The organism is Nocardia sp. NPDC052316, from assembly GCF_044547795.1.
Lineage (GTDB): Bacteria > Actinomycetota > Actinomycetes > Mycobacteriales > Mycobacteriaceae > Nocardia.
In genome coordinates, this window is sequence record NZ_JBIUBB010000002.1 from 778,306 (window position 1) to 834,530 (window position 56,225).

General features: G+C 67.0%; 55 protein-coding genes (1 of these 55 running past the window's edge). 29 read left to right on the top strand and 26 right to left on the bottom strand.

Going from position 1 to position 56,225, the window contains the following annotated elements; genetic code table 11:
• Nucleotides 1-220: 220 nt before the first annotated feature.
• From ACIHA7_RS10275 to ACIHA7_RS10290, 4 genes are all read right to left on the bottom strand, one after another.
• Nucleotides 221-748, bottom strand: coding sequence for a hypothetical protein (locus ACIHA7_RS10275; RefSeq protein ID WP_397287752.1), 528 nt, complete (start codon nt 746-748; stop codon nt 221-223).
• A gap of 90 nt (nt 749-838) precedes the next feature.
• The gene (locus tag ACIHA7_RS10280; RefSeq protein ID WP_397287754.1) at nt 839-1,549 is read right to left on the bottom strand and encodes a hypothetical protein; all 711 of its coding nucleotides are present in this window, start codon (nt 1,547-1,549) and stop codon (nt 839-841) included.
• Between the two features lie 217 nt (nt 1,550-1,766).
• A complete protein-coding gene (locus ACIHA7_RS10285) occupies nt 1,767-2,609 on the bottom strand; it encodes an alpha/beta fold hydrolase (RefSeq protein WP_397287756.1) in 843 nt (280 codons plus the stop codon).
• A 941-nt stretch (nt 2,610-3,550) separates the two neighbouring features.
• Nucleotides 3,551-4,264: an endonuclease/exonuclease/phosphatase family protein gene (locus ACIHA7_RS10290; protein ID WP_397287758.1), complete on the bottom strand. Its 714-nt coding sequence runs from the start codon at nt 4,262-4,264 to the stop codon at nt 3,551-3,553.
• Nucleotides 4,265-4,957: 693 nt separating this feature from the next.
• On the opposite strand from ACIHA7_RS10290, the gene ACIHA7_RS10295 reads away from it, so the two are divergent.
• The 4 genes from ACIHA7_RS10295 (at nt 4,958) to ACIHA7_RS10310 (ending at nt 12,735) form a co-directional block, all read left to right on the top strand.
• On the top strand, nt 4,958-6,979 hold the full coding sequence (locus tag ACIHA7_RS10295; protein ID WP_397287760.1) for a heavy metal translocating P-type ATPase: 2,022 nt from the start codon (nt 4,958-4,960) through the stop codon (nt 6,977-6,979).
• Nucleotides 6,980-7,814: 835 nt separating this feature from the next.
• Nucleotides 7,815-8,516 (top strand): response regulator, encoded by a 702-nt coding sequence (locus ACIHA7_RS10300; protein ID WP_397287762.1) that lies wholly within the window; start codon nt 7,815-7,817, stop codon nt 8,514-8,516.
• Between the two features lie 634 nt (nt 8,517-9,150).
• Complete coding sequence (locus ACIHA7_RS10305) at nt 9,151-10,140, top strand: ATP-binding protein (protein ID WP_397287764.1); 990 nt, start codon at nt 9,151-9,153, stop codon at nt 10,138-10,140.
• Nucleotides 10,141-11,349: 1,209 nt separating this feature from the next.
• Nucleotides 11,350-12,735, top strand: coding sequence for a DUF4153 domain-containing protein (locus ACIHA7_RS10310; RefSeq protein WP_397287767.1), 1,386 nt, complete (start codon nt 11,350-11,352; stop codon nt 12,733-12,735).
• A 167-nt stretch (nt 12,736-12,902) separates the two neighbouring features.
• Here ACIHA7_RS10310 and ACIHA7_RS10315 read toward each other — a convergent pair whose 3' ends face one another.
• Nucleotides 12,903-13,370, bottom strand: coding sequence for an LOG family protein (locus ACIHA7_RS10315; protein WP_397287769.1), 468 nt, complete (start codon nt 13,368-13,370; stop codon nt 12,903-12,905).
• A gap of 551 nt (nt 13,371-13,921) precedes the next feature.
• On the opposite strand from ACIHA7_RS10315, the gene ACIHA7_RS10320 reads away from it, so the two are divergent.
• A complete protein-coding gene (locus tag ACIHA7_RS10320; RefSeq protein WP_397287771.1) occupies nt 13,922-14,383 on the top strand; it encodes a hypothetical protein in 462 nt (153 codons plus the stop codon).
• Between the two features lie 364 nt (nt 14,384-14,747).
• Here ACIHA7_RS10320 and ACIHA7_RS10325 read toward each other — a convergent pair whose 3' ends face one another.
• Entirely contained in the window at nt 14,748-15,551 is an 804-nt protein-coding gene (locus ACIHA7_RS10325) for a thioesterase family protein (RefSeq protein WP_397287773.1), read from the bottom strand.
• Between the two features lie 177 nt (nt 15,552-15,728).
• On the opposite strand from ACIHA7_RS10325, the gene ACIHA7_RS10330 reads away from it, so the two are divergent.
• From ACIHA7_RS10330 to ACIHA7_RS10360, 7 genes are all read left to right on the top strand, one after another.
• Complete coding sequence (locus ACIHA7_RS10330; protein WP_397287776.1) at nt 15,729-15,923, top strand: hypothetical protein; 195 nt, start codon at nt 15,729-15,731, stop codon at nt 15,921-15,923.
• A gap of 108 nt (nt 15,924-16,031) precedes the next feature.
• The gene (locus ACIHA7_RS10335) at nt 16,032-16,667 is read left to right on the top strand and encodes a fasciclin domain-containing protein (protein WP_397287778.1); all 636 of its coding nucleotides are present in this window, start codon (nt 16,032-16,034) and stop codon (nt 16,665-16,667) included.
• A gap of 114 nt (nt 16,668-16,781) precedes the next feature.
• Entirely contained in the window at nt 16,782-17,447 is a 666-nt protein-coding gene (gene sigK / locus ACIHA7_RS10340; protein WP_397287780.1) for an ECF RNA polymerase sigma factor SigK, read from the top strand.
• A 49-nt stretch (nt 17,448-17,496) separates the two neighbouring features.
• A complete protein-coding gene (locus ACIHA7_RS10345; protein WP_397287783.1) occupies nt 17,497-18,228 on the top strand; it encodes an anti-sigma factor domain-containing protein in 732 nt (243 codons plus the stop codon).
• 57 nt (nt 18,229-18,285) lie between these two features.
• Nucleotides 18,286-20,127, top strand: a complete 1,842-nt coding sequence (locus ACIHA7_RS10350) for a molybdopterin-dependent oxidoreductase (RefSeq protein WP_397287785.1) — start codon at nt 18,286-18,288, stop codon at nt 20,125-20,127.
• Between the two features lie 108 nt (nt 20,128-20,235).
• Complete coding sequence (locus tag ACIHA7_RS10355) at nt 20,236-21,015, top strand: helix-turn-helix domain-containing protein (protein ID WP_397287787.1); 780 nt, start codon at nt 20,236-20,238, stop codon at nt 21,013-21,015.
• 254 nt (nt 21,016-21,269) lie between these two features.
• Nucleotides 21,270-22,115: a fructosamine kinase family protein gene (locus tag ACIHA7_RS10360; RefSeq protein WP_397288711.1), complete on the top strand. Its 846-nt coding sequence runs from the start codon at nt 21,270-21,272 to the stop codon at nt 22,113-22,115.
• Nucleotides 22,116-22,477: 362 nt separating this feature from the next.
• Here ACIHA7_RS10360 and ACIHA7_RS10365 read toward each other — a convergent pair whose 3' ends face one another.
• Nucleotides 22,478-23,353 carry a TIGR03619 family F420-dependent LLM class oxidoreductase gene (locus ACIHA7_RS10365; protein WP_397287789.1) on the bottom strand — a complete coding sequence of 292 codons (876 nt, stop codon included), beginning with the start codon at nt 23,351-23,353 and terminating at the stop codon, nt 22,478-22,480.
• A gap of 87 nt (nt 23,354-23,440) precedes the next feature.
• Nucleotides 23,441-23,944 carry a VOC family protein gene (locus tag ACIHA7_RS10370; protein ID WP_397287791.1) on the bottom strand — a complete coding sequence of 168 codons (504 nt, stop codon included), beginning with the start codon at nt 23,942-23,944 and terminating at the stop codon, nt 23,441-23,443.
• A 299-nt stretch (nt 23,945-24,243) separates the two neighbouring features.
• Here ACIHA7_RS10370 and ACIHA7_RS10375 point away from each other — a divergent pair, with 299 nt between their 5' ends.
• Both ACIHA7_RS10375 and ACIHA7_RS10380 read left to right on the top strand, forming a co-directional pair.
• Nucleotides 24,244-24,882: a TetR/AcrR family transcriptional regulator gene (locus ACIHA7_RS10375; protein WP_397287793.1), complete on the top strand. Its 639-nt coding sequence runs from the start codon at nt 24,244-24,246 to the stop codon at nt 24,880-24,882.
• A 175-nt stretch (nt 24,883-25,057) separates the two neighbouring features.
• On the top strand, nt 25,058-25,444 hold the full coding sequence (locus ACIHA7_RS10380; RefSeq protein ID WP_397287795.1) for a VOC family protein: 387 nt from the start codon (nt 25,058-25,060) through the stop codon (nt 25,442-25,444).
• Here the strand turns inward: ACIHA7_RS10380 and ACIHA7_RS10385 are convergent.
• The gene (locus tag ACIHA7_RS10385; RefSeq protein ID WP_397287797.1) at nt 25,432-26,241 is read right to left on the bottom strand and encodes a HugZ family protein; all 810 of its coding nucleotides are present in this window, start codon (nt 26,239-26,241) and stop codon (nt 25,432-25,434) included. The two genes, ACIHA7_RS10380 and ACIHA7_RS10385, sit on opposite strands and share 13 nt — an antisense overlap.
• 146 nt (nt 26,242-26,387) lie before the next feature.
• Here ACIHA7_RS10385 and ACIHA7_RS10390 point away from each other — a divergent pair, with 146 nt between their 5' ends.
• Together ACIHA7_RS10390 and ACIHA7_RS10395 are read left to right on the top strand one after the other, a co-directional pair.
• Nucleotides 26,388-27,479, top strand: coding sequence for a hypothetical protein (locus tag ACIHA7_RS10390; protein WP_397287799.1), 1,092 nt, complete (start codon nt 26,388-26,390; stop codon nt 27,477-27,479).
• 127 nt (nt 27,480-27,606) lie between these two features.
• Complete coding sequence (locus tag ACIHA7_RS10395) at nt 27,607-27,816, top strand: hypothetical protein (RefSeq protein ID WP_397287801.1); 210 nt, start codon at nt 27,607-27,609, stop codon at nt 27,814-27,816.
• Nucleotides 27,817-27,897: 81 nt separating this feature from the next.
• On the opposite strand, the gene ACIHA7_RS10400 is transcribed toward ACIHA7_RS10395, so the two are convergent.
• The 5 genes from ACIHA7_RS10400 to ACIHA7_RS10420 all read right to left on the bottom strand — a co-directional run bounded on the left by ACIHA7_RS10400 (nt 27,898) and on the right by ACIHA7_RS10420 (nt 35,478).
• On the bottom strand, nt 27,898-29,154 hold the full coding sequence (locus ACIHA7_RS10400; protein ID WP_397287803.1) for a lipase family alpha/beta hydrolase: 1,257 nt from the start codon (nt 29,152-29,154) through the stop codon (nt 27,898-27,900).
• Between the two features lie 301 nt (nt 29,155-29,455).
• Nucleotides 29,456-30,460, bottom strand: coding sequence for an SMP-30/gluconolactonase/LRE family protein (locus ACIHA7_RS10405; protein WP_397287805.1), 1,005 nt, complete (start codon nt 30,458-30,460; stop codon nt 29,456-29,458).
• Nucleotides 30,461-30,861: 401 nt separating this feature from the next.
• A complete protein-coding gene (locus ACIHA7_RS10410) occupies nt 30,862-31,578 on the bottom strand; it encodes a metal-dependent hydrolase (protein ID WP_135231063.1) in 717 nt (238 codons plus the stop codon).
• A 500-nt stretch (nt 31,579-32,078) separates the two neighbouring features.
• Nucleotides 32,079-33,227: an epoxide hydrolase family protein gene (locus tag ACIHA7_RS10415; protein WP_397287808.1), complete on the bottom strand. Its 1,149-nt coding sequence runs from the start codon at nt 33,225-33,227 to the stop codon at nt 32,079-32,081.
• 13 nt (nt 33,228-33,240) lie between these two features.
• Nucleotides 33,241-35,478, bottom strand: a complete 2,238-nt coding sequence (locus ACIHA7_RS10420) for a serine/threonine-protein kinase (RefSeq protein WP_397287810.1) — start codon at nt 35,476-35,478, stop codon at nt 33,241-33,243.
• A 197-nt stretch (nt 35,479-35,675) separates the two neighbouring features.
• Between ACIHA7_RS10420 and ACIHA7_RS10425 the strand changes: the two genes are divergently transcribed.
• The 4 genes from ACIHA7_RS10425 to ACIHA7_RS10440 all read left to right on the top strand — a co-directional run bounded on the left by ACIHA7_RS10425 (nt 35,676) and on the right by ACIHA7_RS10440 (nt 37,738).
• Nucleotides 35,676-36,140: an SRPBCC domain-containing protein gene (locus tag ACIHA7_RS10425; protein ID WP_397287812.1), complete on the top strand. Its 465-nt coding sequence runs from the start codon at nt 35,676-35,678 to the stop codon at nt 36,138-36,140.
• Nucleotides 36,137-36,475: an ArsR/SmtB family transcription factor gene (locus tag ACIHA7_RS10430; RefSeq protein WP_397287814.1), complete on the top strand. Its 339-nt coding sequence runs from the start codon at nt 36,137-36,139 to the stop codon at nt 36,473-36,475. Before ACIHA7_RS10425 ends, ACIHA7_RS10430 begins: the two co-directional genes overlap by 4 nt.
• Before the next feature lie 15 nt (nt 36,476-36,490).
• The gene (locus ACIHA7_RS10435) at nt 36,491-36,934 is read left to right on the top strand and encodes an SRPBCC domain-containing protein (RefSeq protein ID WP_397287816.1); all 444 of its coding nucleotides are present in this window, start codon (nt 36,491-36,493) and stop codon (nt 36,932-36,934) included.
• Nucleotides 36,935-37,234: 300 nt separating this feature from the next.
• On the top strand, nt 37,235-37,738 hold the full coding sequence (locus ACIHA7_RS10440; RefSeq protein ID WP_397287818.1) for a DinB family protein: 504 nt from the start codon (nt 37,235-37,237) through the stop codon (nt 37,736-37,738).
• Nucleotides 37,739-38,264: 526 nt separating this feature from the next.
• Here the strand turns inward: ACIHA7_RS10440 and ACIHA7_RS10445 are convergent.
• Nucleotides 38,265-38,405 carry a hypothetical protein gene (locus tag ACIHA7_RS10445; RefSeq protein WP_397287820.1) on the bottom strand — a complete coding sequence of 47 codons (141 nt, stop codon included), beginning with the start codon at nt 38,403-38,405 and terminating at the stop codon, nt 38,265-38,267.
• A gap of 187 nt (nt 38,406-38,592) precedes the next feature.
• Between ACIHA7_RS10445 and ACIHA7_RS10450 the strand changes: the two genes are divergently transcribed.
• Entirely contained in the window at nt 38,593-39,246 is a 654-nt protein-coding gene (locus ACIHA7_RS10450) for a YitT family protein (RefSeq protein WP_397287822.1), read from the top strand.
• Between the two features lie 181 nt (nt 39,247-39,427).
• On the opposite strand, the gene ACIHA7_RS10455 is transcribed toward ACIHA7_RS10450, so the two are convergent.
• Both ACIHA7_RS10455 and ACIHA7_RS10460 read right to left on the bottom strand, forming a co-directional pair.
• Nucleotides 39,428-39,865 carry a hypothetical protein gene (locus tag ACIHA7_RS10455; RefSeq protein WP_397287824.1) on the bottom strand — a complete coding sequence of 146 codons (438 nt, stop codon included), beginning with the start codon at nt 39,863-39,865 and terminating at the stop codon, nt 39,428-39,430.
• Nucleotides 39,862-40,032, bottom strand: coding sequence for a hypothetical protein (locus tag ACIHA7_RS10460; protein WP_397287826.1), 171 nt, complete (start codon nt 40,030-40,032; stop codon nt 39,862-39,864). The genes ACIHA7_RS10455 and ACIHA7_RS10460 overlap by 4 nt, the downstream gene beginning before the upstream one ends.
• Here ACIHA7_RS10460 and ACIHA7_RS10465 point away from each other — a divergent pair.
• The 3 genes from ACIHA7_RS10465 (at nt 40,019) to ACIHA7_RS10475 (ending at nt 41,967) form a co-directional block, all read left to right on the top strand.
• Nucleotides 40,019-40,639: a GDSL-type esterase/lipase family protein gene (locus ACIHA7_RS10465; RefSeq protein WP_397287828.1), complete on the top strand. Its 621-nt coding sequence runs from the start codon at nt 40,019-40,021 to the stop codon at nt 40,637-40,639. The two genes, ACIHA7_RS10460 and ACIHA7_RS10465, sit on opposite strands and share 14 nt — an antisense overlap.
• 186 nt (nt 40,640-40,825) lie before the next feature.
• The gene (locus ACIHA7_RS10470; RefSeq protein WP_397287830.1) at nt 40,826-41,212 is read left to right on the top strand and encodes a hypothetical protein; all 387 of its coding nucleotides are present in this window, start codon (nt 40,826-40,828) and stop codon (nt 41,210-41,212) included.
• A gap of 122 nt (nt 41,213-41,334) precedes the next feature.
• On the top strand, nt 41,335-41,967 hold the full coding sequence (locus ACIHA7_RS10475; protein ID WP_397287831.1) for a histidine phosphatase family protein: 633 nt from the start codon (nt 41,335-41,337) through the stop codon (nt 41,965-41,967).
• 194 nt (nt 41,968-42,161) lie between these two features.
• On the opposite strand, the gene ACIHA7_RS10480 is transcribed toward ACIHA7_RS10475, so the two are convergent.
• From ACIHA7_RS10480 to ACIHA7_RS10500, 5 genes are all read right to left on the bottom strand, one after another.
• The gene (locus ACIHA7_RS10480; RefSeq protein WP_397287833.1) at nt 42,162-42,554 is read right to left on the bottom strand and encodes a DUF6907 domain-containing protein; all 393 of its coding nucleotides are present in this window, start codon (nt 42,552-42,554) and stop codon (nt 42,162-42,164) included.
• Nucleotides 42,555-42,712: 158 nt separating this feature from the next.
• Nucleotides 42,713-43,060 carry a hypothetical protein gene (locus ACIHA7_RS10485; protein ID WP_397287835.1) on the bottom strand — a complete coding sequence of 116 codons (348 nt, stop codon included), beginning with the start codon at nt 43,058-43,060 and terminating at the stop codon, nt 42,713-42,715.
• Between the two features lie 79 nt (nt 43,061-43,139).
• Nucleotides 43,140-43,337, bottom strand: a complete 198-nt coding sequence (locus ACIHA7_RS10490; RefSeq protein WP_397287837.1) for a hypothetical protein — start codon at nt 43,335-43,337, stop codon at nt 43,140-43,142.
• A gap of 518 nt (nt 43,338-43,855) precedes the next feature.
• A complete protein-coding gene (locus tag ACIHA7_RS10495; RefSeq protein ID WP_397287839.1) occupies nt 43,856-46,078 on the bottom strand; it encodes a molybdopterin oxidoreductase family protein in 2,223 nt (740 codons plus the stop codon).
• Between the two features lie 563 nt (nt 46,079-46,641).
• Nucleotides 46,642-47,109: an SRPBCC family protein gene (locus tag ACIHA7_RS10500; RefSeq protein ID WP_397287841.1), complete on the bottom strand. Its 468-nt coding sequence runs from the start codon at nt 47,107-47,109 to the stop codon at nt 46,642-46,644.
• Nucleotides 47,110-47,322: 213 nt separating this feature from the next.
• Here ACIHA7_RS10500 and ACIHA7_RS10505 point away from each other — a divergent pair, with 213 nt between their 5' ends.
• Nucleotides 47,323-47,946 carry an HAD family hydrolase gene (locus ACIHA7_RS10505; protein WP_397287843.1) on the top strand — a complete coding sequence of 208 codons (624 nt, stop codon included), beginning with the start codon at nt 47,323-47,325 and terminating at the stop codon, nt 47,944-47,946.
• 117 nt (nt 47,947-48,063) lie between these two features.
• Nucleotides 48,064-48,816, top strand: coding sequence for a 3-oxoacyl-ACP reductase FabG (gene fabG / locus ACIHA7_RS10510; protein ID WP_397287845.1), 753 nt, complete (start codon nt 48,064-48,066; stop codon nt 48,814-48,816).
• A 125-nt stretch (nt 48,817-48,941) separates the two neighbouring features.
• On the opposite strand, the gene ACIHA7_RS10515 is transcribed toward fabG, so the two are convergent.
• Complete coding sequence (locus ACIHA7_RS10515; RefSeq protein WP_397287847.1) at nt 48,942-49,661, bottom strand: SDR family NAD(P)-dependent oxidoreductase; 720 nt, start codon at nt 49,659-49,661, stop codon at nt 48,942-48,944.
• 100 nt (nt 49,662-49,761) lie between these two features.
• On the opposite strand from ACIHA7_RS10515, the gene ACIHA7_RS10520 reads away from it, so the two are divergent.
• Entirely contained in the window at nt 49,762-50,610 is an 849-nt protein-coding gene (locus ACIHA7_RS10520; RefSeq protein WP_397287849.1) for a helix-turn-helix transcriptional regulator, read from the top strand.
• Nucleotides 50,611-50,695: 85 nt separating this feature from the next.
• Here ACIHA7_RS10520 and ACIHA7_RS10525 read toward each other — a convergent pair whose 3' ends face one another.
• From ACIHA7_RS10525 to ACIHA7_RS10535, 3 genes are read right to left on the bottom strand one after another with little or no spacing between them, the layout of a single operon-like run.
• The gene (locus ACIHA7_RS10525; protein ID WP_397287851.1) at nt 50,696-52,465 is read right to left on the bottom strand and encodes an oleate hydratase; all 1,770 of its coding nucleotides are present in this window, start codon (nt 52,463-52,465) and stop codon (nt 50,696-50,698) included.
• Between the two features lie 49 nt (nt 52,466-52,514).
• Nucleotides 52,515-53,366: a 3-hydroxyacyl-CoA dehydrogenase gene (locus tag ACIHA7_RS10530; RefSeq protein WP_397287853.1), complete on the bottom strand. Its 852-nt coding sequence runs from the start codon at nt 53,364-53,366 to the stop codon at nt 52,515-52,517.
• Between the two features lie 48 nt (nt 53,367-53,414).
• Nucleotides 53,415-54,059 carry a TetR/AcrR family transcriptional regulator gene (locus ACIHA7_RS10535; RefSeq protein WP_397287855.1) on the bottom strand — a complete coding sequence of 215 codons (645 nt, stop codon included), beginning with the start codon at nt 54,057-54,059 and terminating at the stop codon, nt 53,415-53,417.
• 428 nt (nt 54,060-54,487) lie between these two features.
• On the opposite strand from ACIHA7_RS10535, the gene ACIHA7_RS10540 reads away from it, so the two are divergent.
• Entirely contained in the window at nt 54,488-55,363 is an 876-nt protein-coding gene (locus tag ACIHA7_RS10540; RefSeq protein ID WP_397287857.1) for a hypothetical protein, read from the top strand.
• A protein-coding gene (locus ACIHA7_RS10545; protein ID WP_397287859.1) for a GMC family oxidoreductase N-terminal domain-containing protein crosses the window boundary here: on the top strand, nt 55,356-56,225 show its 5' portion. 906 nt of this gene lie beyond the right edge of the window; 870 of the gene's 1,776 nt are visible here — the first part of the coding sequence; its start codon is at nt 55,356-55,358; its stop codon lies off the right edge, out of view. Before ACIHA7_RS10540 ends, ACIHA7_RS10545 begins: the two co-directional genes overlap by 8 nt.

Here is a 56,225-nt window from a genome sequence, read left to right on the forward strand (position 1 = left end):
GCCGTGCGGCAGCTCTCGACGGAGAGCTATCACCGCCAGGGTGGCAGCGCCACACGCCGAGTATGAATATCGGAGTGTCGGCTACACGCTGATCGAATCGATCGATGACCGGAGGCGCCGATCTCGCCGGGCATTCGGTCACCGCCGCGACGGATCACAGCGGAAGCGGCATGCGGCAAAGCAGGCTGAACTGTCACTCGCAGGCGAGCGGCGATTGGGCTCAGCGGCTCAGCGGTGGCCCGCGCAGCCCGAACCCAGAGCTGAACAACAATCGTCGAGCCGGGACAAGCGGCCCGACGGGGACGGTGTATGCGACCGCGAAAGGTGCAGCCGGGCGGGTGCTGAGCGCGTGAGCAGTGCGGTTCGCGGCGGATATCCCTCGCGCGACCGCGATTTCGGCACCGCGAATGAGCAGCGCTCCCACCGGAACAGCGAGCAGATGCGCCGCACCCATGATCGCCGTCGTCCCGGCCCCGTGGTGGTGCCCGGGTGACATCGTCAGGGCAACGTGCCCGACCGCCTGCCCGATCGTCAACAGCGCCATCACTTCGATCAGGCCGTGCCGAGTCGGCCGTGCCCCGACTGCGACGCCGACCACCGTGCACGCCGCGATCAGCAGAGCGATCGAAGACTGCCCTGGCGCGACGACACCACCACCGAGGGCGTGCGCCGCGATGCTCACCGCACCGGACGCGGATCCGACGAACGCACCACGCAATCGCGCTGTTGCCTCCGCCGGTGTTCGCACCGCGCCATACTACTTCCGGTCGTAGGACCGGATCGCACCGGTTTGTGCCAACTCGGTGATTCGGTGGCAGCTGCCAATTGTCTCGGCCGTTCAGAGCGGCCGGAATCCCGACCCGACGCCGCCTGCCTGATCGATATCCGCGAGCACCATGCCGATCTGAGTCGCCACGGCCGGATCGTGGAACGGCACCGCAGGTGGATTGCACACCATGTCGAATACGGTGACGCCGGCCAGTTGCACGCCCATGTGTCCCACGTTCATGCCGACCAGCCGATCGCCGATGGTGACCGGCCCGCCGGAATCCCCGGGCTGGGAACAGGATTGGTTCTGGAACCACCATCGGTGCGTGTCCCACACGATGCCGCAGTTGTATCCGGAGGTCCGCCCGTTCTTGCACACCACATCGCCCTGCTGCGGTGGCGCGCCGATGCCGCCGATCACGGTCGCGGCCACCTGCCGGACCGGCACCACCTTCGTTCGATCGAACTCGAGCACCGCGTAGTCGTCCTGGTGATCGACTGCCGCGACGGTGCCGACGATTCCCGCGTCGGGCATCCGCTCGGCCCGCACCGACATCCCGATCTCCGCGCAGTGTCCCGCGGTCAGCCCCACCAGGCGGTCGGTGCTGTCGTAGCCGATGGTGGTCAGCGTGCACGCCGCGCGACCGAGCAGGATCCCTGACCCGCCGCCGAGGGATGCCGCAGGGACAGCCGCGGCGACGCCGGGTACGCCGATGACGGCGCAGGTCATCGCGACAGCGAAGAGAGCCAGGTGAATCCCGAACCGTCCTGGAGCGACCATTACGCACCCTTCATTCCGGGGATGTACCAGGTCACGTGCGGGTAATCGGTGGAGTCGGTTCGATCCTTTCAGACTGGACGGTCTCTACGCGGCGGGATAATCGTTCCGTGATCAGATCTTGGGCGAAGCGCAACCACGGGAGTGCTTCAGCTGCCCGAAGCCCGCTGGACAGCCGATTGCCCAGCGTTCGAAAGTTGCGTTGACCGAACGCAGCGTCTCAGAGGAATTCGTCCAGGTGCGCCAGCAACGCCTCGGGCCGCTCCTCGGCGATGAAATGCCCGCACTCGGGGATAGCCGCGCCCCGCACGTCTTCGGCATAGTCGCGCCAAATCTCCAGGGCTGGAATCTCTTCGAGGAAGCTGGCCGCGCCCCACAGGGCGAGCACCGGCATGGTGAGCAGGTGTCCCGCATCGGTGTTGTCGTGTTCGTTGTCGAGTTCGGCGGCGCGGTAATCGTCGAAGCCTGCCCGCAATGCGCCTGGCGTGCTGAAGGCGCGGATGTATTCATCGATAGCTTCGCCGGGCAGACCGTGCCGGTTGACCGTCCAGGTCTCGAAGAAGTAGCGCAGGTAGCCGGGAATGTCATGGCCGACAAGGCGTTCCGGCAGGTCCGGCTGCAGGTGGAACAGCCAGTGGAAGTATCGGCGACCGAGCGCGGCGTCCATCCTGCGCCAGGTCTCCCTGGTGGGAATGATGTCGAGCACGACGAGCTTGCTGACCTGGTCCGGCCGGTCCAGCGCCCAGCGGTGCGCCACCCGCGCGCCGCGGTCGTGCCCGACGACGGCGGCCGAGGTGAAGCCGAGCGATTCGATCGTCGCGGCCACGTCGGCGGCCATGCTGCGTTTGTCGTAGCCGGTGGTCGGTTTGTCGGTGTACCCGTAACCGCGCAGGTCGGGGGCGATGACGGTGTGGCGCTCGGCCAGCGCGGGCAGCACTTTGCGCCAGCAGTAACCGGTCTGCGGCCAGCCGTGGAGCAACACCAGCGCGGGGCCCGACCCGGCCCGGCGGTAGTGCATGTGAATGCCGTTGACGGTGGCTACCCCGCGGCTGATCTCGACCATAGGAGCATTCTCGGTCCGACGGACATCGGTGGCAGCGGAATCGCGCCAACTGCCGTCGTCGCCCGTTCTGGCAGCGAATGTTGGCATGGCGGACGGACTCCGGTGCTCACGATGTCGGTGGGGTAAGGGTGGAGGTTGCCGGTGCTGTCGATGTGGTGGTCGCGGGGGCATTCGAGGTCGTCAGGGTTGGTGCGCTCGACGTGGTGACGGTCGGTGCTTCCGACGTCGTGACGGTCGGGGTGGGACGGTGCGGTTCGGGGCAGGCACCGGTTTGTCGGCCGATGGTGTTGATGTCGGCATTGGCGCGGGGGTCGCCGGAGTAGTCGATGCGGTCGGTGCACTCGACGTATTTGTCGGCAGCGGGCTGCGGTGCGGGGCAGGTGCCGGTGTGCCGGCCGATGGTGTTGATGTCGGCGTTCGCGCGGGGGTCGCCCGTGTAGTCGATGTGGTCGGTGCATTCGACATAGGTGCTGGGCGGTCCCTGGGATACGGCTGCGGCCTGCGGTGGTGCTATTTGTCCAGGTGACGGAGCTGATCGAGTGGATGTGGACGGCCCGTTGGACGGCGCCGGTGTGGTCGTGGCACTCGGCAGAGGTGTTCTTGTGGCGGCTGGTAGGTCACCGGACGAACATCCGGCGAGTGCGAGGATCGTCGCCAGGAGAGCTGATAACAGTGCCGCTGAGCGCTTCTGGGCCGGTAAGCGCACGAGTCCGGTGCGGGACATTGCTTCTCCTGGTCTCCCGATCCGACCGCCGGAGCGGCGCGGAGAGCAAGACCGCGCCGCGCGGATTCGCGTCACTGTGTCTCCTCCCGTCGCTGGATGCCGAATCGGCAACGCGCAGAACCTTAATCGCGGGTCGCGACGGGCAGCAGACGCCAGAATCACGGGGTTGGCGCACCAGCTCCGGTGTGCCGACCTGCGACTGATGAATACCCCTATGTCACAACGCGATTGCCGCGCGCACGAGGTTGTGGTCGGACAGGCCGCCCGAGTCCTCCACCACCACCTCCCGCACAGTCGCGTCACGCACGACAACATGATCGATGAACTGCGATTTCGCCCCTGAAGTACGTGGCCGAGTCGGAAGGGCGTCCGACGGTGGATCGGCGAGTGTGAACCCCTCACCTAGGCTCGATGCGACAGTTTCCCGGTCGACATTGAAATCGCCGAGCAGCACGGCCGCGTATTCCGGTGTAGCGGAGGCCGCTTCGGCCAGTCGAGCGAGCTGCTTCACCCGTCGCCGGTCGCCGCTGACGTGTGTCGCGATGACAACCGCTCCACCCGCGCTGACCGCGAGCAGTCCTTTGCCGCCGTCATCGGCGAAGGACTCGGCGGCGATCTCCCGGCTCGGTCCCTCGACGATGAGCACCAGGTGCTCACTCGGATCGCGCAGCGCACTGGCGTGCCGGCGCGCGGTGGGCACCCGGGGATATTGCATGGCGTGGACAGTCCGGCCGGGCAATGCGGCTCGCAGACTGATCAATTGGTCGCCGCTCACCTCCTGCAAGGCGATGACCTGCTCGGTCCGCGCCGCCACGTGCGCGGTGACCGCGTCGATGCGCGCCGCCTCGTCCGGCCACCGGGTGGAGACGTCCTCGTACCAATTCTCGGCGTGGATGCGGTGGAGAACGTTCCACGTGGCAACGGTGATCACAGGTCGCGATGCTAAGGGACGGCGTTCGAACGCTGTCTGGCGGAGCGGCATCCGTCGCAGTGATGCCTGGTGCGCATCGAGGGAGTGCTGGGTCGGGACGCTGTTGGTCAGGGGGAGGCGTTGAGGTGTCGTCGCTTTCGGGGATGTACTGCCACGAGCGTAAAGGCTGCCATTCACGTCGAGGCTGCCAATCCGCGGCGGGGGCCGTGCCACATCCCGACGTATGCCGACGAAGTCACTTCGCAAGGGGCAGGATCTTCTCGGGACGCGCGGGCACGGCTCGGCATCGCAGTAGTGCCCGGCACGGGTGCGCGCAGTTCTACAGCGCCCGGCGCGGTGCGCGCAGCTCTACCCGAATGCGCCGGGGAGTGCTGATCCTGGCAGTGGTGGCATCGCCGCCGGGGCAGTGGCGAAGTGGCGCAGCGGGGGCGCAGCGGCCGGGGGCGTCTGATCGGCCGAGGGTGCTGCCACGGCAGCGCGGGCGGACATCCTCACGACGACCGCCGATGATGCCCGCACCATCGAGACGTTCGGGTTGCGCCGGCCGCCGCGCGCAAACCGACGCCGCGAAGCCGACATGGGCACGGCAGTCGGCGCGGTAGGGCAGCGGGCTGGTGTCGCTGTGACACCCGTGTAAGCATCAAAGCCAATCAGAACTATGCATACATAGCTATCTATGCATATGATGGACGCATGAGCACAGAGGGACGGGCAGGCGAACACGGCCATGGTGCCGCGCTGTTGGGGGAGCGGTCGGAACTGATCTTCGCGATCGCCTCCGGCGCGACGTACGCGGGCGGGATGACGGCGAAGTATCTGGTGTCCGCGCCGGAGTGGGTGGCGATCGCGTTGTTCGCGGCGACCTACTTCTTCGGCGGCTACTTCACCATCCGCACCGCGATATCCACCGTGCGCCGCGGTCGATTCGAGGTCGACTTCCTGATGCTGGTCGCCGCGGTAGGTGCGGCCATGGTCGGCAAGTGGGCAGAAGGCTCGGTACTGCTGTTCCTGTTCAGCCTCGGGCACGCGCTCGAGGAGTACGCGATGGGCCGCGCGCAGCGTTCGATCGAAGCACTCGCCGAACTCGCCCCGGCGACTGCGCTCGTGCGTGGTCGCGACGGCGTGGTGCGTGAGGTCGACGTGCACGACCTCGCGATCGGCGATGTGGTTGTCGTGCTGCCGGATTCGCGGCTCGCCGCGGATGGCGTGGTGGTCGACGGCGTGAGTAGTGTCGATGAGTCGTCGGTGACCGGTGAGAGTATCCCGGTGGAGAAGGCACCGATCGCCGACGCCGCGGCGGTACTGGCGAGCGGTACTCCCGTACCGGAATCGCATCGGGTGTTCGCAGGCACGATGAACGGCGCCGGGGCGATGGACGTCCTCGTGACCAGTCGCGCCGGGGACAGCATGCTCGCCAGGGTTATCACGATGGTGCGTGAGGCCGACACCCAAAAATCGCCGACGCAGCGGTTCATCGACCGATTCCAGCTGTTCTACGTGCCCGTTGTACTCGCCGGAGTGCTCGGCGTGCTTGCCTTCGGTGTGTTCGCCGTGGCCGAGCCGTTCGCCGACAGCTTCTATCGCGCCATGGTGGTTCTGGTGGCCGCCAGTCCCTGTGCGCTGGCGATCGCGACCCCGAGCGCGGTACTGGCCGGAATCGCCCGCGCCGCGCAAGCCGGTGTCCTCGCCAAGGGCGGTGGTCCCCTGGAGACCCTCGGCCGGGTGCGGTCGATGGCGTTCGACAAGACCGGCACACTTACCTGGGGACAGCCGAAGGTCACCGATATCGTCCCGGCCCGTCCGGAACTGCGCGACGAACTGATCAGCACACTGTTCGCGGTCGAGTCCTACAGCGACCATCCGCTCGCCGGCGCCATCACCCGGGATCTCGCGCCGCTGCTGCCCGCGGGCACCGAACGGACCGCGACGTCGGTGAATTCGGTGACCGGTCGCGGCATCACCGCCCTCGTCGACGGCCACACCACCGAGGTCGGCAACCGCACCATGTTCTTCGAACTGGACCCCGAGGGCGTGCCCAGCGGAATCGTCCGGGCCGTCGACGAGCTACACGAGCGCGGACGCACCACGATGATCGTCCGGCACGCGGGTGTGTACCTGGGTGTTGTAGGCGTGATGGACATCCCGCGCGCCGAGGCGGCACCGGTGGTCGCTCGACTACGCGAACTCGGCATCGATGACATCGTCCTCATCTCCGGCGACAACCAGCGCGTCGCCGACGCCGTCGCCGCGAATATGGGCCTCGACGCCGCACACGGCGGACTGCTGCCCGAAGACAAGGTCGCCATGATCGGCAAGCTCGGCGGCCGCAACGGCACCGCCATGGTCGGTGACGGTATCAACGACGCCCCCGCCATGGTCAACGCCTCCGTCGGCATCGCCATGGGCGCAAGCGGTTCCGCCGTCGCACTGGAGACCGCCGACATCGCGCTGATGGTCGACGACATCGGCCGCCTGCCCTTCGCCGTAGCCCTGAGCCGCCGCACCGCCCGCATCATCCGGCAAAACCTGACCTTCTCCCTCCTGATAGTCCTCGCCCTCGTCCCCGCCACCCTGCTCGGGCTCCCCATCGGCCCGGCGGTCTTCATCCACGAAGGCTCCACCCTCCTCGTCGTCGCCAACGCCCTGCGCCTCCTGCGCTTCGCCCGCGGCGCCGAACACCAAGGCATCGCCCACGAGCCCCGCCCCACCACGTAACCCGCTACGCCGTGCTCTCGTCGGACCGCTCGGCGGCCGAACGGGAGATGGGCCGCGTCCGAAGGGGCAGGCGGGCTTGCCGCGATCTTCCGGCGCCGGGCCGGGGCCGTATGGGGTTTGGTCGTCGGGCCGGAAATTAAGTGTTCGTTTGCCTGTGCCGAAGTTTCGGGCTCACGGTGTCGTTCAAACATCGGATTGTCGGCGAGATAAGTGCCGAATACCGTCTGTTTGACGCTTGTACGTCAATCGAAAGGCGACCGTGGGTAGGGCAAGATACACAGTGTCAGCAGCTGTAGCGATCGGAGTAGGGCTCGCGCTTGCGACACCGAGTGCGGCGAACGCGGCGAACTCCGGCAGTGCGACGTGCGTCGACGGCGCCAACGTCGTCGGGGTGTGGGTGGAAGTCCAGGGTGGAAAGAGCGGCTGGGCAAAGCGGTCAGGGAAAGGAAGCAGGCAGGGTTGGAATTTCAATACCCAGGGCAAAAAATATAAATTGACTGTCGGATGTGGCGGCTCACCACAACGCTGGGCGGAATCAACCTCGACACCTGGCTTCCAAAAGAATTGGCAGTCAGTGAATTGTTGGCCCGGGCCTGCCGACAGATACGGTGAGGGTGGAAAATACGCTCCGATCGGTCTGTGCGTGCGGTAAAGAGAGCGCCGTCCGCGCGAGAGCCGCGGCGGAGAGTTCGGCGACGCGAGGGTTACCCCGGCGTGGCCGAACTCTCCGCCCAGCGCGACTATGGCTCGTCAAGCTACTGGTGAGGTGGCGTCGACACGGAATCTCCACATTTGGTGCCGGACCTCTCCACAGGGGGTGGCTAGGGTTCCGAGCATGGAACAGAGCGGAGCGGCCGGGGGACAGGTGGCGCGGCGGATTCTGGTGGTCGACGACGAAGTGACCATCGCGGAGTCGGTTGCGGCGCGGCTGCGGGCCGAAGGGTTCACGGTGGATTTGGCGCACGACGGGCCCGCCGCCGTGGCCGCTGCGGCCGCACTCGCACCCGATCTGGTGGTGCTGGATGTGATGCTGCCGGGTTTCGACGGGCTCGAGGTGTGCCGACGGATCCAAGCGGAACGCCCGGTGCCGGTGCTGATGTTGACGGCACGCACCGACGAAACCGACCAACTCGTCGGCCTCGGCGTCGGCGCGGATGACTATCTGACCAAACCATTTTCGCTGCGTGTGCTCACCGCCCGCGTGCACGCACTGCTGCGCCGCATGGACCGCGCCGCCGACCGGGACGCCGACACCATCGTCGTCGGCGACCTGCGCATCGACGTCGACCAGCGCCGAGTCTGGCGCGCCGACGTCGAAGCCCAGCTCACCCCACTCGAATTCGACCTACTCGCCCGCCTGGCCCGCCGCCCCCGCGTGGTCCTGGCCCGCGAACGCCTCCTCGAGGAAGTCTGGGACTGGGCCGACGCCGCAGGCACTCGAGCCGTCGACAGCCACGTCAAAGCCTTGCGCCGCAAACTCGGTGCCGATTTGATCCGCACCGTGCACGGCGTGGGGTATGCACTGGAAGCGCGATGATGCGCCGCTGCGCAACGCCCGGAGTGCCACAGACCGTCGCACGTGCGTCGAGTGCTGGTACATCCCTGGCGTCGCCTGCCCTTCTGCGCGCATCGGTCGGCCAACCGCGCAGGCGCGCACACCTCGAGCGCCCACGCACCGAAACGCTTACGGCCCCGCACGCGAGATACCAAGAGGTGTGCATGAGCCAGCGAACGACGCGAGGTGCAATGGGGAGAACCCGAGCTCTTGAACCGATGAAATGCCAGTGCTCCCGCACAGCGCTGGAGGCACGATGAGTACGAACCCGGCGGTACCCGACGAAGGGCTCGCACCGAGCGACCTCGCTCCACAGAGCGACACCCACACCGCGCACGAGCAGGCCGACCGGCAGAACGAACCCTCGTCCCCGGCGAAGGTCTCTGCGCAACACCTGGGCGCGGCGCTGAGCACAGCATCGGACGAAAGTTCGTTGGAGCCCGACGGAACGGCCGACGTTCACACGGCAGGTGTTGGACGGAGAGGCTGCGGGCGCGGCGCACTAGGTGACGACCACCCATTCGCAAGTGGTTCGAATCGCGGACGTGACATCGGCCCCGTCCAGCCTCGTACACTCGCGGACCGACTGCGCGCGATCTCGGACAAGGTCGCCGACGTGCTGCCGCGACCGTTGGATCGGGTGCGCTCGATCAAGTTGAAGCTGGCGATCCTGATGCTGTGCGCCGGTGGCATCGCCTTCGCGTTCTTCCGATTCAAGGTCGGCTGGCTGCCGCCGAAGACGACACTCGCCGCGGTGGCGATCGCACTGGTCGCCTCGCAGTTCCTCGCCCACGGCATCACCAGACCACTGCGCGATATGACGGCCGCGGCGAAGCGGATGGCACACGGCGACTACACACGCCGGGTGCGGGCTACCTCCCGCGACGAGGTCGGGCAACTGGCCGAAGCGTTCAATCAAATGGCCGCCGACCTCGCCGCCGCCGACCAGCAGCGCCGCGACCTCATCGCGAACGTCTCCCACGAACTCCGCACACCGATCACCGCGCTCAACGCGGTGCTGGAGAACCTCGTCGACGGCGTCTCCGAGCCGGACCCGAAAACGTTGCGCACCGCGCTCGCGCAGACCGAGCGGCTGAGTCTGCTGGTCTCCGAACTGCTCGACCTGTCGAGCATCGAGGCGGGCGCCTTCCCCCTCGACCGCGAAAGCCTCGACATCGCACCGCTGTTGGCCGAGGTCGTCGCCGAGGCGGACGTCGCCGCAGCGGCACTCGGCCGTGGCGTCCGTTTCACGACCGACGTGCAACCCAGCACCGTGCGCGTGTTCGCCGACCGCGCACGTTTGCATCAAGTGCTCCTCAACCTGCTCGACAACGCCGCCCGGCACGGCCCGGCCGGCGGCGAGGTGCGCGTCACCGCCCGCAGACAGTCCGGCAAGTTGGTGATCGAGGTCGCCGACGACGGCCCCGGTATCCCGCCGGCCGAACGCGCCCGCGTTTTCGACCGGTTCACCCGCGGCGGCCGCACCGACGGCGGCGGCACCGGTCTCGGCCTCGCCATCTCCCGCTGGATCGTCGACCTGCACGGCGGCACCATCGCCGTCGCCGACCCCGGCTCCCGAATCCGCGTGGTCTTGCCCGGCCACTGACCCAGCCAAACCCGCACCCCGGACCTGGACCAGGCCCGCGGGGTGGTCCCGCACACCCACAGAAAGCGAATCATGCCCGAAAAACCCGCAGCGCCGATACCGCCGGAAGCGGCCGAGTCCGCAGCTGCACGACCCCGGACCCTGGCACAAGGTTCACCGCTGGGAACGCTGCTGACCGCCGACCAGCCCAAGCCCGCAACCCCTTCCAGCCCGCCGATTCCCGCCTACCCCCAGTACCCGATACGGCAGGTAGCGCAACCGCCTGCGAAATGGCGCAGGGTCGTCTGCCCACCCGGCGTGCTGCCCGCGGCCTGTCTCGCGGGATTCGCCGGCGCGGTGTTGATTCCCTTGGACCGCCCAGGAATCGGCTGGTTGCTCGCCGGGTCGATGGGCGTCGGCGCGGTGCTCCTGGTGGATCGCAACGCGCGCAAGTCGGCGCAGGACTCCACTGACGCGCCGGACTCGGTCGCATATGGCGGAAGCGGAACGGAAGTCGATGCGGTCGACGGTCCATCGCGAAGCGAGAAGACGACATCGCCCGCCGCTGCTTCGAATCCCGGAGGGGAGGATTCGGCGCTCGGCGCGCGAGCAGAGAGGTCTGACGCTCGAGCTGCCCAGATCTCTGAACCCGGCGTGCACAAGGGTCTGGGCGAGGCGACGTCGCAACCTGATGAGCTCAGGAAGTCCGTCGAGTCGGGAGCAAGTAGTCCGGCAGACGGCAGCGATTCGAAACCCGATGCAGCCGCGTCGCACCCCGGCAAGTCAGCGACACGCGCTGCCAGTCCTGCCGACCCTGGGGGCGTCGGCGAGGTCGCGGGTATTGCCGCTGCGACCGATGCCACGAAGACACGAGTCGTACCGACGGACTCCGCCGTCGCGGGTACTGCTTCTGCCGCTGCGGCCGCAGATGCCGCCGCCGGTGCTGCCGATGACACCGATGCCCGCGTCGCACCGCCGGTTGCTACGGTCGCCGCTTCCTCCGATGCCGATGTCACCTCCGATGCCGATACCGATGCCGATACCGATGCCGATACCGGTGTTGATGCCGATATCGGTGCTGGCCCATCCGAAGCTACTGATGCCGCCTCGGATTCGTCAGCTGCCACCGCGCCCCCGACTGCCGCCGGTATCGATCCTGCCGCCACTGCCGGCGACGCACGGCTCACACCGTCGGCCACAACGGATTCCACCCTTGCTGAGGACGCCAACATGCGGGAGGTGAAATCCGCAGGGACGGCGTCGCATACCGCCCAGCTCGACGGGCCGGCCGATTCGAGCTCGCGGGCGGCGTCCAGCATCGACGGTGCCAAGTCAGAACCTCTCGATGCGGCGAGACCAGAGCACACCCAGCAAGAGTCGGCCTTCCATCGCATACTCGGCGAGAACGGCGCTCGAAACTTCTGGACCGCAATGCTGCTGGCCCTCCTGGCAGTGGGCACTTTCCGCGCGGCGGGCTGGTTGTTCACCCTGTGCGTACTGGCAGCGTGTGTAGCAGGCTCGCTGGCGGTGGTGGGGCGGCGTTCGGTGCACGGTGTCCTCTATGACGTGATCGCTTGGCCGCTCGCGTCGTTGAGCAGTGTGCCGTGGGTGTATGCCGGGGCCAAACGGATGCGTGGCAGTAAGTCGCGGCGGGAGCAGGGGGTCGTGCTGTCGGTGGTGGTGACCGTCGCATTGCTCGCGGTGTTCATCCCGCTGCTCGGTGGTGCCGACGCGACGTTCGCGAAGCTACTGGAGCCGCTGATTCCGGAGATCGCGTCGGATCGGGTGGTTCAGAAGGTCGTGCTGTTCGTGGTGGTCGGGCTCGCCGCGGTCGGTGCCCTGTATGTGCTGGCCGGTCCGCCGTTGCCCGCGACGGAGGCATCGGAAGCGCCGGTTCGGACGTTGCGTCGCCTGGAGTGGGCAATGCCGGTGAGTGCGCTCACCGTCCTGTTCGCGGTGTTCGTCGGCGCGCAGTTCGTGGCGCTGTTCGGTGGTGACGACTATGTGCAGCGCACGGCGGGTCTCACCTACGCCGAGTACGCCCGCACGGGATTCTGGCAGCTGTCGACGGTCACCATCCTGACTCTCGCGGTGATCTTGGTCGTGCTGCGCTGGGCCGGACAGGAATCCGCGGCGGACCGCCTGTGGTTGCGTGTGCTGCTGTCCGCGGTGAGTGTGCTCTCGCTGGTCATCGTCGCCTCCGCGCTCGGCCGCATGTGGACTTACCAGCAGGCATACGGCTTCACCCTGCTCCGGTTGCTTGTCGAGGTCTGCGAGCTGTGGCTCGGTCTGGTCTATCTGCTGGTGCTCGCCGCGGTATTCAGCCTGCGCCGGATGTGGTTGCCGCGTGCGGTGCTCGGCACCGCCATGGCCACCTTGCTCGCGCTGGCCGTGTTGAATCCGGAGCGACTGATCGCCGACCAGAACATCGACCGCTGGGAGAGTGGGAAGTCGCTCGACACCGGCTACCTGTCCGAACTGTCGACCGACATCCTGCCTGCGATCGATCGGCTCCCGGAACCGGTACGCACCCAAGTGCGTGAACGGGTCCGCGCCCACCTCGATGCGGACACCTGGCAGAGCTGGAACCTATCCCGCTCGGACGCCGCTCGCTGACCACGGGCGACTCAGCGCCTCCGGTCGTCGCCGGAGAGCAGCAATTCGCAGCCGTGTTCCTGAGCCGGCCTGCGCGGTGCGGAGAGCATGCTCTCCGCACCGCCGATGCACCCGCAGCGGGCATGGGTCCGGCCGCCGTGCGATCGGGTACTTGCGACCCGTGAAAGCTAACTCGTCCCGAGCGCAAGCGCGACCGCGTCGGCCGGGTCGTGCGCCGAAACGGTCGCGTCCAAAGGGGTTCCGTCGGCATCGAGGAGCCGCCAACCGCCGAGGGAGACCACCGGGACGCCACGATGCCTGGCCAAGGCGAGCTCCGAGAGCGTGCCCCACGATCCGCCGATGATGATCACCGCGTCCGCCGATGCCACCAGGATCGCGTTGCGCGCCTCACCCATCCCGGTGAACAGCACCGCCGACAATCCGGCGCCCACCGCCGCGCGCTCGGTATCCGGCCGCACCCCGATCACCAGCCCGCCCGCGCCGGACGCACCCTCGGCCACGGCGGCCATCACCCCGCCGCCCCCTCCACACAGCACGGTCACCCCGGCCTCGGCCAGCAACCGCCCGACCGTCCGCGCCCGCTGCGCCTCGAGGTCACTGCATTCCCTCGGTCCACAGACCGCTACTTGCCGCACCCGCCGCCCTCCTCGCGTCCGAGCGGGGCAGCGCCGAGGGAGTTACTCGACCTTTGCCGCCGCCATGTTCATGCGGCAGCGTATCGAGGTGCTCGCGGAGAGTGGGCGGGTCGGCGCGGCCCTGACCCGACGTCGAGTGCGACAGAGCCGCGCCGTGGCGCGGTAGCTGCTACGGGGAATCGTGGGTTCGTCCTGTGTCCATGCCGAACGGCGAAGCGCGCCAGTGCCGACCGGCGAAGCGCGCCAAGGAAACCGGCAGATCGGTCTGTAGTTCATTCGACCGGCATGCCGGGCGAAGGTGTGCAATGTTGTTACTGCGCAACGGCATTGAGGGGTGTCCGGCGGCGCTGAGTAGGCACCGGTAAAGGGGGTGCGGCGCAATGATGTCGTCGTCCAACGTTTCCGGGGGGAGTGCCGCCGCGCCGCGCGGGCGGCACACGGCAGCAGAACCGTTGTGGCCGGGCATGATTCCGCCACCGCGACCCCAGCGCTGGCATGCGCAGCGGCGAGGCCGACCTTGGCTGGTCGGCTCGGCCGCGGTGGCCGGTTCGATGGCGGCGGTAGCGGTCGTGCTGGTCTACACGGCCGCCGCGAGCCCACCGCGGCAGTCCGCGACCCACGTGGATCCCGTGCTCGGCGGCGCGCCTTCCTGTCAGCCGACCAGGAACGAGCAACTGGTGCGCGGCAACGGCACCGGCTCGACCGCGTCGGGACCCGATGTCATCCTGGCCTTCCAATACGCCTACTACGTGTCCCGATCCGGCGCCGACGCGCGGAAGGTGACCACCCCGGACGCGGCCGTCCCCTCGGTCGAGGTGATCAGCGCGGGCATCAAGTCCGTCCCCGCGGGCACCCAGCACTGCGTGCTGGTCACCCCCATGGCCGACGGCCGGTTCGACGTGATCATCACCGAAATCCGCCCCGACTCCGCAATCCGCACCTACCGCCAATTCGTCACGGTCACGGCCGGTGCGGGACCGGTATCCATCGCGAAGATCGCACCACCCACCTGATCGGCCGAGTCCCGCTCCCGTCCGGCAACGAGTCCGGCTGGGCGGCGACTGGGGCCTGGTGGCGGCTGGGTGAGTATGTCCGCTCGTCGGTGTGCCCTACTGGCTGGGCGCTCTAGCAGTGAACGTGTCGGGGAATTCGTTGGCCCGCTGTGTGGTGGTTGCTGCGCCACCCGCATCCCGTGCACCGCTCCGGCTGGCTCGACCGCCGTGACTGGACTCGCCGCCTTCGCTGGGCGTGGGCCGTGCGACCTGATCCGCCGGCGACGTTCAGCCGGGAACCTCGAGCCTTGCGGAGAGTGGCACATGGTTGTGGCAACAGCCGAGCATGACTCCGCACATGCCACTCACACACGGCGTGTTCGTGCTACGTCGACACGATCGCGAGTTGCCGCGACTGCGCGACCAAAACCCCGGTGCTGTCCCAGATCTCGAAGTCCTCCTCGTGGAATCCGTCCATCAGATAGTTGGTGGACACCCGGCACGCCAACCAACCGGGTGCGGGCCGTTTCCGGATATGCACGGTCAGTTCGATGGTGGCCGACCCGGAGACGCCGAGGTCGAACACGATCGGCGCGGCGGCATCGACCAAACAGGCGAGGGCGATCGGATCGGCGTCCCGACCGTCGGCGAGTCGCATCCAGAACTCGGTGGCGGTGGTGCCGCCGGGTTCGCCACGCCAGAACCCCGGCACCTCCGGCATACGTGTCTCGACTCGCTCGAACAGCGTCGGCGGCTGGCCCGGATAACTATCGGCGGGATCGAGGCACTGCTCCGGTGGCGGCAACACCGGCGGCTCGCCGCGGACCAGCGTCGGTCCTTCCGCAGCCGCCAAATCGGTGAAAGTGGCCAGTACGCGCAGGATTTCGCGGTCGTCGCGCAGCAGTGTCGCCTGCCCGGTCGCGGTGCGCCGCCCGATCCGGGCGATATCGGTGCGGATCCGCGCGGGCCCGGGACTGCCGGGGCGCAGGAAATGTGCTGACGCGGACAGCAAGTCAGGCTGCGGCAACTCGCGCCGCAGCGCCTGCAAACAACTGGCAAGCAGATACCCTCCATTCGAAGTGCCGATGAAGGTGGTCCACCGGTCCGACAACGTCAGCCCGAACTCGTGCTCGCCATCCTGTTCGCTGGTCGTATCGCGGTCGAATACGAAACCCGCCGTAGTAGTCATCCCACGATCCTGCCTGTCGAACGGAGCATCGGCGAGCGCGCACTCGATCTTCGCGGCCGCAACTTTCGCTCGAAAAACTAGCCAGTCCTTTGCTGGCATCAGTACGAAGTACTCGGTGAGGACACAAGGATGTGCGCTCCCGGCGAACGGTGAGCGCCTCGGCGAAAGGAGAAACGGATGCAGTCGATCGCTATGGATGCGGGTATCGCCGAGTGCGGGATCGATCCGGGTCCGATGTCGGCCGCGCGGGCCCACCGAGCGATGCAGATCCATTTGGACTGTTCGGTGGACATCTGCCGGGTCCGGCGGCGCGCCCGCAGCACCCTCGTCCAGGACGGTTCGATGGTGTTGGACGCGCGTGCCGACCGTTAGCTGAAAATTGGGGAGAGATTCGACCCATCCGGGCCGCGGACCCAGGCGAATTCCGTTCCGTCCACTCCCAGCACGGCTCCGAGCCGTCTCGACGGAAGCGAATACACGATGACTGCAATGCGACGTTCGGTCGTGGCGGCGATGCTGCTGACCGCGGTGGTGGGTGCCTCGGCTTGTTCGAGCGACAAGTCCGACGACACCGCGGCCGCCACGACCACCGCCGCGCCGACCATGTCGACCGCCGCGACGGGCGATCTGGTCGGCGCGGGCTGCAAGACCTACGCCCAGCAGGTGCCGACCGGCGCCGGTTCGGTCAGCGGCATGGCGCAGGACCCGGTCGCCACCGCCGCCTCACACAATCCGCTGCTGACGACGTTGGTCGCCGCGGTATCCGGTCAGCTCAATCCGCAGGTGAATCTGGTCGACACGCTCAACGGCGGCCAGTTCACCGTGTTCGCCCCGGTCGACGCCGCGTTCGCCAAAATCGACCCGGCGACCGTCAATTCGCTGAAGACGGACTCGGCCACGTTGACCAAGATCCTCACCTATCACGTGGTGCCGGGGCAGGTCGCGCCGGACAAGATCGCGGGCACCCACAAGACGGTCGAAGGCGCGAACGTGACCGTCACCCGCACCGGTGACGACATCAAGGTTGCCGACGCCTCGGTGATCTGCGGCGGCGTGAAGACGGCAAATGCGACGGTATACATGATCGACACCGTGCTGATGCCGCCCGCCGCGTAGCCTCGCTACGCACTGGTTCGGAATGGTCCCTCCCCTCAGGAGTCGAGCTCGACGTGTTGCTGCCGCAGATCCATTCCCTGTTCGCCCCCGCCGTCGATCGATGCGGGGGTGAGCATGCCGAATGAACCGAAGCTCACCGCGATCCGCCTGCGCCGCAACACCGGCGCGGGCGGGCCACCGGTGACACCGTCGTGCCCGGCCGGGGCGGATCCGGAGGAGGCGGCGCGCACCCGGCGGCTGATCGAGCTGCTCGACGCGATCGCGACCGGCGATCGCGACGCCTTCACCGAGTTCTACCGCGCGACCAGCCACCGCGTCTTCGGCTTGGCGCTGCGCATCCTGCGCAGTCACGCCGCGGCCGAGGAGATCACCCAGGAGGTGTATCTGCAGGCGTGGTCGCTGGCGACGGGGTACGACCGGAAGCTGTCGAGTCCGATGGGCTGGCTGATGATGCTGGCCCATCGGCGGGCGGTGGACCGGGTGCGCCGCGAGCAGTCCGCCGTCTCCCGCGACATCGTCTACGGCCAAGCGAACCTGGGCCGCGACCACGATGTCGTCGCGGAGGAGGTCGGGCAGCTGCTCGACGAGCAGTCGGTGCTCGACTGCTTGGACACGTTGACCGCGATCCAGCGCGAAGCCGTCGCGCTGGCCTATTACAGCGGCCGAACCTACAACGAGGTCGCCGACCATCTCGAAGTCCCGCTGCCGACGATCAAGAGCCGGATTCGGGACGGGTTGAAGCGGCTCGAGGATTGTCTGACAGGAGGTGAGACCGCATGAGCAGGCAGATCCAGCCGCGGCGCGGTCCTTCCGGCCGCGTGGTGCGGTCATGAGCGAGAACGGGCGCAGTGGCAGCGACCTGCTCGACCTGGCCTACCCGTATGCGATGGACGCGGTCGCCGAGTTGGAGCGGCGCAGTATCGAGCGCCGGCTGCGCGAAGCCGACCCGGATACCGTGGATGCCTTCGCCGCCATCGTTTTCGGGGTGCGTGAAACGTTGGCGGCCATGACGGTGCTGGATGCGACGGCGCCGCCGGCGGAGCTGGAAACCACTGTGCTGCGGGCGTTGGATGAAGCGGCCGGACCAGCGCAAGCCGCTGCCGACCACAAACGGTTCCGGCGGCTGCGTTGGCTGGCGGCGGCGGTCGCGGTGGTCGTGGCCATCGGGGCCGGTGTGGGTGTGCTGGTGAACCGAGCCGGCGATCCGGGCTCACCCGGGTTGACCGCGCAGATGGTGCTCGAGCAACCCGACGTCACGGTGAAGTCGGTCCCGGTCGCGGGCGGCGGCACCCTCACGGTCCGTGCCTCGGCTCGAATTGCTGCTGCCACAGTAACTTTCGAGTCCGTATCGGCGCCGTCGCCGGGCCGGTCCTACCAGGTCTGGTTGGTGCCGCTGGTTGGGACGGCGCAATCGGCCACTGTGCTCACCGAGTTGCCGTCCACCGGTCCCGCTTTGGTGACCCGCTTCGATCCGGTCGACACCTTGGCCGTCACGGTCGAGCCGTCGACGGGTTCCCCGACGCCGACCGGAGACATCATCGCGAGCGTGAATCTCGCCTGACCGAGCTGCCGCGCGACCACGCGCGTCGCAGCTTCCGACGAACAACAGGAACCTGCGATGACACAGCTTGGGGACCAATCACGCCCGAAACACCAGCTCAACCCGCCGTCGGCGGCTCTGGCCGGAGTGCTCGCCGCGCTCATGGTCTTGGGAGTCGGCCATCTGGTCGCCGCACTCATCGATCCTGCCGCCTCGCCGTTCTACGCGATGGGGGCTTCGGTGGTCGACCATACGCCACATGCGTTGAAGGACGCGGCGATCCGGCGTTTCGGCAGCAACGACAAACTCGTCCTGTTCCTGTCGATGGCCGGGGTGATGGTCGTCTTCGCGGCGATCCTCGGCCTGCTGGAACGACGCCGCCCGCTCGGCAGTGTGCTGTTGATCGTGCTCGGCGGTGTCGTCCTCGGGGCCGCACTGCAACGCCCCACTGCGACAACATGGTTCGCGCTACCGACGATCGTCGGCGTCGCGGCGGGCGTGATCGTCCTGCGCGTGCTGATCGGCTGGGGATCGAAGGGGCTCGGTGATGAACCAGTGGCCGGTGCCGCTGTACCGGCGAGCGCCGGGCCGGTAGCCGGCGACGCTACGGCAGGGCTCGGCGCAGTTGACCGGACTCGGCCCGCGCGGCGCTGGTCCGGATCAGGCAGCTCCGATCGTCGACCGGCTCGCCCCACCGACCCGCTGGTTCCCGCGCGGTCCACCGGAATGAACCCTCCGACGGTCGAGCCGGCGAGTCGATCCGCGAACACGGCACCCAACGGGCATGCGACGCGGCCCGACGACAGCGGTCGAGCCCGCTCGGACGGTGCTTCACCTCCGGAAAAGCCATCGCGACGCCGCTTTCTCCTGTTGTCGGCGGGAGTGGGAGCCGTAGCCGTGGGCGCGGCCGTTGCTGGGCAGTGGATAGGCGCGCGGCTGCGTGACGTGGTGGCCGACCGGGCCGGGTTCCTCGTCCCGCGAGCCGCCCCGGCTCCGCCGCTGGGACCTGGTGTGCGACTGGCGGTTCCAGGCCTGACCGACTTCGTGACGCCCAACGATCGCTTCTACCGCGTCGACACCGCCCTGCAATTGCCTGCACTGACCAGCGGTGACTGGCGGCTGCGGATCCACGGAATGGTCGATCGGCCACTGGAAGTGGACTTCGACCAGTTACGGCAACGGGCGGCGGTCGAGCGGACGATCACCATGACGTGCGTGTCCAACGAGGTCGGCGGCGAGCTGGCGGGCACCGCTGTCTGGACGGGGTACCGGCTCGCGGATCTGCTCGCCGAGGCAGGCGTCCATCCCGACGCCGACATGCTGCTGTCCCGCAGTATCGACGGATTCACCGCCAGCACACCGGTTGCCGCGGTAACCGACGGTCGTGACGCACTGCTGGCGGTCGGCATGAACGGCGAACCGCTGCCGATCGCGCACGGCTACCCCGCACGACTGATCGTCCCGGGCCTGTACGGATACGTCTCCGCCACCAAGTGGGTCGTAGACCTGGAGCTCACCCGATTCGACCGCGCCGAGGCGTACTGGACCGAACGTGGCTGGGCTGCACAGGCACTCGTCAAGACCGCGGCACGCATCGATGTCCCCGCGGCCTTCGCCACCGTGCCCGCCGGCGATGTCATCGTCGCCGGAGTCGCCTGGGCGCAGCGCCGCGGCATCGACGCCGTCGAAGTCCAGGTCGACGACCAACCATGGCAACCGGCCACGCTCGCCGACGAATACTCCACCGACACCTGGCGCCAATGGACCTGGCGCTGGACCGCCGCCCCCGGCGCCCACACCCTGCGCGTCCGGGCCACCGACCGCGACGGCGTCACCCAGACCGACCGCCGCGTCCCGCCATTCCCCGACGGCGCCACCGGCTGGCACAGCCGCGTGATCACCGTGGCGACTGCTCGGTAGGGGTTTGCCGCCGCCGATCGCCATCAGCACGAGACGCCCGCGTAGTAGCCGGTGTCGATTACCTGTCAGGTAATCGTCGTGACCCCCGACGCTTCGTAGGATCGGGGAGTGAACACACAAACGGCCGGCGACCTGCTGCGACATTGGCGACTGGAGCGCAGGCTGAGCCAGCTGGAGTTGGCCGGACGCTCCGAGACCTCGGCTCGGCACCTGAGTTTCATCGAGACCGGTCGCGCCACACCGAGCCGCGCCATGCTGGTGCACCTCAGCGAACACCTGGAAATCCCACTGCGCGAACGCAATCGGCTGCTGCTGGCCGCCGGTTACGCGCCCGTCTATGCCGAGCCCGCCCTCGACGCCCCCGCGATGGACGCGGTCCGCGGCGCGATGAGCCAGATCCTGATCGGCCACCAACCGTATCCGGCGCTGGCCATCGACCAGAGCTGGACCATGATCGACGCCAACTCCGGCGTCACCCTCCTGCTCGACGGCATCGACCCCGCGCTACTGACCCCGCCGATCAACGCCTTGCGGTTGAGCCTGCACCCTGACGGTATGGCAGGCCGGATCGTCAACCTCGCGGAGTGGCGCGGTCACCTGTTCGCGCGCCTGTCCCGCCAGATCGAGGTCACCGGCTCACCCGAACTGGTGGAACTGCGCGACGAGCTGCACGCCTACCCCGGTGGCGAAGTCGATCCGGCACTGCCCGACCCCGACCAGTCCGTGGTGCCGCTGCGCCTGCGTCGTGACGGGCATGAACTGTCCTTCATCAGCATCACCTCGGTCTTCGGCACACCCATGAACGTCACCGTCGCCGAACTGGCCATCGAATCGTTCTTCCCCGCCGACGAGGACACCATGAAGCGCCTCACCGCTCAAACCTCATGACTCTCGCCGACTGCCTCGGCGCACTCCTCGACACCCCAGTCCGCGCCGTCACCGGTCTCGGGGCCAGCCACGAGTGGACCACCCACCGTGCCGCCCTGGCCGACGGCCGCGAGGTCTTCGTGAAAGCCGCCGCCGAACCGACAAGTGTCTTCGCCGCCGAAGCGGCTGGACTGCGCTGGCTCGCCACCGGATCCCCCGATTCACGCCAGTCAGGTTTACCTGTCGACTCGCATGAATCGGTACGGCCGGTCGACATGCATGAATCGGTTCGATCTGCCGGCTCGCATGGGTCGGTCCGGCCTGCCGGCTCGCGTGAGCCGACTCCATCTGGCGACCCACGCGTGCCCGGTGTGAACGCCGATGCCGTGTCCGAGTGTCGCCCTGACGAAGTGAACCCGGTCCGCAGGGCAGCAGGGCAACGCGACGAACACACCGCTGTCGGGCGCCTCGCCAGCGAGCTACTCCCGGAAGTACTGGCCGCTGACGACCGAATGATCGTCTTACCCTGGCTCGACGACCACGGCGCCACCCCCGCCACCGCCGTCCGCCTCGGCCACGAACTGGCAGCGTTGCACGCGAACACGCCGACGATGTTCGGTGCACCCTGGCCGGGTTGGATCGCCGAACTCCCACTGGACAACACGCTCAGCGCCGACCCATGGCCCCAGTGGTACGCCGAACGCCGCCTCGCGCCCTACTTGCCCCGCGCCGCCACTCACCTCGGCCACGACGGAACCCGCCTGCTGGAACAGGTCATCGACCGCATCGACACCCTGGCAGGTCCACCGGAGCCACCTGCCCGCATCCACGGCGACCTCTGGTCCGGCAACATCGTCTGGACTCCGGACCGCGCCGTCCTCATCGACCCCGCGGCCCACGGCGGTCACCGCGAAACCGACCTGGCCATGCTCGCCCTCTTCGGCGCCCCGCACCTCGACCGAATCCGCAACGCCTACAACGAAATCCACCCCCTCGCCGACGGCTGGCGCACCCGCATCCCTCTCCACCAACTCCACCATCTACTGGTCCACGTAGTTCTCTTCGGCGCGAGCTACCGAGCCCAAACCCTCGCCGCCGCCACCGCCGCCCTACGAAGCTGACACCCAACCCAACTCAATCCGTCCGCCCGATATGAGAAAGCGTTCGACTGAACGGGCCATGCCGGCTGGCGCACTGGCACGGTGCCATCGTCATGTCCCAGTTGGTTACCCCAGCCCATAGGTGTGCGGCCCGGCTCATTCTGCGCAGCGGGAGACCGGTTCGGTAGTCGGACCCGGGGGCTGGCCGGCCGATGACGGAACACGCGGGCGAACGTGTCTTCGTGCCGCCCGGCGTGGGACCGCGGTGGTGGTCGGGGGAGAGCGGTGCGCGCTGACCGTCCAGTGCCACCGGACTCTGGCTGAGGATTGACCCGCGGTCTGGTCAGCCCGCGCCGATCGCCCGGTGCCACCTGTCGAGCATCTCAACTCGCGGTGCGCGCGATGACCTTCTCGGCGAAGCGGGAAAGGTTGGCGATCTTGGTATCGAGGGGTTCGGTGTCCTGTTCCAAGGTGTAGGGGAGACGGAAGCCGACGATGACGTCGGTAACCCCTTTGTCCTCGAGTCGCTTGATGCCGTCGACGGTGAATCCATCGAGGGAGATCACGTGCACCTCGAAGTCCTTCCGCGTCCCGTATTCGGCACGCAACGCCTCCAGCTCGACCAGCAGCCGGTCGAGTTCCGCCCCGTCACCGCCGGCGTGCATCCACCCGTCACCGCGTTGCGCGGCCCGCCGCAGCGCGGGTTTGCTGTGTCCACCGATGAGGATCGGTATCGGCTCGGTCGGCACCGGCGCGATCTTGATCGGCGGAATGTCGTAGAACTCGCCGTGGAACTCGAAGTACCCGCCCGCGGTCAACCCGCGCACGATGTCGATGCACTCGTCCATCCGCGCACCCCGCTTCTCGAACGGCACACCCATGATCTCGAAATCGTCGGGCCACGGACTGATCCCGACGCCGAGCCCGAACCGGTTGCCGCTCAACGCCGCCACCGACGCGGCCTGCTTGGCGACCAGCACCGGCGGCCGGATCGGTAGTTTCAGCACGAACGGGGTGAACCGCAGCGTCGTGGTCACCGCCGCCATCGCCGCGCTGAGCACGAACGCCTCCACGAACGGCTTGTCCTCCAGGAACTCCCGGTTCCCGTCGGGCGTGTACGGGTACTTGGCGTCGGAGTCCCGCGGGTAGGCGATGCTGTCCGCGACCGCCATCGACGAGTACCCGGCCTCCTCGGCGGCGCGGGCCAACGGCACGTAGTACGCGGGGTCCGTCATCGTCTCGGCATAGGTGAAGCGCATATCAGTCGCCTTCCTTGCGCCGCGAATGCGGCGCCGTGTGCGCCCGGGCGCGGTGCCCGACGTACGAGCCCGCCCCGAGTCCGGTGTCTACTGCCATGGATTCGAGAAGCCCTCCGGAATCAGCGTGTCGAACATCGCCTTCATGGCGTCGGAGAGCCGCATCAACTCGAAATACGATCCGATCGGCCCACCTTCGAGGTACGTGAACTCCATCCCGACGCCCTCGAACTTCCCGCGCGCCACCATCTCGATGCCCGCCGCCCGCGCCTCGTGCAGCGCACCGTCATAGTCCTCGGGCACCCACCCCGTGTGGTGCAGTCCGGGCCCGAACCGCTCGAGATGTTCGCCGTACAGACTGATCCCGCCTCGCGGCTCGATCAGCTCCAACTGCTGCCCGCCCGCATACCCCAGCGCCACCGTGATCGTGTAATCGGCCGGCTCGCCCCGCAATTCGCACGATTCCGGGCCGAAGTGCACATCCGGAATCGTGAACCAGTGCGCCACCCCGTACCGCTCGGTGAACTCCTGTTGCGCCGCGGCGATATCGCGCACGACCCAGCACAGCTGGAAGATCGGCCCCGCCGTGATCATCGGACGGACGCGTTCGCGGGGGAGCCTTGTCGCTGTGCGGCGACCGGCGCACAGCCACTCGCCGGTCTGCGTCCGTGCGCACGGCACTCGGAACCGCGACTCGGGCGGTAATGGATCCGCCGCGCGGACGGGGTCTCGGGTGTCGGCGCCGCGGGATCGTCTTGTGCCGCAACGCTTCGACGGCGCACGGCACCGACCTCGCGCACCCAACCGGCGGCCATCAGGCGCCCTCTACCCATACCTCCAACTAAACACGAGTGCTTAACCCAGTCAAGGCCAGGGTTTAGTACAGTTCAGCTATGCTCATCGCCGATTCGCGCGCGTCACTGCTCGACGCGGGGGAGCGACTCATCGCCGAACGCGGAGTAGAGGTGCCCCTGCGGGAGATCGCCGCAGCGGCAGGCCACCGCAACAACTCGGCGGTGCACTACTACTTCGACTCCCGCCACGGCTTGATCGAAGCCATCGTCGAGCGCCGGATGAACCGGCTCGAAGAACGCCGCATGCACCTGCTCGCCACTCACGAGGCCGACGGCACCGCCCATGACATCAACACCCTGGTGGCCATGCTCGCCGACCCGATCCTCGAACTCATCACCCAGGACGAGGTCACCCACTTCGGCCGCTTCCTCGAGGTAGTGCGCGCCCACCCGGTGATCGCCGACCCACGACGCCTCGCGGGCACCGACCGCGCCGCCGTGCGCATCATCGCCACCCGCCTCGCCGCCGCCCTACCCCAACTCACCCCGCGCAGACGCCGCCAACGCCTCGAAACAATGGCCACCGTCCTGTTCGCCCTCGTCGCCGACTACGAACGCACCCTCGAAGCGGGCGTCCGCACACCCCACCCCGACGACGCCGCCGAAATCACCGACATGATCGTCGCCATGCTCACCGTGCCCGCCCGCGACACGAAACCCGCCAAACGCCGCCGCTGACGTCGCCCGCCCGAAACATGCAGCCGTCCATGAATGGCGCATGGTGGCGGCGAACGTCGACAGCGGCCCGCACTCGTCCGACAACTCAGTCGGGAGAGTCCGCATCCCGGACGCGGCACAGCACTCGCACGGTGGGTTGCCAGGACCCGCACACCCCCTGAGATACGGTCGCTGAGTGGAACTACTAGGAATTCATCACGTGGCGATCATCGCCTCCGACTATGTGCGCTCCAAACGGTTCTACACCGAGACGCTCGGCCTCGCGGTGATCGCCGAGCAGTATCGCGCCACCCGCCGCTCCTACAAGCTCGACCTGGCCATCCCGGGCGGCAGCCGGATCGAACTGTTCTCGTTCCCCGAGCCACCGGACCGGGCAAGCTGGCCGGAGGCCGCAGGGCTGCGCCATCTGGCGTTCGCGGTCCGCGACGTCGCCGCGACGCTCGACGAGCTGGCCGCCAAGGGGGTCCGCACCGAAGAGCTACGCGTCGACGAGGTCACCGGACAACGGATGGCGTTCTTCTTCGACCCCGACGACCTGCCCCTGGAACTCTACGAAGTCTGATTCATCGCGCGCGACCGCTTCGCCAATTCGACTGTCGCCGCCCGCAATTCATCGATCGAATCGATCGGCGCCACATAACCGACCCTGGTCCGCGCCACTCCGCGCGGCGTCACCACCCGCAGGTCCAGCCCGTACCGGTCGGCGCGCTCACAGCTCGCCTCGGTCGCGTCCGGATACCCGCCCAACGCCTGCGCCATCGCCAGCAGGGCGGGTGCGTGATCATCGTTGAGATGCGTGATAGCACCCGCCGCCACCGGCACGATCGGATCCGGCGTCGTCTCGGCGTACTGCTCCGCGGTCGCCGAGTCCATCCGCCCGTACCCGCCGACCCACCGAACCCGCCGCACGCGCAGCACCCACACCGAGAAATCGCTGTAGTCGATGTAGTACTTCGCCGCGGGAACCGCCGCCAAATGCGCCGCCCGCGCCGCATCGGCCTCCGCCCCCACCGGCCGCTCCACCACACCGGCCAGCGTGATCCTGGTCCCCGCCAGCGGATCGGCGGGCAGATCGGGCGCCACGATCGCGAGACTCGCCCGCGGATCGCCCGCCAGGTTGCGCCCGTGCTCGGCCATCTTGGACACGCACAGCACCGGCTGGCCCGCCAGCAGCCCGTACGTCACGAACGACGCCCATGGGGTGCCGTCCTCACTCAGACTCGCCAGCGTCGCCATATTCGTCGAAGCGGCAACCGTTCTCGCCTCCTCGGCGGCGGACGGCCGGGCCGGATTCGCCACCGGCGCCGTCGGCTGCGGGATCGAGGGAGCGTCGCCGGGGTCACCGTGGTCGAGGGTCATGTCGTCCATCCTCTCCTGCCCGCCCGATCCGCAATGCAACGGGTGCGGGGCTTTTTCCAGCGTGCCATGCCGGATCGGCTTGCGTAGTGCGGTCAATGGATTGGATTGACCGCGCGGATCGCGCCCGGATAGACCAGACTTGCCGGGTGACCCGATACGCATTCGACGCCGACCACAACGTGATCGTCGCCATCTGGGCGACCGGACGTGGCGACCTCGCCCAAGCTGTTGCCACCCTGCCGCAGACGGTAACCCATGATCAGGCAACAAATCTGGCGTCGAACCTGACCACGCTGTCGCGGTTCCACTGGCGCACCTACACCCACCCGGCCAGCGCCGCCGGCGACCCCGACATCCCCAACAGCGAAGCCTGGCGCCGCGCCGAGGAACGCCGGAACTTCAAAGAGGTCGAAGTGGGGATCCGTACTCCCAACCTGCCCTCCGCGGAGGGGCTCGTCGTCTCCTACAGCGGCGTCGTCGAATCCGCGCACCGCGTCGGACGCACCCTCTACGAGATCGACGACCTCACCCTGCGCGACACCATCGTCGCCGAGGTCGGCGCCGAACAGGCCGCCATCGAATCCGCCGAACGCGGCGACCTGTCCGGCCGGGCCCGCCAAGCCGTCGAACTCTCCCGCCCCGACGTCTCACCCGCCCAGGTGCAAGCCGCCGACGACCTGTTGCGCGCCGACCCGCTCGGCTCCATCGAACTGTTCACCGAACTCGACCCAGCCTCCGCCTCCGTCGCCGCCGCACACTGGCTGCTCGCCGCCGCCGAGGTCGCCGGGGAGATGGCAGGCGTGCCGTGCGTCGAGGTGGTCGTGGAAGCCGACGACATCGAGGCCCTCCAGGTCGAGACGCCCACCCTGGTGCTGGAGCGGCTCGACGCGGGGGAGAGCCCCACCGAGGTCGTCGTCGACCTCATCGCCGAAGCGATGGCCGTGCACGAAGGCCGAGTACCCGCACCGTGGGCCGTCGTCGGCCGCGTCGCCGAGATCGAGGAGCAGGCCCGCAGATTCGAGGTCGACGCCGACACCCGCGAAGCCATGCTCGCCGGGTTCCGCATCAGCCGCCTCGATCCATCCCGCCCCGCGCTGGACCTGCTCGAAGACCTCCTCGACGGTATCCGCGGCTGCCTGCTCCTCTACGCAGCCCACACCGACGACCCCGACGTGGAGACCCTCTTCACCGCCGACGTCCGCCTGGAGGCTGACGCGGACCCCGAACATCTGCTCTGAAACCAGCCCCCGCGAAGGACGGCCGACCGGTCCGCACCTCGACATCGCGGGCCGCTCGCATGCCGGTGCGTAACAGCCTGGCCGTCAGCGCGATTGAGCCTGTACAGGGCGACGAGGGGACTACGCGGTGGACGAACGGCAACGGTGGGGCGGACGGCTACGTTTGGTGCGCCCACTGCTCGGTGCGGCGGCAGCACTGGCATTGGCCATCGGAGGCGCGACGGCCTTCAGCTCCCACACCGAACCCGATCCCGCGCCGCAGTGGTCGGTGAACAACACCCCGTACACGGTGCCGTTGCACACGAACCATCAGCCCGCCAACGGAATCGACGGCTGAATTCGCCGAGCCGGCACAGCCCTGCGCTCAGGCCGCGACAGAACTGCTTCCCTTCAGCCGACGGAAGCCGACACCTTCGGTCTACTCGGCGCGGTCCAAGGCGACAGCGGTCTCGGGATCGGTGCTGAGCCAACGCCGCAGTTTCTCGTAGACCGCATGGTGGTTCAGCAGCGAGAAGTGATTGGCAGCGGGAACATGCAAACCGTTGGCGTCATCGAAACCGATACGACGAGCGCGGTTCCGCCCCGCCGCACTGGGCGTGAGAACCAGCCCATCGCCGATGATCCGCCCCAGCGGATGGCGCGGACTGCGGGTGATACAAGCGGTGACGAAGTAATGGTCGGCACCGTGCAACAGCGGCACCTCTCGGATCGCCCGGCGAGTCAGATCATCGATATCCGCGTCGCGCCAATCCTCGTCCACCAGCGATCCCTGCCGCAGATCACGAATACCCGCGCTACGCCGACGCAGTAGATGACCCAACGGACGAGTCTCGGGCACCCGGACGAGCGCGGCGGACGCGTAATGCACGAACTGCTCGAGCGGCGCCCCCAGATGCGGCGACCCGAGACAGACGAGATGGCGGACCTTACCCACCCACGCCTTCTCTGACTCGCTCGCATCGAAGCACGCGCCACGGGCAATCAACCCACCCATCGAATGCCCCACCAGCGACAGCTGCTCGATCTCCACCGGCCAGTGCGCCACCAGCCGTTCCAGCAGGTCGCTCAACTGACGAGCGTTCTCGGAGATGTGCAAGCCGCTGTTGTACCGGATCTGCACAGTGCCGTATCCGAGATCCTGCTCGATCCCCTCGGCATAGCTGGTGCGCCCACCGAGCCGCCACGCATGCTCGGTCTCCACCAGACCGTGCAGAAACACCACCACCCGCGCACTGGGCCGCGCGACATAATGGCCGATCTGCTCGGGCGGCACCGGATCACCATCCACCCGCACCGTCATCGGCCCGGCAAGGATGGGCCGCGCCTCCTCCAGATCGTCCCCGATCAAACCCTGGAGCGCACCGAGGAAGCCCGCGCCGAACACCGTCCGCGACGGCACCTCGCCCCCGGGTAGATCCACGGTCCGCTCGGCCAATCGGCCCGCGGCAACAGCTGTTCCGCCGACGATCCGGTACACCCCGTCGGTGATCGCGTCGTGCACCACCTCGACGGGCGTCGCAGCCGGACCGACCCCGGCCCGCACCGCCGCGAAAACCCGCCCGGCGATCGCCCGATGCACAGCGGCGATGCCGCCCACCGCGCCGCCCAGCTCATCGCCCGCCAATCGAGCGAGGGCCCTGACCTCGGCCTTCCGCTGATGGGTCTGCTCACTCATGGTTTCAGTGTACAAGCGTTCACTGAAACCGTCCTGTCGACGGAAGTTCTTGGTGCGTGCACCCGTTCGTAAGGGGGCGCCGGAGCATTCGCCGAAATTCGGCGGATACGGGACAACTTCGTTCTGGACGCCGTCCAGTCCCCTCGGGTGGACCGCCCGCCATCGCCTCCTTCGTCTTCATGGCCGGACGGAGTCCAGTGCGGCAGAGAGCTCCGGGATGGTCCAGCTAGCGCCGTTCGTCTCCCTCGGTGACACTGCGAAGGCCGACACTCGCAGCGACCCCGGGTGGCCCAGTCGGTGATCAGGCGGTGGGCACCCGTGTGACACCCACCGCTGACTCGGTGAGACTGCCCAGATACAACGCGCCGTCCCGCTCGACCACGCCGGTGACCATCGAGAAGTTCGTCCCCTCGGTCTGCAAGTCGTGCGCGATGTTCCCGTTGAAGTCGACCGCCATCACCCAGATCGTCTTCGCAGGCTTCGGCTGCACCCACTCGGGCAGCAACCAGACGATTCGCCGCAGCAGACCGGGCAGCGGAAGCAGCCGGTCCAGCAACGGGTTGCGCGCGGCAGGCAGCGTGATCCAGACGAGCCCGTCACTACCGAGGCTCATATTGTCCGGAAACCCAGGAAGGTTCTCCACGAGAAAGTCCCTGGTGCCCGCCTTCGGCCCGGTGAGCCAGTATCGCGACACCCGATAGCCACCGGTCTCCGCGACCACCACACACGAGCGATCGGGGGCGAGCACCACCCCGTTGGCGAAATACAGGTTGTCGAACAGGGTCTCGACCCTGCCGGAGGGATCACGGCGGAACAGCCTGCCGGTCCCGGAGTGCTCGAGCATGTCACCCATGTACTCGGTCAGTGAGAAACGGCTCGTCGACGACGAGAAATAGATGGTGCCATCGGTGTCTCGAACCACGTTGCTGGGGAAGGGGAGTGGCTCACCGTCGACCGCGTCGACCAGCACCTTCAGCGCGCCGTCCGGCGTGAGCTCCAACAAGCCACGCTCGAAGTCGCAGATCAGCAGCGTGCCATCGGGATCGGAATGCAGACCGAGTGGGCGACCGCCCGTATTCGTGAGCTCACGCACGTCACCGGTGGACGGGTCGACGCTCAGAATCGACCCGTCTTCGATGCCGACGACGAGTCGTCCGTCCGGGCCGAGCACGACATCCTCGGGTCCGGCGCCCGGCAGTTCGAGACGGGTGAGCTCGGGAAGCGGTGGCGCGCTACGGGTTCGGCGTGCTCGCGGGGGAGCGGGCGGCGGTGTCCAGCGTTGCGGGTGGAGAGTCGAGGTGGGCACGTCTCAGCGTAACGCCGAGTCACGGGGTCGCCGGGGGAATGACGGGGTAGGGGTGCAGGTCAGATGAAGTTTCGTGGATGGAGGAGGAGGCGATCGGCACGAATGTGCAGTGCCGACAGGGTGGTTCGGGCATGAAGTCGACTATTCGTGAGCAAGAAAACAACATGTTCATACGTAGATATGCGCATCTAAACATGTAATCTCAACCCTGTTCATCTCGCCTTTTGCAGTACTCGCTTCTAAAAAGCCGCAGGGATTGCAGGGGGCGAGGGGAGAGGAGCCCGACCGCCAACCGATTCCATGATCAACGGCACATCGCTGCGGCATTCCGCGGAGTAGGCCACCGCCACCTGCCGTTGATCATGAAGAGCGCGCTGGAACCAGCTCGCCGGCCCGGAGAGCTACGGCTGATGTGTGATCGAGTACCAGAGCACCGCGAGCGTCCCGAGCACGAACAGCGGTGACAGCACCCAGGTCTCGACCTTGTTGCCGGTGCGATCGATGATCGGCACCCGCGTGCGGAGCTTGAACGGCCAGAACAGCCGGCAGCCACGGTCGGTGAGGCAGTCGCCCAGCAGGTGCACCAGCGCACCGAGGCCGACGGAGAACGGCAGCCACACCGGCTTGTCCGAGATCCAATGGTCCATCGCGAAGGTTCCCGCCACCGCGAGCACCACGATGGTGCCCCACGCCTCGACCCCGTCACCCGGCGGACACAGATGCAATGCCCGCACGGCCAGGGCGAGCAGGAAGAAGACGAGCCCGAGCGTGAACCACCGCCCGATCCAGTGCTCGCCCGCCCACGTGCCGTAGGAGACCGCGGCGACGAAGGCGAAGGAGTGGGTGGCGTGCCGGTGCCCGCCGGAGATCCACGAGATCAACTTGCAGAGGTTGTAGGAGATGGGACCGAGCACATGCGCGATCGTTCCGTTCGGATGATCCGCGTCCGGCAACAGCGCGGCACCCGCCGTCAGGAACACACCGAGTAACAGGTCGACGGGGCCGAGATGCCCTGACACATCCTGGATTGTCGGGTAGGTCAAGATCGCGACTGGCAGCGCCGTTGCCGCCGCCGACCAGGCCAAAGCGCCACTGGTCGCATGAGAATGTCCAAGCACCGGGTGAAGGTTAGTTCACCTCAGCATCGTTCAGCGAATGCCGGTTCAGTGATCTTGTGCGGCGGGTGAATTGGGGGATGAGCAAACCTGATCGGTCGGGAGCTTTTGTGCCGCAAGCGCGGTCGGCCTGCTCGGCCCCGTGAGCGACGGTTGCCCCGGACCGCGCGCTGCTGAACCGCCTGTCCTGCCTTGCTTCTCGGCGATGGCGGGGGAGCGGACGGAAGATGCAAGGGCGACTTGGCATCCCACGGGGGAGTTTCAGCTCGGAACGCCACGACCGTGCCTCGAGCGGAGCCGCGTGTCGGAGCGCTGAAAAGACCTTCCGATGCCACCATCTAGCTAGATAGTTGACTGTAAAAACATTGCGGTACGCGGATGTGCGTATATATGCATATAAACGCTATTCCGCTTGTCACCATCATCCAAATCCCTTGTACAACAACCGCATAGACAGGAGAGGGCGCCCCAGAGTCAGGGCACCCCGGAGTCAACTGGATGTATCAGCGAACCATCCGAAAGAACGCCCGAACATCCTGAACGAACAACTCGGGCTGCTCGAACGCCGCGAAATGCCCACCCCGCTCCGGCTCACTCCAGTACCGGATATCCGTGAAACGCTGTGCCGCCCAACGCCGGGACGGCCGCTGCAACTCCTTCGGAAACACCGAACACCCGGTCGGCACGTCCACCGTGCTCGTCACCGCCCCGGAGATCCACTCGTCGACCTGCGCGATGCTCTCCCAGTACAGCCGCGCGGCCGACGCGCCGGTACCGGGAAGCCAGTACATCATCAGATTGTCGAGCAGTTCGTCCTTGGTGAGCGCGTTCTCGGGATGCCCGTCGCAGTCGGTCCACGCCCAGAACTTCTCGATGATCCAGGCACACAGTGCGGCAGGGGAGTCCACGAGCCCGTACCCGGCGGTCTGCGGCCGGGTGGCGTGCATCCGCGAGTACCCGGATTCCCACCGGCCCGCTTCCTCGAGCGTGCGCAGCGCGTCGCGTTCCCGGTCGGTGAGGTCGTCGAAGGTGGCCGGATCGGGCGGCGCCAGCGGCGGCAGCAGGTGTATCCCGGCCACATGGTCGGGGTCGAGCTGGGCCAGCCGCGTCGACACGCTCGTGCCCCAGTCACTGCCCGCTGCGCCGTAACGCCGGTACCCGAGCAGTGCCATCAGCACGGCCCATGCCGCCGCGATCCGATCGAGGCCCCACCCGGGTTCGCTCGGCCGGTCGCTGAACCCGTAGCCGGGCAGCGAGGGACATACCAGATGGAAGGCGTCGGCCGGATCGCCGCCGTGCGCGGCCGGGTCGGTGAGCGGACCGATCACCTTGCCGAACTCGATGACCGAACCCGGCCAGCCGTGGGTGAGCAGCAGGGGAAGCGCAGTCGGCTCCGGTGAGCGCACGTGCAGGAAGTGGATCCCGAGCCCATCGATCTCGGTGCGCACGTTCGGCCATGCGTTCAGGCGTGCCTCGGTGGCGCGCCAGTCGTATTCGTTCGCCCAGTACGCGCACAGCTCCTGCACGTACGCCAGCGGTACTCCTTGCGACCAGTCCTGGACGGTCTCGCGTTCCGGCCATCTGGTGGCCCGGAGCCTGGCCTGCAGGACGGCGAGCTCCTGGTCGGGTACCTGAATATGGAACGGCTGCAAGGTTTGTGTCCTGTCACGGTCGGGCGTGTGGGTCGACGATGCGGTCGAGGGCGTGCAGATCGGAGTCGAGGGTGTAGAACACGCGCAGCGTGCCGAGGAAGGCGAACAGCCCACCGACGCAGAGCCCCACGATCGAGGCGAGCACAGTCTGCTGCTGGGTGGGGTGCAGAAACGCCACGCCCGCGGCGACGCCGAACAGCGGGACCGAGGCGGCGATACCGAGGTAGATCCGGCTGCGGCGCGCGAGCCGGTGCAACTGGCCTGATTCCGCAGGGGAGCTGTGCCCCGCGGCGACCAATCCGGGGTAGTACCAGCGCAGTACGAAGAACGTCACCGGAAAATAGGTGTAGACCACCGCGACCGCGGCCGCGACGAAGTGCGAGGCGATCAGGTTGAACAGCAGCCCGGCCGACAGATCCGCGATGTCGTGCAACTTGATGAGGAACACCAGCAGCGCCAGCGTCCAGCCGGTGAACGAGACGGCGGCGATGCGGTCGCTACAGGCAAGGGTGTCCGCCCGCGCTGTGGCGAGGGTGTGCTCGTCGTAGTGTTTGCCGTGCCGCAGCCCGTAGGGCACCAGGAAGACGAGCCGGCACCAGTACAGCAGGATAGCGACGCCGACCGGATAACCGACTGCGGCCGCGATCAACCCGAGCTTGGTGAGTTGTGCCTGCCCGTCCACGCCGAGTTCGGCGTCCAGCAGTCGCGTGTTGTGCGCCGAGAGGTACAGGCCGCCGAGCAGCTGCCCCAGCAAGCTCGACAGGGTCACCACCGGCATCGGCCGCATCCGCAACCGACCGCGCAGGCTGTGTGACGGTGGGTCGACGAGATCGCGGGCGGTCCGATCCAGGGTGAGTTCGAGGTGCTGGGCGAGGTCGGCGCCGCTGGCGTAGCGATCGTCACGGTCGGGGGACAGGCAGGTCAGTAGTGCGTGGCGCAGAATCTGTGGGCAGTCCGGTGGCACGGTGGCCGCCAGGCGCTCGTCGATCGGCTGACGACGCAGTTCGATCATTCTGGTGAGCGAGGTGTCGGATTCGGCGAGCCCGAGCTCGTCGGTGAACGGGAGTCGTCCGGTGAGCAGCTCCCACAGCACCACCGCGAGGGCATACAGGTCGCTGCGGGTGTCGAGGTCGGCGGCGGTGGTGGGGATGGTGGGATGGCAGGCTTCGAGCTGTTCGGGGGACATGTAGGCCAGTGAGCCGCCGAAGTAGGCCACCGGGCTCGCCCCCGGAATATGGGTGCTGAAGCTGATATTGAAGTCGGCGAGTTTGGGGTGGCCGTCGGCGGTGAGCAGGACGTTGGCGGGTTTGATGTCGCGGTGCAGGACGCCTGCGCGGTTGGCGTAGTCCAGCGCGGTGGCGAGTCGACTGCCAAGCCAGGCCACGGTTTCGGACCAGCTCAGCTTGGCCAGGTCGGCGCGGGTCAGCGAGGGTTGCGGGGTCAGTACGCCGCCCGCGGTGACCGCGGCGTCGACCGCGTCGAGCAGCAGCTGGCCGGTGCGTTGCGCGGGCGGTGTGCTGCGGACCAGGCGCAGCACACCGAGCAGGGTGCCACCGGGCACGTACTGCATGTACATCAACTTGAGGTGTTGTTCCTCGATCTGGCGCTGGTCGAAGACGCGCACGATGTGTTCGTGGTCCAGTTGGGCGAGGGTCTGTGGTTCGCTGCCCCGGTCGCGCGAGACCTTCACCGCCACAAGCCGTTGCATGGAACGCTGCCGTGCGAGGAACACGCGGGCGAACGCGCCTTGTCCGAGCGCGATCAGCAGATCGAAGTCGTCGATGGTGGCCCCGGGGGCGATGGTGTCGAGGGCATTGCTCGTGGTCGCGTCGGACAGCAGCGTGGTGCGGAAGTTCTCGGCGGAGTGCGAGCCGAGGTCGAGCTGGGTCGCCAGCTGCGCCATCTGGGCGGCGAAGTCCTGCTCGTATTCGGTGAGGTCGAGTGCGCTGTCGCCGCCGCGGCTGCGTGCGGTGATCTCCTCGTAGATGAGGTCCGGCGGTAGCGGGGCGTTGTCGAGTTCGGGGAACTGCGCCCGGTATTCGGCGAGGCGTTTCACGGTGCGGGTTTCGCGCCAGCGATGCTGCAGGTCCACCTTGATCAGCTCGATGAGGGCGGAGCGGCGTAGCCCGGTCTCGGCCGGCAAATGCGCAGCGAGGTCCGGTGGTTCGTCGGCGTCCTCCCAGGCGCTGTCGAACTCGGCAACCAGTCGCGTCAACGCGGTCTGCGTCGCCGCCACCCGGTCCATCTCCATGTGGCCCACCCGATCAAATGGCTTCCCGAGCCCCCACCCGAGGATAAACGATCACTTGCGCCGGGGCCGCTGAATTATTCGTGGCCGCAGGTTTTGGGGGCATGGGCGCCGCCGCCACGCGCAACAATGTGTTGCGCTTTGCGAGGTGGTCGGTTACCGTCATACGCAACAAAAGGTTGCGAATCAAAGGAGTCGACATGGAGTACGGACAGATCGAGCGGACAATGTACGTCGAGGCCACGCCCGAGGTGGTCTACGAGGTCATCAGCAGCCCTACCCATCTCAAAGAGTGGTGGCCCGACGATGTTGCCCTGGAGCCGGTTCCCGGTGCGGTCGGCGAACTCGTCTGGGGGGAGCGCGGCACCCCGGACGTGCAGATCGTCCCGATCACGGTCGTCGACGCACAGCCGCATCGATTGTTCTCCTTCCGCTGGACCCACCCGGCCGAGGAACCCGCGGGCGTCGGCAATTCACTGTTCGTCACCTTCGAACTCGTGCCCTCCGGCGACGGCACCTCGGTACGGATGACCGAAACCGGTTTTCGCGAGATGGGGTGGGAGATCGCCCAGCTCGAAAACGAATACAGCGAGCACATCAAGGGCTGGGACTGGTTCCTGCCCAGGCTCGTCCAGTGCGCGGAACGGCTGGTCGCACGCCGATGAGCGGTGTGGTCGACGATGATCTGTGGTCCGCGATAGGGGACCCGACCCGGCGTCGCATGCTCGATCTACTCCTCGCCGAGGGCGAGGGGACCGCTACCAGCCTCAGTGAGCGACTACCAGTGACCAGACAGGCCGTCGCCAGGCACCTGGGCGTACTGGACCGGGTCGGCCTGGTGCACGGCACACCCGAGGGCCGGGAACGGCGCTACCGGGTAGACGACGCACAACTCGCTCGGGCGGTCGCGCAGCTCAATGCCGTCGGCTCCACCTGGGACGCACGACTGCAGCGCATCAAGCGCATCGCCGAAGCCATTCAACGCAGCAAACAGCAGTAATCGAGAGGGATCGACATGGTGGACATTCTGCACAGGGTCGGGGTCGAGTCGGCGTCGGCGGACGACGTCTATGCGGCCTTGACCTCGATCGAGGGCCTGGCCGGCTGGTGGGCGAGTGACACGAAAGGGGATACGAACCCCGGGGGAGTCATCCAGTTCCGTTTCACCGCAGGCGGATTCGATATGAAGGTTGCCGACCTTCAGCCCGGGAAGCGGGTGCTCTGGGAGGTCGTCGACGGTCCCGAGGAATGGATCGGCACCGAAGTAGTGTGGGACCTGAAGGAGGAGGAAGGGTTCACGATCATCCTTTTCCAACATCGGGGCTGGAAAGAACCCGGTGAGTTCATGCATCACTGCAGCACCAAATGGGCGATCTACCTGATGAGTTTGAAGCAGCTGGTCGAGACCGGAACGGGTGCGCCGGACCCGCATGACGTGCGGATCAGCAACTGGCACTAGGGGAGAGCGGGGACCTGTCCGTGTCGATAGGTCCCCGCACCCTCGCTCCGGAAAGTTCGCCCGGAATCGATATCTACGGCATACTGACTACAGGCAGCAGACCTTCTGACAGGTCGGGGCCGCGGCGCCGAGAACGGCCCGCATCGCCCACGCTCGGCCCGCACTCCACGCGGCGAGCGCCTCTTTTTCCCGGTCGTCCCGGGACTCTTCGTCTCTTTCCCGAGATCGATCGACGCTGCCTTGTATCAATCAGCCCGCTGATACCGGGCTCAACCATGCTGTGAAACGGAGCGAAAACCTATGAGTACCATCGGAATCACCGACGGCAGCGAGCGAGCGGTCATCGAGAACATGCTCGATCTGAACCGCGAAGCACTCATCGAGTCCGTGCGCGGACTGTCCGAGGTGGATGCCCGCCGTCGGCTCGTCACATCGCTGACCACCCCGATCTCGTTGATCAAACACGCCGCGGCCGCGGAACGGATCTGGTTCCAGCGGTTCTGGGCGGAGCTTGATGAATCCGAGTGCGATGGATACTCGCGCCGGGACGAGGGGACCTTCACGGTCACCGACGACGAATCGCTGGCGGACGTTATCGCCGAGTATCAGCGCGCGAGCCAGCGATCCCGGGAAATCGCGGCGCGCTTCGAACTCGAGGACACCAAAGACAATCCGCGCGAGGGGAAGGTCAGTATGCGATGGACTCTGTTGCTCATGATCCAAGAGTTCGCCAGGCATGCCGGCCATGGCGATATCCTGCGTGAGCAGATCGAGAAGGGCATACCGGGGCAATCGACCTCGTGAACGCAGCGTTCAGGTACCGGACGCTATCGAGCGGCTCGGGTCGAAGCTGGCGAGCTTCCTACGATTCGAGGTGCTGGGCGAGTGGGCGGGATCGGTGCTTAGCGCGACAGCCGGGGAGTGGGCTGCGGTCGATCATCTCTAAGGTAGATGTCGACTAGTTGACATAATGTTGATTATCGGCGTAGAAACGGGTCCGGATAATTAGGGTGTGCGCTGCGCAATGTCGTTGGAATGTGCGATGTTTCGCTGATGCGTGCCCAAGCCCGACCCGGACTGCTCCGAGCCCCCCGCCTGCCGTGGTCTGATGTTGCGTGGGTTGTCGTCGCCGATCTCCCCTTGACCAGACTTTCCGCTGATGTAAATATTCCGGCCTTGGCCCGTTTCGAGCGGAAAGTATTGAGCCGATGCCGGATTGGCTATTTGCTACCTCTCCCCTGAGTCCACCGCCTTATCGATAAATCGTCACTGTGACGTTTTGAAGGTAGGGCGGTGGACTTCGACTTCTGTTGGAGGTCGGCCACTCCGGTCACATTCCGTTGCCGATGCCGTAGTAGCCGCCGAGCAGGCGTCGGCGACGTTCGCTGTCCACGTCGGTGTCGGAGCTTCCCGGCCGGGTGGGATCGGGATCGTCGTCCACCTTGTCGCTGTTCTTGCTGAAGATGCCCATGACGTTCCTTTGCCTCGCCGACTCCGTTGTCTGCCAGTGTTGTTCAGCCGTGCCCGGCGCCGCATCGGTCGCAGGGATAGTCCGCCTACGCCGCGGCGGGTAAGTTTCGCGGCGGCGATCTCAGGGTTCGTATCCACCTGGCATGCCACCTGTGAGGCCAGATATTAGCCACTGGCTCTGTTTTCGGATGCCAGTGGGCGGTCATGCTGATCCGGTGTTGATTCGCCGGTTGGTCGCGCTGTATGTCGGGTTGTGGTTGTACGGGTTCTCGATGGCGGTGATGGTGCGGGCCGGGCTCGGACTGGATCCGTGGGATGTGTTCCATCAGGGTGTGGCGCACCATGTGCCGATCAGTTTCGGTGCGGTGACGGCGGTAACCGGGATTGTGGTGCTGCTGGCGTGGATTCCTTTGCGGCAGCGACCCGGCCTGGGAACGGTGAGCAATGTGGTGGTCATCGCGGTGTCGGTCGATGTCGGGCTGTGGCTGCTGCCCGCGTGGGAGGCGATTGCGGCGCAGGCGGGTGCGATGGGTGCCGCGGTGGTGTTGAACGCGGTGGCCACGGTGTTGTACATCGGTGCCGGGATGGGGCCCGGCCCGCGTGATGGACTGATGACTGGTCTGGTTCGCCGGACCGGCGTGTCGGTGTGGGTGGTGCGGACCGTTATCGAGGTGACGGTGTTGTCGACCGGCTGGCTGCTCGGCGGCAGCATCGGGATCGGCACGCTCGTCTACGCGTTCGGTATCGGTCCGCTGATCCAGCTGATGATTCCGGCGGCGAATCGGTACCTGCCCGGCTTTCAGGTGAAGTCGGCGGACGAGCCGGTCATCGTCCCGGCCTGAAATTCAAGATCATGGGGACTTGGTGTTGTGCGCTACTCGCGAAACGCCAGCATCATTTCCCCATGATCTTGTACCGGGTTGTGCCTTGAGGTTTATGGCGGTCTCCCCCGCCGCTCTACTGCAGGCAGGAACTCGGCACTATAGCGTCACTGTGACGTTAATTGGGTGCGGGCAAGGGGTCCTATAGTTCCGTAGATTCCGTGAGTCTCGCCGGTTCGGCTGGAATCGCCGGACGCCACCGTCGCCAGGCGCGGCTCATCATCACCAATACGAACACGATGGCGGTGTGCAGCGCCCACAGCGCCAGCCACGGTCGCAGGAATCCCACCTCGGTGTACTGGCCGCGCTCGCCGACGCAGTACAGCGAATAGTTGGTGCTGCGTCCTTCGGAGTCGTGGTAGGTGTCGGAGACGACGATCGGTTCTGTGTACGGTGCCTCGCAGAACAATGGTGCGGTGAGCTTCGCTTCGCCGGGCCAGATGGCGATCGGGAGCAGGCAGCCGAGGATGCCGGTGAAACAGAGGATCCCGGCCAGTGTCGCGAGGATCCCCAGGGACCGTCGCGGGGTGTCGTCGCTGAGGTGCTCGTCGGTCCGGTCCGATCGATACTCTTCGCTCATAGCTGCTGCGTCCGGAGAAATGTTCCGGCACGGTAGAAGTGGGCGACCACCGTGCTGCGCGGTGAGGTGACATGGACGCTCAGGTGAACATCGGTATCGACGCGGCTGACGACGATCGATGAGACGTAGCCGTGCTCCACATGTGGTGGGGCGATGACGGTGAACATGGCCGCGCCGCAGCAGGTCCCGTTCGGGGTCAATCCCCCGCAGTTCGATCGACTCACCCCGTCGACCGATCTGGTGACCCTCGAAATCGGTGGCAACGATGCGAAATTGGCGGTGACGGTGCAGCAGTGCCTGACCGCCGACCCCGCCGTCTCACCGTGCCTGAACACACTCGTCGCCGGCGGCATCGACCAGATGTCGGTGGCCATCGCCGCGGCCGAACCGAAGGTGGCCGCGGCGATCGAGGGTATCCGGCAGCGCGCACCACGGGCACGGATCCTGCTGCTGGACTACTTCGAGGGCGTGAGCACCGGTCCCGGCTGCTTCCCTACCGTGCCGATCTCCGACGCCGACGCCGACTGGTTGGGTCGCAAGCTCATCGAGTTGAACGCGATGCTGGCACGGGTGGCTCGGGCAAGCGGTGTGGAGCTGGTCGACACCTACAGCTCCAGCGCCGGTCACGGCGGCTGCCAGCCGCCGGGTACCCGATGGGTCGAGGGTCTGGTGCCGTGGTCGAGCAACCCGCCGGGCCCGGCGGTGCCGTTCCATCCCAACCAGCTCGGCGCCGACCACCAAGCGCGCAGCGTGCTGGCGGCGCTGGATCGGTAGTTGCGGAGCCGGCCAAACGGTCGAGCAGTACCGTCACTGGAAAACGGTGCGGCGTGCCAGCGGTCGGTGCGCGGGACACGCGTCGCGTATTCGGGTGGGCGACGGTCCGGGAGCAGTCGCGCAACGTTCGGGCACTCGCGCATAGTCGCGAGGACAGCGGTGATCGGTGACCGTAAAGTTCGGCGCATGGCGTTCCAACTCGAATTGCGACCGACTCCACCGTTGCAGTTGACTCCGGAATGCTTGGTGCACACCGGGATCGCGCGGCTGTTCGTGACCGGCATGCTCGTGCAGGGTTCCGGCGCTCCCCCCGAACAGTTCGGCTTCTTCATCCCCACCGCGACACCGCTGCCCGTCACCGCCACCGAACCGCAACTGCTGGCCGAGGCTCACCTGATGACCGGCATCGCCACCTCCACCTCCGGCAACTTCCCGTTCGGGGTGGAGCATGTTCAGGCCACGTATCTGGCGGACCCACGCGGCGGTACGGATCGCTGGTTGTATCTCAGTGGTGCCGCGCATGTCGGGCGAGAGATCCGCCTCGGGTACCGGGTTACCGTGGTGTCGGTGTGACCGCTGAACACGGCGCCACCCGTATCGAGGCGTACAGCGGGTTACCGCTCAGTCGATGCCCTTGCCGCTAGGCAAACCTGCCCGCTTGTGAAGAGATGCGCTGGTCGCATTACGGAAGGAACATGTTGATGCGGACCTTGTATGTCGTCGCGCATCCGGAGTCGACTCATCACGTCGACGGGCTGGTCGGCGGCTGGTACGACGCACCACTGACCTCGGCGGGGTTGCGTGCCGCGACGAAGATCGCCGGGGCGCTGCGTAGCGCCGTCCCTGAACAAGACGCGGTCGAGGTGTACTCCTCGGATCTGCGCCGCGCCGCGCAGACGGCCGACGTCATCGGCGAGCAGTTGCGTGTCCGGCCGGTCCTCGATGCGCGGTGGCGGGAGAAGTCCTACGGTGCGGCGGAAGGTAAACCGCAGGAATGGTTGCGGCAGCGGTTCGTCACCCCACCTGTCGTCGGTGAGCGGTTGCGCCACGATGAGGGCATCGCAGGGTCGGAGACCATGTACGCGTTCGGTGTGCGGGTGTATGCGGCGCTGGACGCGATCCTGTCGAGCGACTGCGCACATCAGATCGTCGTAACCCATGGCGGCGCGATCACTTTCGCCGTGGCGGCGTGGACGAAGTTGCCGCTCGAGTCACTGGCCTACGCCCGATTCAACGGCCCGTCCGGCAGCATCACCGAACTCCGGGAGGACGACTACTTCCACAACCGTCAGGTCGTCCGGCTCGGCGACACCCGGCACCTCAGCTAGCCGGTATGCGGGCATTGGATTCGGCGCCGATCAGCGGAGGCGGCAACGACGCGACATCCGGGTTCGTCAGCTAGCCGGTACGGCGGCCGTGGCGTTCTCGTCGAGCGCCGGTGCGGCGGCCGCACGGGTGAAGGTCGGTCTGCAGGGGCGCTAGTCCTTCGCGGGACAGCGCCACCCACCGAGCAAACAACCAGTCATTCCGGATTGGGGATTTCCTCCTGCGCGCTGGTGGGTACACGGCGGACCTCGGAGTTGAACGCGTCCAGCTGCCGAGCCAGATGCGTTGCCTCGGCGGGAGTGAGCTCTATCCAGATGTCGCCGTCCTTGCCGTGTAGGCACAGCTCGATGGAGTAGGACTCCACCGCACCTTCGCGTGAGTCGGTCCGGCTCAGCTGAGTGGTCAACGGTTGAAGACCAAAGTTGCTCAGCACTTGGGTCGATTTCAGTCCTGTATGGACCTGGAAATCGTCTTCGGGGAACTCAGTGTCGGGGTGGTCGAAGTGCTCATCGCACCAGGATGGGCACTGCCGTCCCTCCTCGGCTGGGGCATCACTCATAGGGGCGAGCATAAGTTCGAAGCGGGTCATGGGAAGCCGAGTCCGATTGGCGCCTCTTGTTCCGGAGATGGAACAGATTCGGCTGAGCCTGGTGTTCGGGGAACGACGGTGAACGCCGCCGGCGATTCGTCGGTCCTGCCCCGGTTGACGTGAACATGGTGGCTCGGGCTATCGCGTCACGTCCGCGGCTACTTCTTGATCTTCTCCAGCGGATACGCGGCCATGGAGCACACGGCAATGGCGTAGGCCGCCAAGATAACCAGGACTGGCAGAGGGATTCGGCGTTCGGGGTCCATCGCTACGTATGCGGTATAAGCGATGGGCGGGATGCACAGGACAGCCGATAAGGTCGCCCAGATAGCCACCAGGTTGTTCGCCTTCTTGCGGCGTTGGGGATTGGTGAGTGTGGTGTCCGGGATGTCCTCGCCGTAGCCCTCGCTCGGACTGGTTGCGACGCCGCGGTATCCCTTCGAGGCGATATAGGTGCAACTGACGAAAATCAGCCCGAATATCAAGCCGACGATGAATGCTTGCATGACCCCTCACTCACATCCGTTATCAGCTGGATGGGTTCTACCGCTTCGAAGATCGCGGTAGAACCCATCCAGCACACTACTAATCCAGCGGCGACACGCCGATCACCACAGCGACGACCGCGGCGATCACCTTCTTCTTAACTGCCGGGGTCAGCGCTTTCCACGCCAAACCCACGCCGGCACCGAAGATACAGCCGACGACCGCGTCTTCGACGTACTTCGGGGCTGGCCCGCCGCTGGCGACGTCGCGCAGGATATCGATAGCGACGCTCGACAAAGCCCCTTTACCGACTACCGCCCCACGGCCCGGAACACGTTGCCAGGCAACGCCTCCGTGCTCTCAATGAGCTGGCGCTGCGGTCATCGCTTGCGATCGATTGGCCCCCATCGCCGATACCCCCAAGAGCGATTTGTTCTGTTGCTTCTATGGACGCGGCCGGACGGCAATCGGTTCCATCGATCCGAAAAGTTTCCAGATGCCAGCAGCCGGTGAGTCGCATGGCACCCCAGCGAGGCGAAGCAGGGCCGACGGACTCGCGAAAATGGCCGCGACAGTCCGGCCCATGGCCAACCCGACCCGCACTCTCGACATCACCGAAACCACTCGCCCTCGACGGTGACGCCCTCGCTTTGCGTTGCTCGCCATCTGCCGCGAACGTCGCAGTCGGGTGGTGGATGGAGTGAGGTCTGCTGGTTCCATCGAGGTGCCGTACTTCTTCGGCGAGTGAGGCGGCGGTGGTTATCGCGGTACCGACCTCCGGCGGCACTCACCGCACAGCGACGCACGCAACGCAATTAGGTAGTCAGCTGTTCCTCGCTGATCTGCTCCGCCGGATCCGCGCCCACGGAAGCGGGTAGTGCCGGTGCCCGGGTCACCGACACCCAAGTGTTGTTCACCGCGGCATTGCCGGAGAACACATCTGTCAGCGAGGGATCGTGCAGCAGGTTCACATTCGCGCCCGGCAACTGCGCCGCAACCCGCCACCCGACGCCGGGCTCTTGATGCCCCCAGCCGTGCGGGATGGCGATGGTGCCGGCGCGGATATCATCGCTCACCTCGAGAGTCACCACGATCGCACCCGTCTTCGAAGTCACCGTCACCGGTTCGCCATCGCTGAGGCCACGCTCGGCGGCGTCGGCGGGGTGCATCAGCGCGGTGCAACGGTCGCGGCCCTTCACCATGGGTGGCAGGTTATGCAGCCAGGAGTTGTTGCTGCGCAAGTGCCGTCGGCCGATCAGCTTGAGGTCGTAGCCGTCGGCCGGTGTGGTGATCGCGCTCCCGGCGCGGGCGTCCGCGAGCACGGTGTGGGCGGCGGCGAGGAAATCCGCGGGCGCCAGGTGCACCTTGCGGTCCCTCGTTCCGAGCAGCGCGCGCAGCCTGGGCCGCAACGGACCCAGGTCGATACCGCCGGCCGAGGCGCGCGCCTTCGCGACCGACAGTCCTTTGCGTCCACGCCGCAGGACTCCGTACGGACCGGCAGCCACCCCGGCCGTCGCCAACCGCACGGGACTGAACTGCTCGAACAGGGTGTTGAGCGCGCGCGTGGTGAATCGCCGGGCCGGTATCGGTACCAGTTCGGTGATCAGTCGCGCCAGGATCTGCCAGTCTTCGAGCCCGTCGGCGGGTGGATCGAAGACGCGGGCGTCGTAGCGCAGGTTGTTGCGCACGCTGAACACCGGGAACAGGATGTTGACGTCCTCGCGTTCGAGCGGGGAGATCGGCGGCAGGATGATGTCGGCGTGGCGGGTTGTCTCGTTGACGTACATGTCCACGGCCACATAGAAATCCAGCGAGTCCAGGGCCGCGCCGAGCCTGCCGCGCTGGGGTGTGGACAGTGTCGGGTTGCCGGCGTAGGTGATCATGGCCCGGATGCGGCCGGCACCCTCGGTGAGGATCTCGTCCGCCAGGACCGCTACCGGCAGTTCGGTGCGGAAGGCCTTGTAGGTGCCGGAACGATCGGTCCACGCCCCGTAACCCATGGGCAGGTACTTCGCGAACCGGGCCGCGTCGATCGGCGGTGTCGCGAACATCTGCCCGCCGACCCGGTCGAGGTTTCCGGTCACCGCGTTGATGGTGTTCACCAGCCAGTGGGTGAGCGTGCCTGTCACCTGCTGGCACACCCCGATCCGCGCGTAGAGCACCGCCGACGAGGCGGCGGCGTGTTCGCGGGCGAGCACCCGGATGGTGGCGGCGTCGACGCCGGCGTGCGGGGCCATCTGTTCCGGTGTTGCCTCGGCGACCAGGGGGCGCAGTTGCTCCCAGCCGGTGCACTGCGCGCGGATCGCGTCGTCGTCACACAGGTTTTCGGCGATCAACACGTGCAGCATCGCCAGCAGCAGATACACATCACCGCCCGGGCTGACCGCCACGTGCTGATCGGCCAGCCGTGCGGTCTCGGTGCGCCGCGGATCGATGACCACGACCTTCCCGCCGCGGCCGCGTACATCCTTGATGCGCTGTTTGGCGTTGGGCATGGTGGTGATCGACCCGTTGGACACCGCCGGATTCGCGCCGAGGATCACCAGCCGGTCGGTGCGGTCGATGTCGATGACCGGCATCAGCACATTCGACCCGAACATCCGCCACGCCACGAACTCTTGCGGGAACTGATCGATCGACGACGCCGAGAAGAAGTTGCGGGTCAGCAGCACCGCACGCAGCAACGCCCCGTAGATCACCGACGAGCTGTGTGCCGCCGGATTTCCCAGATACATGCCGATCGCGCTCGGCCCGTAGGTGCTGCGCACGGCCCGCAATCGCTGTCCGATCTCGCGGAACGCCTCGTCCCACCCGATCGGCTCGAAGCGGTCTCCGACTCGCCGCACGGGTGTGCGTAACCGGTCTGGGTCGTGGTGCAGCCCGCCCATCGCCGTGGCCTTGGGGCAGATGTATCCCTGTGACAGTACGTCGGCCGGATTGCCCTCGATCCGCGTCACCTGCGGGCCGTCGACGGTGACCAGGATTCCGCAGTGTGCCTCGCACAGCGTGCATTGGCGGGCGATGGTCGTAGCACTCATAGTGTTTCGCCTTCTGCCGGTTCGCTTGCCACAGGCTACCAAGCAAACCGTAGGTACCACTATGTTCGCGATGCAGGGAACCGGCATGAACGCGCCACGGGGATCGGCCGTGCTGATGTCCTGTTCGGCGCGGGATTCGCGGTCGTCTCCGCGTCCGTGGTCAACCGCAGACGCCGAGGCAGACGCCACAGCGGAAGGGCACAGTCGCCGCAGGCGACGGTGGGGTCGGTCAGCAAGTGCCTCGTGACGGGCGTGCAACGTGGCGGAACAGGACCACGGCGATCATGAAACGGGGATGCGGCCCACAAGACGGACGGCGTCGGCAGCGTCTGCGTGACTACACCGGCGCCCTCGCAGGCGTGCGCGCGACCACTCGCCGACGGGTTATTCGGAAAACGCACCGTCACAGGCCCATTCGGCACTCGGATTGCGCGCGATGCAGACATGCATCCACTGCCAACGGAAGCCTCGAATCACTCTGGCGCGCTTGATAATTCATCGTCTGCACCAGGGGTTCCACGTGAATCAGCCCGACCGCAAACCCTTGTGCGCCCGGACAGGTCTCAGTGGTCCCGGTGCAGCGACTCCCGATAGCTCGTCTCGATTTTCTCGCGCAGGTTCTTCTCGGTGTGCCGGACCGCCGGTCCGATGAACGCCTGGATCACGCGGTCGAGGGCGCGCCCGGCGAGACCACCGGGCACCCGGTAATCGGCGGTGGCGCTGACCTTCGTGGCTTCGGCGCCTATCGGCGCGAAGTCCCAGCGGATCCGACCCTCGATCCCCTTGATCGCGCGCATCGTCACGCGGGCGCCCTCGGTCCATTCGATGGTGTCCGCGCGCAGGTGCAAGGTGGTCGGCCCGAGGTGCAAAGCCGTGTCGAAGACCGCGCCGACCCCGGAGGTCTGCTCCCCCACCGGGGTGAAATGCCGTATCCCGAACATCCAGTCCGGCACGTTCCGATAGTCGGCGACGTAGGTGAACGCGAAATCCACCGGCGCCGCACACGCCGCACTGTGCTCGACATGGCCCATGTGTACCCTCCGGCCGCTCGGGTCCTTGCTCCGACCCTAAGCCACCCTGGCCGACCGCGCCCCTGAAGTCCGCTGCCCACCAACCATTTACACCCGCCGGGTTGCCGTGGCCGAACAACGGAACCCGGTGTGGTGCCGGAGTAGCTCCGGCCGCATCGCGCCCGGGCGCCAGGTCCCCGCCGGTCGTATCACCCCGGCCGATAGGGTCGGGTAGTGACGTGCACGGTGGGCTTCGACCTGGATATGACGCTGATCGACTCGCGGCCGGGCGTCGGCCGGGCGATCGACACCCTCGCGGCGGAGTTCGACCTCCCGATCCGCGGCGCCGACTTCGCCGACCGGCTCGGACCACCGCTGGCCACGCTGCTCGTCGAGGTGGGCGCGCCCGAGGAGCTGGTGCCCGCGCTGGTCACCCGCTACCGCGAGCTGTATCCGAGCATCGTGTCCAGCATCCCGGCGATGCCGGGCGCCGACGCCGCGCTGGACGCGGTCGAAGCCCGCGGCGGCCGGGTGCTCGTCGTCACCGGCAAGCACGAACCGTTGGCCCGGTTGCACATCGATGAACTCGGCTGGCGGATAGACCATCTCGCCGGTGACCTGTGGTCCGCGGGCAAAGCCGCGGTGCTGACCCAGGAGCGGGCGGGCATCTTCGTCGGCGACCACATCGGCGACATGCGCGGCGCGCAGGCGGCAGGGGTGCTTGCGGTGGGCGTCACCACCGGCCCCTGCAGCGCCGCGGAGCTCCGTGCGGCGGGCGCGGACGTGATCCTCACCGACCTCACCGAGTTCCCGCACTGGCTCGCCCGGGAACTCGGTCCGATCGCCGACGCGGGCTGAGGCGAAGCAGCATGGCGCACCGGGCATTCCGGGCACTTGCACCGTAAGTTTCCCGGTCGCTAGCCTGCACACGAGTCGCCCACCCCCGGCGCGCATTCCGAGAGGAGTAACGAACCTATGGACCGTTTCACCGACAGGATCGCCGTGGTGACGGGTGCGGCACAGGGCATCGGGGCGGCCACCGCGCTGCGACTCGCGATCGAGGGGGCCGCCGTGGCCGTCCTGGACCGCAACACCCCCGACCACACCCTCGAACAGATCGCCCGCGCGGGCGGCACCGCACGCGGCTACGTCTGCGACGTCACCGACCGCGACTCCGTGCAGTCGGTGTTCGACCGGATCGCCACCGACCTCGGTGACCCGCAGATCCTGGTGAACAACGCGGGCATCACCCGCGACGACCTGTTCTTCCGGCTCTCCGAGGACGACTGGAACGCCGTGCTCTCGGTCAACCTGACCGGCGTCTACCACTGCACCCAGGTCGCGCAGAAGTACATGGTCGCCCAGCGATACGGCAAGATCGTGTCGCTGTCGAGCCGCTCGGCGCTGGGCAACCGCGGCCAAGCCAACTACGCCGCCGCCAAAGCGGCCATCCAAGGCCTCACCGCCACCCTCGCCCTCGAACTCGGCCCCTACAACATCAACGTCAACGCCGTCGCCCCCGGCTACATCGCCACCGCGATGACCGCCGCCACCGCCGACCGCGTCGGCATGACCCCCGAAGACCACCAGCGCTCCGTCGCCGAACGCACCCCACTCGGTCGCGTCGGCCGTCCCGAAGAAGTCGCCGCCGTCATCGCCTTCCTCGCCAGCGACGAAGCCTCCTACGTCAGCGGCCAAACCCTCTACGTCAACGGCGGAGCACGCTGACCGACGCGGCATCAGGCCGCGCCACCCCTCGAACATCCCGCAGCGGGCACGGCGCCGGGTGGTACCACCGGTTCACACAATGGTCCCCATGCTCACGCGGGACGACCGGGACATGGTGGCGCGGTTCACCACGGGATCCGACCGTGCCGATCGAAGTAACCACCGGTGGGTCCCTCGGGTCCGAGCGTGGCCAGCGTGACGATGGCGTCGGTGCCTTCAGCGAGGGTCTGATGCCCGGCATGACCGTTGAAATCGGTTGCGGTGTAACCGGGGTCGGCGGCGTTGACCCGCATACCCGGTAGTGCTCGCGCGTACTGCGAGGTGATCATGTTCAGGGCCGACTTGGACGAGGTGTACGGCAAATTCAGCAGGGTCGATTCGAGCCTGGCCGGATCGGAGGTGATGGTCAGCGAACCCATCCCGCTCGACACCATCACGATGCGCGGCTGGGTCGCCGCCCGCAGCAACGGCAGGAACGCGTGGGTCACCTGCACCGGGGCGAACACATTGGTCTCGAAGACCGCACGGAAATCCTCGGCTCGGGTGTCCTCCGGCGCGAGGAAAGCACCGGAGATGCCCGCGTTGTTGATCAGCACATCCAACGCCGACGTCCGCGCCGCCACCGCGTCCACCGCCGCCGCGATCGACGCCGTCGAGGTGACATCGAGCGGCACGAACTCGACAGTCGACCCCGCCTCGGCGAGCTCGACCGCCGCCCGCTTGCCGCGCTCGGCATCGCGGGCACCCAGAAACACCTGCCAGCCCAATTCGCCGAGCCTGCGGACGGTCTCGCGCCCCAACCCCTTGTTCGCTCCGGTCACCAGAGCCGTTGTTTTTGCGTTCATGCACTCAGCCTCGGCGCCCACACCCCAGCCCACCAGGGCCGAAGTGTCCTGGGACCGGTGGTACCACCCCGCGCCGGGCCCGCTGCGGGATGATCGAGGAATGGACCGCTCCGAACTCGCGGCGCTGCTGCGACAGGCCCGCACCCGGATACAGCCGCGCGACGTCGGCCTGCCCGCGGGCTCGCGCCGTCAGGTACCCGGACTGCGCCGCGAAGAGGTCGCCCAACTCGCCGGCGTCAGCGTCGACTACGTCGTCCGCCTCGAACAAGGCCGCGGACCACGTCCGTCGACCGCCGTACTCTCCGCCCTCTCGCGGGCACTTCGACTCGACGACAACGACCGCGACCTGCTGTTCCGCCTCGCCGGATCCGCGCCACCGCACGCAGGCCGGATCGCGCAGCTCGTCCGCCCGAGCGTGCTGCGACTACTGGACCGCATGGTGGACCTGCCCGCACTGGTCATGTCGGCCAAAGGCGATGTGCTGGCCTGGAATCCGATGGCCGCCGCGCTGCTCGGCGACTTCTCCGCCGTGCCGCCCGCCCGCCGCAACATCATCCGGGAATGCTTCCTCGGCAGCGAACCCGGCCGTGTCCGCTTCACCCCCGAGGAACTACATTCGGTCGGCGCCTACGGTGTCGGCACGCTGCGCAGCGCCAAAGCCCGCTACCCCGACGACCCCGACCTCGACCGCCTGATCACCGAACTACGGACCCGCAGCAGCGAATTCGAGCAACTCTGGCACGAACGCCCCTCGGTCCAATGGCGCAGCGCCACCAAAACCATCGACCACCCCGAGCTCGGCACCCTGGTCCTGGAATGCGACACCCTGCTCGTCCCCGACGTCGACCAGACCGTCGTCGTCTACTCCGCCGCCCCCGACACCCCCGCCGCCTCCGCCCTGGACCTGCTCCACATCACCGGCACCCAGCAGTTCACCGACCACACCTGACCGTCCGGGCACAGGTGGGGCGATGGCGCCCTACCAGCACGGGAGGCTCGGCCACACCGGACCGAGCCTCCCGAGGCGCAGCGGACTACTTCTTGTCCGCGACCAATCCATACTCCTCGAGCATGACCCCGATCTCGGTCGACTCCAGCTTCTTCATCAACTTCTTCCGCAGCAGGTCCGGCCCGGGGATGTGCAGCTCGTCGCCGTCGCGTAGTCGGCTCGTCGCGGCCAGCAGTTTGCGCACGTCATAGGTCGAGTTGTAGACCTCCGGCACGCCGCGTTCGATCCCGAGCAGCTGATACGACGCCTCCATCGCGGTGCGCACCGAGTACTCGGTGGTGAAGATGCAGTCGCGGGTCGACTCGGCGAACTGACCGATGAACGCGAAGTTCACCGACCCTTCCGGCACCACGTCCGGGCGATCACCGGCCTGACGCGGCATGAAGAACGCCGTCACATACGGCATCATCACCGGCACGCATTTCGCCGAATTCGCCGCCAGCTCATCGATTTCGGCTTCCGGCACACCCATGTGGTAGAGCCATTCCTTGGTGATTTCCTCGCCGGTGCATTCGCTCATCGGCTTCTTGACGTAATCGCCGGGCACGTCCACGAACAGCGAGTAGATCCAGACCACGATCTGATCCTTGGGCTGCTGCTTGAAATGCGGCTGCCGGTTCACCGTCCAGCTCATCAACCAGCTCGAGTCCTTCACCGTGACGATGCCGCCGGTGACGACCTTCCCGCTGAACGGATCACGCTTACAGATCTTCTGGATATACCCGGGGATGCGCTCGTCGAGCGTGGTCACCGTCGCCGACTCCCACTTGGTCTCCGGAATATGGCCACCGAACACCTCGGGGTGCCCGAAGGAGGGGTCCTTGGCCGCGATCCGCCGCCACAGGTCCCACGCCGGCGCGGGACCGTCGAGCAGTTTCGCCGGCGTGTGATGATCGCCGTCGTTGGAGTTCTCGGTGAGCGAGCCGATCGTGGTGAACAGCAGATCGTTCTCGCCGAGCTCGACACTGCCCTCGGTGCCCTCCGAGACCCAGTGAATCTTGGTGGCCTGCTTGCGTTCCCGGGTCAGATGGAAGTCGATATCGGTGATCTCGGTATCGAACCGGAACGTCACGCCCTGATCGAGCAGCCACCGATACAGCGGCAACACCAGCGACTCGTACTGGTTGTACTTGGTGAACTTCAACGCCGAGAAATCGGGCAGACCGCCGATGTGGTGGATGAAGCGGTGCAGATACAACTTCATCTCCAGCGCGCTGTGCCACTCCTCGAAGGCGAACATCGTGCGCCAATACAGCCAGAAGTTGCTCTGCAGGAAGTCCTCGCCGAAGACCTCGTCGATGCGCTTGTTCTCCATCTCCTCCGGCGCGGCGAGGAACACCTTGATCATGTCCTTCTGCGCCTTGTTGCTCAGCGTGAACAAGCCGTCGGTGTGCGCGTCCTGACCGCGCTTCTCGGTGGCCCGCTGCAGCGAGGAGTTGGGGTCGTCCTTGTTCAGCCAATAGAACTCGTCCAGGACGCTGGCCCCGTCGATCTCCATCGAGGGCACCGACCGGAACAGATCCCACAGGCATTCGAAGTGGTTCTCCATCTCGCGGCCACCGCGGATCACGAAACCCTTCTTCGGCTCCTTGATGCCGTCGAGCGCGCCACCGGGCAGCTTCAACCGCTCGAATACGGTGATCTTGTCACCCGACATCTGACCGTCACGGATGAGGAACGCCGCACCCGACAGCGAGGCCAGGCCCGCCCCGACGAACCACGCCGTCTTGTCCTGCACCCCCTCGGGCTTGCGCGGTCGGGCGAAGGCCTCGTAGTTGCCGCTGCTGTAGTACATGTGACCCCTCTCCTGGAAACTGGTTCGGAATTACTTGCCGCGCAGGCGTTTACGAGTACTTGTAGAAGCCCTCACCGCTGGACTTGCCGAGCTTGCCCTTGTCGATGTAGTTGTCCTTGAGCCACGCCGCGAGCTTCTTGCCGTCGTCGTCGCTGTTGACCAGGATGTTGTACGGAGTGTTGAGGCCGATGACATCGATCATCTGGAACGGTCCGAACGGGGCGCCGGTGGCGATACGCCAGGTCTTGTCGACCGCTTCGGGGTCGGCGTAGCCGCCCGCACTGAGCGCCATCGCGGAGTTCAACAGCGGCACCAGCAGCGAGTTGACCACGTAACCGGCCTTCTCCTTGTGCAACTCGATCGGCACCATGCCGATCGCGTCGGCGAACTCGGCCACCGCGCGGAACACCTCCGGATCGGTGTCCTTGGTGCCCATCACCTCGGCGGTGTTGTAGCGCCACACGTCGTTGGCGAAATGCAGCGCGAGGAACCGGTCGGGACGCCCGGTGGACTCCTTCAGGTCGCTGGGCAGCAAGGTGGAGGAGTTGGTCGCGAAAATGGTCCGGTGCGGGGCCAGTTCGCTCAGCTTCTGGTAGGTCTCCTGCTTGATCTTCAGCACCTCGGGCACCGCCTCGATGACCAGGTCGGCGTCCTTGACGGCCGCGGCCAGATCAGCGGTGGTGACAATGGAATCCGCGGCCTTCTCGGCTTTGCCGTCACCGGCACCGTCGACCTCGTCGCGGTAGATCGACACCAGCTTGGCGAAACGCTCGTTCGCCGCCCGCAACGCGTCGTCGTTGATGTCGTAGGCCGTGACCTCGAATCCGTGGAACGCGGTCTGGAATGCGATCTGTGAACCGAGGACCCCGGTTCCGAGAACGGTCACCTTACGGATGCTCATGGTGTTCTCCTTCCTGCCGGAGGCGAGGTTCGCCCCTCGACGTCCACCTCACTGGATCGAGGCGAAGAAACCCGCCACGATCTGGGCTATCTGGTCACGCAGGTCACCGGTCGCGTCGCGGCCGGGATGCGCGCCGGTCGACGGCCGAGCCAGGATGAGATGCAGCACAGCGAATACGCTGCGTCCCGCCAGCAATGCGCGGGCGAACAGGTCCTTCGCGTCGGCCCCGTCGGTTGTCACCTCCGCGGTGAGCCGTTCGGCGATCATCGCCTCCAGCCGGGCGACCAAGGCGAGGCCCTCGGCGCGGTACTGCTCGGTGGGTGCGCCGAACAGCAACTCCCGCTGATAGGCCACCGTGTTCTCCACGCGACGGTCCGCGGCGCGCAGGATCGGGCCCACCATGGCGAGCACCGCCCGCACCGGGTCGCCTTCCGAGCGTGACTCCTGTTCGCCCAGCTCGAGTGCCGTCCGGAACTCCTCGTTGTAGACCATCAGCAGCAGCTCGCCCTTGGACGAGGCGTACCGGAACAGGGTGCCCGCCGCGACGTCCGCGCGATCGGAGATCTGCTGAGTGGTGACGCTGTCGAAACCACGCTCGGCGAACAACGCGGCCGCGGCCTCGAAAATGCGCGACTGCTTGTCGCGCATGTTGCGCACCCGGCGGCCGGTGTGTGCCGCTTCCGGCGTGGTCATCACCGCAACACCTCCAATAGTGAGTGGACTCATTTTTGAGCGTACTCCTAGTTATCCAGCGGTCAACCCCTGGACTCCTGCCGACGTACCCACTCACCCGCCGATCACCGCTGAGCCCGCGTAAGGAATTCGCATCCGCGCGGACTCGTCTTTTCCGGGAGGGTCGGCCCCCATCGGTCCCGGCGTCCGCTGCCGACGACCGGCGCAGGGCCGAACACTTCGGCGCGTGGGCTTCGGCGCGGTGTTCGTGCGCGCTGCCGATCGACCGAATAGGCAGCGCGCATACTGAACCCCTTGGGGCCGTTCACAATTGGACGCCACCGTCGCTTGTGCAATGCGACGATTATCGAGCAGTCCGCCCAGCCGACGGCCGCGACGCCGATACCGTGAAACAAGGCCATTCCGGACTCCGATCACAGGGGGTCACGATGTCGAACGAGGATCGTGTGCTCGGGGGTGTCGATCGCCGGGACTTCCTGACGCGGATGGCCTGGTTCATAGCCTGCGCGGGGTCACTGGCTCCGGGCGCCCTCACACCCGCGGTGGCGCGTGCGGGCCCGCTCGACGCCGTCGACGCCGTGGTGCTCGATACCCTGCGCGGGATCTGCGTGATGGTGTTGCCCGGGCCCGACGAATGGTCGCGCGCGCAAGGCACTCCGCGGCTCGGACCCGGCGTGATCGAGGTCGGCGGCGGCGAGTTCCTGCGCGGGCTGTTCGACAACTACCTGGCCGCCGGCGATCAACTGACCAGACCGCTGGCCCTCGGCTTCGCGCAGGCCTTGGACGAGCTCGGCATACCAGCACCCCAACTGCTCGGTGTCACCCCCGAGCAGGGCCTGCGCATCGATCAGGCCCTGGGCTACCGCTACTCCGATCGCGTACTGCCACTGTCGATCCTGCTCACCCTGGCACTGAACTTCGGTGCCCTGCTCGTCGCACCCGCCGGCCTGGTCGGCCCGCTCGGATCCCCGTTCGCCCGGTTGAGCCTGCACGACAAATGCCGCGTCCTCGAACTGCTCGAACGCCCGATTCCCGCGTTGACCTCGATCGTCGACCGCGCACTGCCCGGACCCTTGCGCGGCTCGGGCACCGGATTCCTGCGCTTCGCAGGCGGGCTCATCCTCGAGGCCGCGGCCTTCAGCGTCTACTCCGAAATGGAGATGTTCGACCCGAGCACTCGCACCGTGCCCACCCGGCCACCGTCGTGGCAGATCACCGGGTACCGCCCGCACGGGCTGGTCGAGGGCCACCCCGAACTGATCGGCTACTACCAGGGACGCAGGGAGGTACCGGCGGATGCGTGATGTCATCGTGATCGGCGCGGGCGGCGGCGGCCCGGTGATCGCCGCCGAGCTGGCCGGGCGCGGGCTGGATGTGCTGCTACTGGAGGCCGGTCCGCGCCACGCCGCACCCCGTGCCCAGTGGTCGCACGCGGAGAACGACGCCAACAACCCCAACGACGGTTTCCTGCGCTTCGGCCCGCAGGATCGCCGGAAACCGGGCTGGTTTCGGGAGTGGGCGTCGAACCTGTATGCCTGGCAACTGTCCGGGGTCGGCGGCACCACCGCCCACTATTTCGGCAACTGCCCCCGCCCGTATCCCGGTGTCTTCCAAGGCTATTCGGGTCCGGACGCCGCAGCCTACGATCGTGACCACGAATTCCCCTTCAGCTACGCCGAATTCGTGCCTTACCTGGAGTGGGTCGAGGCGACCCTGCCGGTGCAGACCGCGGCGATGGGCACCAAGGAAGCGCTCACCTTCCGCGGCTGCGAAAACGCCGGACTCTCCGTGCAAACCTCACGCAACACCACCGGCATCGCCTTCCGGCCCCAGCAGAACGCGATTCTCCAGCCGGGCGGCAACGCGGGCCGCACCGACCGCGCCGAGCTGCTCACCTACCCCGCCGCGACCGGCTGCACCTTCTGCGGCCACTGCTTCCAAGGCTGCTACGAACCGATCCGAGCGCCCCGCAACCTCGTCGCCAAACGCTCCACCGACAACAGCTACATACCGCTCGGTCTCGCCGCGGACGCGGTACGCCCCGGCGGCAAACCGGTCGAGCTGATCGCGGACTCCTTCGCCACCGCGATCACCTCCGAACAGCGCGGCAACGACGTGGTCGCGACGGGGGTGACCTGGCGCGACAACACCACCGGCGAACAGTTC

Excerpts from the sequence above, each read along its gene's own strand:
- fabG (WP_397287845.1), top strand. The coding sequence starts at position 48,064 with ATGGACCGTTTCACCGACAGGATCGCCGTGGTGACGGGTGCGGCACAG.
- ACIHA7_RS10360 (WP_397288711.1), top strand. The coding sequence starts at position 21,270 with ATGCATGAATCGGTTCGATCTGCCGGCTCGCATGGGTCGGTCCGGCCT.
- ACIHA7_RS10330 (WP_397287776.1), top strand. The coding sequence starts at position 15,729 with ATGCAGTCGATCGCTATGGATGCGGGTATCGCCGAGTGCGGGATCGAT.
- ACIHA7_RS10425 (WP_397287812.1), top strand. The coding sequence starts at position 35,676 with ATGGAGTACGGACAGATCGAGCGGACAATGTACGTCGAGGCCACGCCC.
- ACIHA7_RS10440 (WP_397287818.1), top strand. The coding sequence starts at position 37,235 with ATGAGTACCATCGGAATCACCGACGGCAGCGAGCGAGCGGTCATCGAG.
- ACIHA7_RS10350 (WP_397287785.1), top strand. The coding sequence starts at position 18,286 with ATGACACAGCTTGGGGACCAATCACGCCCGAAACACCAGCTCAACCCG.
- ACIHA7_RS10300 (WP_397287762.1), top strand. The coding sequence starts at position 7,815 with ATGGAACAGAGCGGAGCGGCCGGGGGACAGGTGGCGCGGCGGATTCTG.
- ACIHA7_RS10475 (WP_397287831.1), top strand. The coding sequence starts at position 41,335 with ATGTTGATGCGGACCTTGTATGTCGTCGCGCATCCGGAGTCGACTCAT.
- ACIHA7_RS10480 (WP_397287833.1), bottom strand. The coding sequence starts at position 42,554 with ATGACCCGCTTCGAACTTATGCTCGCCCCTATGAGTGATGCCCCAGCC.
- ACIHA7_RS10370 (WP_397287791.1), bottom strand. The coding sequence starts at position 23,944 with ATGATCACGGCGGGGCCGATCTTCCAGCTGTGCTGGGTCGTGCGCGAT.
- sigK (WP_397287780.1), top strand. The coding sequence starts at position 16,782 with ATGCCGAATGAACCGAAGCTCACCGCGATCCGCCTGCGCCGCAACACC.
- ACIHA7_RS10450 (WP_397287822.1), top strand. The coding sequence starts at position 38,593 with ATGCCAGTGGGCGGTCATGCTGATCCGGTGTTGATTCGCCGGTTGGTC.
- ACIHA7_RS10525 (WP_397287851.1), bottom strand. The coding sequence starts at position 52,465 with ATGTACTACAGCAGCGGCAACTACGAGGCCTTCGCCCGACCGCGCAAG.
- ACIHA7_RS10455 (WP_397287824.1), bottom strand. The coding sequence starts at position 39,865 with ATGAGCGAAGAGTATCGATCGGACCGGACCGACGAGCACCTCAGCGAC.
- ACIHA7_RS10530 (WP_397287853.1), bottom strand. The coding sequence starts at position 53,366 with ATGAGCATCCGTAAGGTGACCGTTCTCGGAACCGGGGTCCTCGGTTCA.
- ACIHA7_RS10285 (WP_397287756.1), bottom strand. The coding sequence starts at position 2,609 with ATGGTCGAGATCAGCCGCGGGGTAGCCACCGTCAACGGCATTCACATG.
- ACIHA7_RS10420 (WP_397287810.1), bottom strand. The coding sequence starts at position 35,478 with ATGGAGATGGACCGGGTGGCGGCGACGCAGACCGCGTTGACGCGACTG.
- ACIHA7_RS10515 (WP_397287847.1), bottom strand. The coding sequence starts at position 49,661 with ATGAACGCAAAAACAACGGCTCTGGTGACCGGAGCGAACAAGGGGTTG.
- ACIHA7_RS10365 (WP_397287789.1), bottom strand. The coding sequence starts at position 23,353 with ATGCGCTTCACCTATGCCGAGACGATGACGGACCCCGCGTACTACGTG.
- ACIHA7_RS10375 (WP_397287793.1), top strand. The coding sequence starts at position 24,244 with ATGCTCATCGCCGATTCGCGCGCGTCACTGCTCGACGCGGGGGAGCGA.
- ACIHA7_RS10540 (WP_397287857.1), top strand. The coding sequence starts at position 54,488 with ATGTCGAACGAGGATCGTGTGCTCGGGGGTGTCGATCGCCGGGACTTC.
- ACIHA7_RS10435 (WP_397287816.1), top strand. The coding sequence starts at position 36,491 with ATGGTGGACATTCTGCACAGGGTCGGGGTCGAGTCGGCGTCGGCGGAC.
- ACIHA7_RS10345 (WP_397287783.1), top strand. The coding sequence starts at position 17,497 with ATGAGCGAGAACGGGCGCAGTGGCAGCGACCTGCTCGACCTGGCCTAC.
- ACIHA7_RS10295 (WP_397287760.1), top strand. The coding sequence starts at position 4,958 with ATGAGCACAGAGGGACGGGCAGGCGAACACGGCCATGGTGCCGCGCTG.
- ACIHA7_RS10320 (WP_397287771.1), top strand. The coding sequence starts at position 13,922 with ATGGCGGCGGTAGCGGTCGTGCTGGTCTACACGGCCGCCGCGAGCCCA.
- ACIHA7_RS10310 (WP_397287767.1), top strand. The coding sequence starts at position 11,350 with ATGCGGGAGGTGAAATCCGCAGGGACGGCGTCGCATACCGCCCAGCTC.
- ACIHA7_RS10520 (WP_397287849.1), top strand. The coding sequence starts at position 49,762 with ATGGACCGCTCCGAACTCGCGGCGCTGCTGCGACAGGCCCGCACCCGG.
- ACIHA7_RS10400 (WP_397287803.1), bottom strand. The coding sequence starts at position 29,154 with ATGAGTGAGCAGACCCATCAGCGGAAGGCCGAGGTCAGGGCCCTCGCT.
- ACIHA7_RS10535 (WP_397287855.1), bottom strand. The coding sequence starts at position 54,059 with ATGACCACGCCGGAAGCGGCACACACCGGCCGCCGGGTGCGCAACATG.
- ACIHA7_RS10495 (WP_397287839.1), bottom strand. The coding sequence starts at position 46,078 with ATGAGTGCTACGACCATCGCCCGCCAATGCACGCTGTGCGAGGCACAC.
- ACIHA7_RS10445 (WP_397287820.1), bottom strand. The coding sequence starts at position 38,405 with ATGGGCATCTTCAGCAAGAACAGCGACAAGGTGGACGACGATCCCGAT.
- ACIHA7_RS10335 (WP_397287778.1), top strand. The coding sequence starts at position 16,032 with ATGACTGCAATGCGACGTTCGGTCGTGGCGGCGATGCTGCTGACCGCG.
- ACIHA7_RS10485 (WP_397287835.1), bottom strand. The coding sequence starts at position 43,060 with ATGCAAGCATTCATCGTCGGCTTGATATTCGGGCTGATTTTCGTCAGT.
- ACIHA7_RS10385 (WP_397287797.1), bottom strand. The coding sequence starts at position 26,241 with ATGACCCTCGACCACGGTGACCCCGGCGACGCTCCCTCGATCCCGCAG.
- ACIHA7_RS10470 (WP_397287830.1), top strand. The coding sequence starts at position 40,826 with ATGGCGTTCCAACTCGAATTGCGACCGACTCCACCGTTGCAGTTGACT.
- ACIHA7_RS10460 (WP_397287826.1), bottom strand. The coding sequence starts at position 40,032 with ATGTTCACCGTCATCGCCCCACCACATGTGGAGCACGGCTACGTCTCA.
- ACIHA7_RS10430 (WP_397287814.1), top strand. The coding sequence starts at position 36,137 with ATGAGCGGTGTGGTCGACGATGATCTGTGGTCCGCGATAGGGGACCCG.
- ACIHA7_RS10280 (WP_397287754.1), bottom strand. The coding sequence starts at position 1,549 with ATGGTCGCTCCAGGACGGTTCGGGATTCACCTGGCTCTCTTCGCTGTC.
- ACIHA7_RS10465 (WP_397287828.1), top strand. The coding sequence starts at position 40,019 with ATGACGGTGAACATGGCCGCGCCGCAGCAGGTCCCGTTCGGGGTCAAT.
- ACIHA7_RS10325 (WP_397287773.1), bottom strand. The coding sequence starts at position 15,551 with ATGACTACTACGGCGGGTTTCGTATTCGACCGCGATACGACCAGCGAA.
- ACIHA7_RS10500 (WP_397287841.1), bottom strand. The coding sequence starts at position 47,109 with ATGGGCCATGTCGAGCACAGTGCGGCGTGTGCGGCGCCGGTGGATTTC.